Genomic DNA, 54,552 nt, shown 5'->3' with positions numbered 1-54,552 from the left:
GGCCGTGCGGGTCGCCCCCGCGGCGAGGATCAGTCGCACAGCAGCGCCTCCGCGACCGCGGCGTCTTCCGTCCGGTTCACGTTCACCGCCAGGCGTGCGTCGTAGGTCGTGTACATGGTATCGCGTTCGTCGTCCGCGACGACGTTCAGTCCGGTCGGGGCGCGGCCGTCCGCCGCGGCGTCGGCGCTGACGCCGAGCATCTCCTTCAGCGCGGTCGGCACACAGACCGTCAGCGAGCCGCCGCCGTGCGTCCGGAGGACGGCGTCGACGGCGTCGCCCGCGAGCAGCGGGAGGTCCGCGGCGACGGTCAGGACGGGTGGCCGGATACGGTCGTCGGCGAGCGCGGCGGTCAGGTCCGCGACGTAGCCGTCGCCGGGCGTCCCGACCGTCGCCAGCCCACGGTCCCGGACGTGTGCGGCCGTCTCCGGGGCGTGGGGCGAGGTGACCGCGTACGTCGTCCCGGCGGCGCTGGCCGCGAGCGCGTCGGCCACGCGGTCGACCATCGGCTCGCCGCCGACCTCGAACAGCGGCTTCTCGGCGTCGGCGTCGAGGCGGGTGCCGCGGCCGCCGCACATCAGGAGAGCGTCCACGCGATCACCCCCGCGTGCAGGCCGGCGACGCGGCCGACCTCGTTGACCGCGCCGAAGGCGTCGCCGCTCACGCCGCCCAGCGCCGCCCGCGCCCAGCCGACGACGGCCGCGCCGGCCGCGAGTGCGCCCCCGAGCGCGGCGGCCGGAGCGACCCCGGGCCACGCCAGCAGGGCGGCGGGCGCGGAAAGCAGCGCCGGGAGCGCGAACGACCGCGGCGCGGCGTTCCGGGTGAGCGCGGAGCCCAGTCCCTCGTGAGTCGCCGTCCCGACGCAGGCGACGGCGGCCATCCCGGCCTTCGCGCCGACCTCCGTGGCGACGACGACGGCGGCCGCGGCCCGTACCGGCGCGGCGGCGAGCGCGAGCGCGCCGAGTCCGAGTCCGAGCAGGACGCCGCCGACCGCGAGGGCCGCCCCGACGCCGACTGTCGTGTCCCGCATGACCTCGCGGCGCTCGGCGGCGTCGCCGTGGACGACCGCCGCGTCGCCCAGGTCGGCAACGCCGTCGACGTGGTTGATCCCGGTGACGGCGTACACCGCGACGACGTACGCGAACGCGACGGTCGCCGCCGGGAGGAAGGGAGCGGCGACGAACGGGAGCGCGACGAGCGCGCCGACGAGGTAGCCCGCCAGCGGGAACGCGGCGGGCGTCGCGCGGAACGCCCGCCACGCGCGCTCGTCGCGGCCGACCGGGAGCCGCGTCAGGAAGCCGACGGCCCCGCGGAGCGCGGCGACGGCGCGACCGGCCGGGCGGTTCACGGCCACGCGACCACCCCCGCGACGCCGTAGGCGAGCAGGCCAGCGCGCCCGACGACGGCGACGCCGCGCTCGGCCGCCGCCGCGTCCGGCAGGGTCGCCATCGCGTTCAGGTCGTACGCGCCGGGCTTCTCCAGCCGGACCCCGAGCGCGGCGGCCAGCGTCCCCATCGGCCACCCCGAGTTCGGCGAGGGCGGCGCGCGCGCCCAGCGCCGCGCGGTCAGCGGGGCGTCCGGGGCCGCCGCCGCGACCGTGATCAGCGCGGCGCTCGCCCGCGCCGGGAGCCACATGACGAGGTCGTCCAGCCGCGCGCTCGCCCAGCCGACCGGCTTCGAGCGGTAGCCCAGCATGGAGTCGAGCGTGTTCACGGCCTTCACCCACGCCGCGGCCGCGGCCGCCAGCGGCAGCGACACCGCGGCCAGCGCGGCGAAGGCGGCGAGCGGCGCGACGAGCCCGTCCGCGAGGTTCTCCGCGGCGCTCTCGACGGCGGCGCTGCGCAGGTGGCCGGGCGAGAGGTCGGCCGGGTCGCGCCCGGCAAGCGCCGGCAGGCGCTCGCGGGCGGTCGCCGGGTCGCCGTCGCTCGCCCGCACCACGCCGCGGGCCTCGGTCAGCAGCATCCGCAGGCTCGTCGTGAGGAACAGCACCGCCCCGGCGGCCAGCGCCGTCGCGGCGGGGTGGGCGAGCGCCGCGGCGCGGACGAGGCCCCACGCGACGCCGGCGGCGAGCAGCGAGAGTGCAACGGCGACGGCCAGCCCGACCGCCCGCGGCGCGGGCCACTCGCGGTCGATCGGCGCGACGAGCCGGCCGAACCACGCGACCGGGTGGAGGCGGGTGGGCGGCTCCCCGACCGTGCGGTCCAGCGCCGCGGCGGCGACGACCGCGGCGGTCGCGGTCAGGGGCACGGGCGACCCTCCAGCCAGTCGGGGAACTCCGGCAGGGGCACCTCCTCCGTGTGGACGAACGTCGCGCCGAGCGACCGGACGCCGCCGTCGGTGCGGTGGTCGTCGCCGACGTGGACCAGGTCGGCGGGGGCGACCCCGAGGCGGTCCGCGACCGCCTCGAACGCGCGCTCGTGGGGCTTGCGCCAGCCGCAGGCGACGCTGGTGACGACGGCGTCGAACGCGTCCCGGTCGAACGCCGAGCGCACCAGCGCCCGCCGCGCGAGTTCCGGGACCGCGCAGTTCGAGCAGACCGCGACGGGGCCGCGCTCGGCGGCCGCCCGGACCGCCTCGACTGCGCCGTCGCGGGTCCGCACCTCGGGGTCGAACGCCGCGACGACCGCGCGGCGCGGCGCGTTGTTCGGCGCGTCGACGCCGCGGCTCGACAGCGCGGCGCTCACGTGGGCGGCGAGGGGCACTTCGGCCCCGTCCGGCGCGTCGACGTGGACCTCGCGGTAGGCGTCGGCCCAGTCCGCCGGGACCGCGACGCCGCGCGCCGCGAGTTCGTCGGCGACGGCCGCGCCCGGGTCCGACGGGCGGTCGGCGTCCACCAGCGTGCCGAAGAGGTCGAACGAAACTGCCACTCCCGTGTAGCTAGTGCAATTTCACTTGAATCGCTCGGTGACCGCGCCGGCTAGGGACGGCTTTCGGCCGTTCCGGCGCGCCGGGATCGAAGTAATCCCTTTCAACCCGGCCGTCGAACGGTCGGATATGTACCACGTACTCGTCGCCGTGGACGAAGCCGAGGACCGGTCGGAGCGACAGGCCGAGGCCGTCGCGGACCTCCCGGACGCGCCGGAGTCGGTTCGCGCGACGGTGTTTCACTGCTTCACGGACAACCCGTCGGGCGCGTCCGCGTCACAGATCACCGGCGTCCGCCGCGCACGGGAGCGACTGGAGGAGGCGGGCGTCGAAGTGAGCCTGCACGAGGACAGCGGCGACCCGGCCGACGGCGTCCTCGACACGGCCGAGGAGATGGACGTCGACCTGGTCTGTATGGGCGGGCGCAAGCACACGCCGACCGGGAAGGCGCTGTTCGGGAGCGTCACGCAGGCGGTGATCCTCAACGCGGACCGGCCGGTGATGGTGCCCGGCCACGAGTGAGAAAACGGCCCGACGGGATCAGTTCGCCAGGCGGGCGAACGCGAGGTTGCCGCTGATGTTCTTGATGTAGATGTCGACGACCTGCCCCTCCTGCGTGCCGGGGACGAAGATGGTGTACTCGCCCTTCTCGGCGACGCCGTCGCCCTTGCGGCCGGTGCCGGTGATCTTCACCTCGTAGGTCTCGCCCTCCTCGACCGCGTCGCGCTGCTGGGTGGCGTCGGAGGTCTGGCGCTTCGTGACGGGCCGGAACGCCCCGCAGGCCTCACAGCGGAGCATCAGCGTGCGGTTCTCCGTCGTCAGCCGCGTGTCGGGCAGGCCACACTGCGAGCAGGTGACGAACTCGTCGACGTAGCTGTCGACGGCGGCGTCGAAGTCGCTCCCGGTGAACGACCCGTTGTAGCGGGCGCGGCCGTCCTCGAACTGGCCGGCCGTCCCGAGCTCGCGCTGGATCGAGCTGTGGAGGTGCTCGGGGTCGCGCGAGAGGGCGTCGGCGATCTCGCCGAGGTTCGTGAACCGGGTGAACGCGCCGTCCTTCTGGGCGTTCGCGTCGGGCACCGACAGTCGGTCGTCGGAGCCGGCGTAGTCGGGGACCGCGTCGAGCGCGCGGTCGAGGCTGGCTTCGTAGTCCATGGGATCGGAACGAGCCGCGCAGGTAAAGGGGGTTCGCTTCGCCGGGGAACCCCCCGGCCGGCGGGTGTCACTCCCCCGAGACGAGCCGGCGGGCGGGAGCGCGCGCCGTCGCCGACCGGCCGCCGTGGCGGGGAACGAGACGGACGTGAACGCGGCACAACAGTTCGGATCGGCGATCGAACGCGGCCGTAAGGCGGCGTTTACTCCCCGTTATCCGGCGTATAACTATGCCCGTTCTGTGAGTTGGCGTCGACTGGGTTCACAATGCCGAAATGCAACAACTGTGGTTCGTTCGTGACGCCGGAGTTCGTCCGCGTGTTCGGGGGGAACGAGGACGAGGTGTACGGCTGCCTCGACTGCGTCGGGGCGACAGCCGTCAAGAACGGGGCCGGCCTCGACAACGTGGAAGCCCGGACGGGGCTGTAGCGCGGGCCGTCGGGTCCGCGCGGCCGGCCGCACGGCGACGCGGAACGGACAGTTCGATCTCCCGAGGCGACCGTGCGGTTCGACCGGCGTCGGCGGGGGGTCGGGGGTCCGGGGACACCGCCGCAGTACCGCGGTTGAACGAAACCCTCCTCTTATTCCCCGACGGCGACCAGGGGTAGTCACCGGAGGTCCCCACCGTGAGTCTCGTCCGGCGGCTCCGCCGCATGGTCCGTGCCGACCGCCCCGACGCGCAGCGGCCGTACCAGTGTCTGTCCTGCGGCCAGCGGTTCGAACTCCAGCGCCAGACCTGCCCGCAGTGTGGCTGCTACCGGATCGAGCGGACGGCCTGGAGCGACCCGATGGAGTGAGTCCGACCGCGCCCCAGCGTCAGGGGCTTCCCCGCGGCGGCTCGGGCGAAGTGGACAACCCTAATACGCCCCCCTCACAGGTGGGAGTATGAACGGATCATCCAGCGCCCGGGAGACGGTCGCCCGGGTGCGCTCGGGGGTCACGCGGCGTCGCCTCCGCGTCGCGTGTCTCGCGGTCCTGCTGATCTGTGGCGCGTACCTGGCGTACGGCGCGCTGACCGGCGTCACGACGGCCACCGAGGAGGGGGTCCCCGAAGCACCGCCGACGGAGAACCACACCGTCGTCACCGAGTCGGCCAAGTTCGGCACGATAATCGCGTACGCGCCGGACGGGAGCGTCGCCTACTACAACAACAGCCACACGAAGTACTTCGACGTCGACCCCGTCGAGAACGAGTCGCTGACCGTCGAGTACACCGCGACGGACACGATCCACACGTCGGGGCCGAACTGCGGCGACCCGCCCTGTTCCCGCAACGTGATCGAGCGGGCGAACATCTCGACCGGCGAGGTGACCGAGATGGTCGTCCGCTACGACCACCGCGAGAACGCCGGCGAGTGGCACGACCACGTCCGGGTCAACGAGACGCACGTCATCGTCGCCGACATCGCGGACGACCAGGTGTTCATGCTCGATACCGAGTCGGGCGTCCGGGAGTGGGCCTGGAACGCCCAGAGCGACTTCCCCGTCGAGGGCGGCGGCTCGTACCCCGGCGACTGGGCGCACATCAACGACGTGAGTCTGCTCGACGACGGGCGGGTGATGGTGAGCCTGCGAAACCAGGACCAGGTCGTCTTCATCGACCCCGAGACCGGGCTGAACGAGTCCTGGACGCTCGGCGAGGAGGACAACCACGACATCCAGTACGAGCAGCACAACCCGGACTACATCCCCGAGGAGCGCGGCGGGCCGGCGGTCGTCGTGGCCGACTCGGAGAACGGTCGCGTCGAGGAGTTCCAGCGCGAGGACGGCGAGTGGGTCCGCACCTGGGAGTGGTCGGACGCGCAGATGCAGTGGCCCCGCGACGCCGACCGCCTCCCCAACGGCAACACCCTCATCACCGACACGAACGGGAAGCGCCTCATCGAGGTGACCCCGGAGGGCGAGATAGTCTGGGAGGTCGAACTCTCCCACCCCTACGAGGCCGAGCGCCTCGAGACGGGCGACGAGAGCACCGGCGGCGAGAGCGCCCGCTCGCTCGGCTACGAGTCCCGGACCGGCGGCGGGGGCGACGGCGGCGACGGCGGGTTCTCGCTGGGGATCATGTCGACGGTGTCGGACGTGGTCCGCGGGGTGCTCCCGCCGCGGATCGTCAACGGCATCATCTACATCGGCCCGGTGTGGATGGGCCGGCCGGAGTTCGGCGCGGCGACGATAGCCGTGCTCACGGGGCTGGCGTGGGGCGGCATGGAGACGCGGTGGGCGCTCCGGTCGCGGGGCGTCAGGTTCCGGTTGCCCGTGTACCGCCGCGGGGCGGACGCCGCGGACGACGACACGACCGACGAATAGCGCTCGACCGGCGGGCCGCGCGCCCGCTCTCTCACTGCCGACTGGAGCCGACCGACCGCCCGGCCTTTCGCAGCAGGACGTCGCGGGCGTTCTCGCCGTCGTCGACGTGGACCCGGAGGTAGTACCAGACGCCGGTCTGGACGACCACGCCGACGGCGAAGACGGCCCAGAAGCCCGTCGTCAGGAGGCCCTCCACCGTCACGTCCAGTTCGCCGGGCGACGCCGCCAGCGTGGCTCCGAGCGCGATAGAGACGAGCGTCGCGCCCCACGAGGCGGAGACGAGCACCAGAATGACCGTCTCCAGCAGCCAGGCGGCGACGACGCCCGCGACCGCGCCGCCGGCGATCATAGGGTCGACCAGGCTCGCCGGGTCGGCGAGCGTGACGTCGGTCAGCAGTATCGCCGCGCCGACTCCGGTCAACACCCCGGGGACGACCACCAGCAGCGTCCGTATCGTACTCGCGATCCCGAGCCCGAACACCGCGCCGACGCCCGCGGCGACGAGCGTCGCCGTCATCTCCAGTGCCAGCGCGTCCGCCGCCATCAGCCCCATCCCGGCCCCCAGCAACAGGCCGAGCAGGTACAGCGCCGTCTTGAAAAACAGGAACCCGCCGGCAGCGAGCGCGACGCCGACGACCAGGAGGAACGCGGTTGTGAGCGCATCTGCCATGGTTCTACGGGGGACGTTCGCATGTATCCGGCAAGTAACTATCGGCAATACGTCGGAACGCGGATAGCTTTATCGGCGTCGGGAACGAAACGAAACCGCCCGATAGCGCCGACTTCGAACTATTGTTTAATATGCGAGTAAAAACCGATGAGGAAATACCGAGACTATTTATTAATGGATATTAATTTAGGTGGTACAATGACACCACGATCGGACGCGGACGGCGGGGACGGCGATCCGAACAGCGACGAGCCGACGACTGCGATCGACCGACGTACGGTGCTCGCCTCCGGCGCGGCCGTCCTCGGCAGCGCGACGGTGGCGGGCTGTCTCAGCGAGGACGACGGCTCCGACGGCTCCGACGGGACGACGAACGTCGCCATCGTCTCCAGCCCCGCCGGCTTCGACGACAACGCGTTCAACGACCTCGCGCTGGAGGGGTTGGAGACCGCGGCCGAGGACTACGACATCGAGATCAACGAGGTCGAGGAGACCGAGCAGGCCCAGTACCAGTCGACGCAGTCCGAACTGGCCCAGAGCGGCGACTACGACCTCATCGTGCTGGTGTCGTACAACCACACCGAGGCGCTGACGCAGAACGCCGCCGACTACCCCGACCAGAACTGGATGCTGATAAACGACCACGTCGACGAGCCCAACGTCGCCGGCTACACGTGGGCCAACCACGAGATGTCCTACCTCGCTGGCGTGCTCGGCGGGACGATGACGACCGAGGAACTCTCCCACGAGGGCAGCGAGACCGACGCCGGCAACGCCCAGATCGGCTTCGTCGGCGGCATCGACGAGTCGCTCATCAACGCCTTCCAGCGCGCCTACGTCGCGGGCGCGGAGTGGGTCAACGGCGACGTCGACGTCAACGTCGGCTACATCGGCAACTACACCGACACCGACACCGCGGCCGACATCGCCAGTTCGCAGTACGACGACGGCGCTGACATCGTCTACCACGCCGCCGCGGCCGCGGGCCGGGGCGTGTTCGAGGCCGCACAGGACAACGGCCGCTTCGCCATCGGCGTCGACGCCGACCAGTCGCAGACGCTCCCGGACTTCCAGGACGTCATCCTGGGCTCCGCGGTGAAGTACATCAACGAGGGGACCCGCGAGGTGGCGACGGCCGTCGCCGAGGGGAACTTCGACAGCGTCACCGGCGCCAACACCCTGGGGCTCGCCGAGGAGGGCGTCGACTGCGTCATCGGGCAGGCGTTCGAGGGTGAACTCCCCGACGCCGTCTCCCAGAACCTCGAGGACGCGAAGCAGGGCATCGCCGACGGCGACATCGAGGTGCCGTGTACCGCCGCCGGCTGTAACTGAGCCGCGGACCTTCCTACAGCGTTTTATGAGCAGTTCCCAACACTACCACTATGGCTGAGAACGCGCGCACGGAGGGCCCGACCGCCGTCGAGATGACGGGCATCACCAAGCGGTTCGGCGACGTCGTGGCCAACGACGGCGTCGACTTCCGGCTGGAACGTGGCAGCGTCCACGCCCTGCTCGGCGAGAACGGTTCGGGGAAGACGACGCTGATGAGCGTCCTATACGGGCTGTACGACGAGGACGCCGGCACGATCCGCATCGACGGCGAGCCCCGGGAGTTCGACAGCCCGCGGGACGCCATGGACGCCGGCGTCGGCATGATCCACCAGCACTTCCAGCTGGTGGAGCCGATGACCGTCCTGCAGAACGTCATCCTGGGCCACGAGCCGACCGAGAACGGGTTCGTCGACGAGGCGGCCGCCCGCGAGGAGATCGAGGCGATCAGCTCGCGGTACGACTTCGACGTCGACCGCCACCTCGACACGCCCGTGCGGGACCTCGACCTGGGGGTCCGCCAGCGCGTGGAGATCGTCAAGAGCCTCTACCGCGGCGCGGAGATACTCGTCCTCGACGAGCCGACCGCCGTGCTGACCCCCCAGGAGGTCGAGGGCCTGTTCGACGTGATGGAGGAACTGACCGCGGACGGCCGGTCGCTCATCTTCATCACCCACAAGTTGGACGAGGCGCTCCGGGCGGCCGACGAGGTCACCGTGCTCCGCGACGGCGAGGCCGTCGGCACGGTCGCCGCGGCCGGCACCACCGAGCAGGAACTGGCCCGGATGATGGTCGGCCGGGAGGTGCTGTTCGAGCGCCGCGAGCGGACGACCGAGCCGGGCGACCCGGTGCTCGCAGCCGAGGACCTGCGGGTCCGGGGCGACCGCGACCTCGAACGCGTGCGCGGCGTCGACCTCACGGTCCGCGAGGGCGAAATCCTCGGAATCGCGGGCGTGCAGGGCAACGGCCAGACCGAACTCGTCGAGGCGGTCACCGGCCTCCGCTCGGTCGACGCCGGCACCGTCCGGTTCCACGGCGAGGACGTGACCGACACGAGCCGCCGGAGCCGCATCGAGTCGGGGATCGCGTACGTCCCCGAGGACCGCCAGGCCGAGGGGCTGGTGCAGGACTACGACCTCGTGAAGAACGCGCTGCTGGGGAACCAGACGATCCACCCCTACGTCTCCCGCGGGTTCGTCGACTGGCCCACCGTCCGCGAGCACGCCGCCGACATCGTCGAGGAGTACGACGTCCAGCCGCCGAACCCGCGCGCCGAGGCCTCCTCGCTCTCGGGCGGGAACCAGCAGAAGTTCATCGTCGGCCGCGAGATAGAACACGACCCCGACGTGATGGTCGCCTCGCACCCGACGCGGGGCGTCGACATCGGCTCGATCGAGTTCATCCACGACCGGCTGCTGGACCTGCGCGAGGAGGGGCTCGCGATCCTCTTTGTCTCCTCGAAGCTTGAGGAGATCCGGAAGCTCTCGGACCGGATCGCGGTCATGTACGAGGGCGAGTTCGTCGACGTCGTCGACCCCGAGACCGTCACCGAGGAGGAACTCGGCCTGCTGATGGCCGGGCACGACCCCGCGGCGGTCGGGGAAGCCGACGCCGTCGAAGGGGGTGCCGAGCGATGAGCGACGCCGACTCGGGCGGCGCGCGCGCGGCGCTCGACCGTGCCGCGTCCCTGATGCTGAACGCCTCCGTCCTCCAGCGGGTCGCCATCGCGACGGCGTCGACGGCGCTCGCCCTGCTCGTCGGGCTGGTCGTCGTGGCGGCGGCTGGCTACGACCCGGCCGCCTTCCTGCTCAACGTCGTCGAGGGGGCGTTCGGCGACCGCACCGCCACCGCGCGGACGCTGAAGTTCACGACGGTGTTCGTCCTGACCGGCATCGCCGTGGCGGTCGCGTTCCGCGCGGGCGTGTTCAACATCGGCGTCCAGGGGCAGTTCGTCGTCGGCGGCTTCGCCTGCGTCGTCGCCATCCTCCGGCTCGCGCCGGTGCTGCCCGAAGGCGCGGTCGGCGGCGTCGCGCTGATCCTGCTCGGGACGCTTGCGGCCGTCGTCGCCGGCGGCCTCTACGCGGCGATCCCCGGCGCGCTGAAGGCCTACGCCGACGCCAACGAGATCATCACGACGATCATGCTCAACTTCATCGCGGTCGGCGTGGTCGGCTACCTCGTCGAGGGGCCGCTCCGCGGCGAGGGCAACCGCGCCCCGAACACCGACCGGATCCCCGACTACGCCGAGTTCCCGTCGCTGGTGTTCGACGTGCCCGACTTCTCGCTGGTCGGCCTCGGGGTCGCGCTCGCGGTCGTCGCGGCCATCGCCGTGGTCATGGCCCGCACGAACGTCGGCTACGACATGGTGACCAGCGGCCACCAGGAGTCGGCGGCGACGTACTCCGGCGTCGACGCCGATCGGACTATCGTCCGGACGATGGCGCTCTCCGGCATGGTCGCCGGGGTCGCCGGCGCGGTGTTTGCGATCATGATCCAGGGCTACTACAGCGACCCGAGCGGCATCGGCACGTACGGCTTCGACGCCATCGCGGTGAGCCTGCTGGCGGCGAACAACCCGCTCGGCGTCGTCCCGGCGGGGCTGCTGTTCGGCGGGCTGGACTCCGCCGGTACCCACATCGGCATCAACAGCGACGTGCCCGTCCAGCTGATCGACGGGATCATCGGGCTCGTCGTGCTGTTCGTGGCCGCGCCGGAGCTGTTCCGGATGGCGGCCGAGCGGACCGGCCTCGGGGGTGAGCGGCGATGAGCGTCGCCGACTACGCCGCCCGGAACCGGCTCCGGGTCGGCGGGGCGGTTGCGCTGGTCGCGCTCGCCGCCGTGGCCGCGCTGGCGGCGGACGTGCCGGTCGCGGACGTGGTGACCGTCGGGTTCGTCGAGCGCTCGCTCCAGGCGGCGACCCCCATCGCCATCGCGGCGATCGGCGGGCTGTACGCCGAGAAAAGCGGCGTGTTCAACATCGGGCTGGAGGGGTTCATGATCTTCGGGGCGGCCAACGCGGCGGCCATGATGTACCTCGTCGGCGGTAGCTCGCCGACGCAGGCCGACCTCTGGATGGCGATAGTCGCCTCGGTCGGGATCACCCTGGCGTACACCGTCATATTCGCCGTGTTGCTGATCCGGTACAAGGCCGACCAGATCGTCGCGGGGCTGGCGGTGTGGTTCGTCGCCCTCGGGTTCGGCCCCTTCACGGCGGTCCTGCTGTGGGGCAACCGGAACAGCCCGGGGCTGGCGAGCGTCAACGACCTGACGGTCCCGCTCCTCTCGGGGATACCGGTGGTCGGCCCGATCCTCTTCGACACGTCGCCGCTGGTGTTGCTGACGGTCGTCCTCGCCGTCGTCGCCTGGCTGTTCCTCTACCGCACCCGTTACGGCTACTGGATCCAGGCCGCCGGCGAGAACCCCGAGGCGCTGGACACGGCAGGCGTCTCCGTCACCCGCGTCCGGTACGCCGCGGTGATCTTCTCCGGCGCGATGGCCGGGCTGGCCGGCGCGGTCCTGCTCGCGCACGCGGGGTCCTTTACCGGCACCGGCGACACGATGGTCAACGGCCGCGGCTGGATCGGCATCGTCGCCTACCTGTTCGGCAACTACAACCCGCTCGGCGCGGCCGCCGCCGCGCTGCTGTTCGGCGGGCTCGACATGCTCCAGATCCAGTTCCAGACGGCCGGCATCGACCTCCCGAACCGGCTGGTCAACCTGTTCCCCTACGTTGCCGTGGTCGTGGTGCTGACGGTCTGGGGGTCGACGCGCATGCCCGACGCCGTCGGCGAGTCCTACGAGAGCGAGGACTGACCCGGATCGCGGGTCGACCCGGGCGGGACGGCCGCCCCACCCCTCGTTCCGCCGGTAGCCGAACCGTTTTCCACGGCTGGCCCCGTGTTCCGCCATGGACCTCTCCATCGTCGACCTCTCCCCAGTCCCCGCCGGCGGCACCGCGACCGACGCCTACGCGAACACCGTCGCCGCCACGCGGCAGGCCGAACGGCTCGGCTACTCGCGGTTCTGGGTGGCCGAACACCACGGCATGGGCGACACGCTCGCCGGGACGACCCCGGAGGTGTTGCTCGGTCACCTCGCCGCCGAGACGGACGCGATCCGGCTCGGCTCCGGCGCGGTGTTGCTCAACCACTACAGCCCGCTGAAGGTCGCGGAGCAGTTCGGCGCGCTGGACGCGCTCGCGCCCGGCCGGATCGACGCCGGGCTGGGGCGGGCAAACGGGTCGCCCGCGGTCGACCGCGCGCTCGGGACGGAGCGCCGCGTCGAGAACCCCGACGAGGACCACGCCGAGAAGATCGAGGCCGTCGTCGACCACCTCTACGACGACTACCCGGCCGACCACCCCTACGGCGACGTCGAGATCCCCCGGTCCGGCGCGGCCGAGCCGGTGCCGTGGGTGCTCGGCTCCAGCCCGTCGAGCGCCGCGATCGCCGGCGAACTCGGGCTGCGCTACTGCTTCGCGGCATTCATCCGCCCGAACTTCGCCGTCCCCGCGTTCGAGGAGTACCGCGAGCGCTTCGAGCCGTCGCGGCTGGCCGACGGGTTGGACGAACCCCGGGGGATGGTCGCGGTCAACGCCGTCTGCGCCGAGACCGACGCCGAGGCCGCCCGGCTCCGGGCGATGGCCGAGGCGTCGTACCAGCGGATGGCCCGCGGCGAGGTCGGCACCACTCCGTCCGTCGAGGAAGCGATCGACGAACTGGGCGGCGTCCCCGAGCCGACCCCGGCGACGCTCGACGCCGACGAGTGGCCGCGTGCGATCTCCGGTAGCCCGGAAACGCTCGACGGCCTGCTCCGCCAGCTCGCCGACCGCGTCGGCGTCGACGAGGTGATGATCCAGCACGTCGTCGCCGACCACGAGGACGCGCTCCGCTCGCACGAACTGATCGCCGACGGCGTCGGGATCGACCCCCGCTGACTGGGGGTCCACCGTCGCCGTCCGGCAGGCGGCCGCTCGTCGACTGCTGTCCGCGGCCCGTCGCCGGTCAGCGATCCACGTCGCCACCTTCGAAGGCACGGATCCGTTCGACCCACGACTCGGGGATCCCCGTCGGCGCGTCCGCGTCGTCGAGTGCGACGTGGACGACTTCGCCCTCCGCGGCGAGTTCGCCGTCCGCGCGGACTTCGAAGGCCATCGTGAGACTCGACTCGCCGATCTCGGTGACCCGGTAGCGGACGGCGACCGACGCCCCGTAAGTGATCGGCGCACGGTAGTCGATGTCCTGCCCGGCGATCGCGCCGTTGATATCCGTGATGTCGACGTCCAGCACGTCCCGGAAGTAGCGGACGCGCGCTTCCTCGACGTACTGGAGGACGACGCCGTTGTGTACCTGTCCCATCGGGTCGAGGTCGCGGAACCTGACGGTGACCGTCGTCTCGTACGCGTCGTCGGTAGTCGTCACGCCTAATCGTTCGTCGATGCCCTGATAGGTGTACTGCCTCCGCGGAGCCGCGGCGGACGCAGTCGGAAAGTATAGCAAGCACGGGGGAGCAGTTTGGCGGTGACCGATGAACCCGTATGCCCTCCTCGGCGTCGCGATCGTATCCGAACTCCTCGGCACGACAGCCCTGAAACTCTCCGACGGGTTTTCGCGCCCGCTCCCCAGTCTCGGCGTTCTCGTCGGGTACGGGGTGGCGTTCTATCTGGTGTCGTTGACCCTGGAGGACCTCCCCGTCGGGGTCGTCTATGGGACCTGGGCCGCGCTGGGGATCGTCGGCGTCGCCGCCATCGGCGTCGTCGTGTTCGGTGAGGAAGTCGATCTCGCGGGCGCTGTTGGGATCTCCCTCATCCTCGTCGGCGTGTATTTCGTCAACGTCGTCTCCGGGATGTCGGCTCACTAGATCTGCATGCTAAACGGGTGCTACAGCGGATAGCTTGATTTACATCGTGCGTCCCGGCGAGAAGATATTGGCCGTGTAACATTTATGGCTCCGGTGGATTACCACTTCCCATGAGTGCGGACGACGATAGCAAGTCACCTCCCAAGTCGATGCGGCACAAGCGGATCCTGGACCTCGCTGCGGAGCGGCCCGACGCGTCGCTGGACGAACTCGCCGCCGAGGTGCCCAGCGCGACGGCGGACCTGGTCGAGCGTATCCTGGAGAAGTACGGCGATCCCGCCGATGACGGGACGACGGTAGATCAACCGACGCCCTCGGCTGCGTCGGACGAGGATACACCGTCGACCGACTCGGAGTCCGGGACTGCGGCCGACACGGACGACGCCGACGCGACCGAGTCGGTCCAGGCCCCCAACGAGTCAAGCGGGGCGGCTGGGAGCGCCCCGGACGCTACCGAACCGGACGACACCGACGCGGATACGGCCGATGGCCCGGCCGAAACCGACACGGGCGACGTCGACGCGACTGCGGAGTGGCCATCGGCAGCCGACCTCTCGGAGAAACAGCGCGAGGTGCTGGAGGCCGTCGCCCGCGACCCGACGGCCACACAGCGGGCGATCGGCGAGCGGATCGGCGTGTCGGGCGCGACCGTGAGCAACCGCGCGAACGGCATCGAGGGGTTCGACTGGAGCGAGCGCGAGGCGTTCGTCGACGCCGTCCTCCCGGGGCCGGCCCCGGCCGCCGTGACGGCCGACGGCGGCCAGACGGTCGGGTCGGATTCCGACGGGGCCCCGCAAGCGGACACCGACCCGTCCGAGGCCGACCCGGACTCGGCCGCCGACCTCGGAGCCGCGGTCGATCGCCTGGAGGAGCGCGTCGCCGCCCTGGAAGCCAACGGGAACGCGGGCCCGGCGTCGGACGGCGACTCGCCGTTCGCGGACCCGGAACTCGTGCACAAGGTCGTCCACGCGTGTCTGGAGTCGGAGGCGATCTCCGAGGCCGAGGAGCTTCGCATCCTCGACGAACTGCTGTCGTAACCCCAGGGCCGTCCGACGGGGTTCGCGCGGTCATCTCGCCTTCAATCGAACCAGAACGTCGGCGTGAGGATGACCAGCACCGACAGTATCTCCAGCCGGCCGATCCACATCAGAAACACCATGTAGAGCTTCGCGGCGTCGGAAAAGGGCTGGAAGCTGTTCATCGGCCCGACGACGCCGAACCCCGGGCCGACGTTGCCAAGCGTGGCGATGGCGACGCTCATCGCCTCCAGCCCCGACATGGACAGGTCGGCCGTGCGCAGGCTGTCGAGGTACAGCAGTATTGTCGACAGCGCGAACAGCAGGATAAACAGTAACACGAACGCGAGCACGTCCCGGATAATTCCGTCGTCGATCACCTCGTCCCCCAGTCGGATCGGCCGGATTGCTTGGGGGTGAATCGACGTGAACAGCGACTGGTCGAGCGTCCGCTTGACGAGCACCCAGCGCACGATCTTGATCGATCCGGCCGCCGACCCCGCGGACCCGCCGAGGAAGAAGGTAAACAGCAGTATCGTCCGTACGGACGCGTCCCACGTGTTGAAGTCCATGCTCGCGTAGCCGGTCGTCGTCACCATGGCGATCACCTGAAACAGCCCCTGTCGGAGCGAATCCTCGACGTTGCCCGGGATGACGCCGACGTTCGCCGGGGTTTCGGCCAGGCCGACGCCGGCGTACAGCACCGCCGAGATGACGGCACCGAAGCCGACGACCGCAAGCAGGTACGAACGGAACTCCGCGTTGCGGAGCAACCGGCGCGGCTCCCCTCTGAGCACGTACCAGAACAGCGCGAAGTTCGTCCCCGCGACGAGCATGAACGGCATGATCGCCCACTGGACGGCCGGGGCGAACGCCTCGACGCTCCGGGCCTCCGGCGAGAACCCCCCGGTGGGCAACGTCGTCAGCGCGTGTGCGACGGCGTTGTAGAGCCCCATGTTCGGTGCGTACCCCGCGAGGTGAAGCCCGTAGTACACCATCGCGGCAAGCACCGTGAACCCGGCGTAGATGGCCCACAGCGCGCGAGCGGTTTCCTGGATCCGCGGGGTCAGCTTCTCCATCGAAAGGCCCGGTGCCTCCTGGTTTATCACCTGGGCGCCGCCGACCGACAGCTGCGGCAGGATGGCGACCATCAACACGAGGATCCCCATGCCGCCGAGCCACTGGGTGAGCTGTCGCCACAGCAACATCGCGTGACCGTGGCGCTCGGTCGATATCTCGCCGAGGACGGTCGCACCGGTCGTCGTGAACCCGCTCATGCTCTCGAACACGGCGTTGACCGGGTCCGCAACCGTCCCGGTCCCGGCCACGAGGTACGGGACCGTCCCCACGAGCGGGACGGCGAGCCACGCGAGACTCACCAACAGGAACGCCTCCCGGCTTCCCAGATCGCCGTCCCCGCGGACCCGTTCGAGGGCACTCCCGAGGCCGACCATGACGGCGCTCGCCGCGACGAACGGCAGCGGGTCCTCGCCGAGCGACAGCGCCAGAGCGAGCGGGACCAGCGGCGTCACGCCGATGTACTTGAGAACCGTTCCGACCAGCGCGACGCTAACACGGTAGTCGACGTGCGTACGGGACGTACGGACCATCGGGTACGTACCTCCGAACGGGGGAACCGCAAAGGTCGTTTCGGCATCGCTCATCAGTTCGGGTCCCCGTAGACTGGCCCTCGACCCCCGTCGGGGATGGACGAGTTCTTGAAACAGTCACCAGCGACGAAGCGCCGACCAAGGCCGGTGTCCGGTCCGAGGAAGGGGCGAAACGGGCAAAAGAGCGCGACCGGAAGCCGAGGGAGGACTGGGGCGGTAACTGATGACGGTTCTGGATACGTCGGCTAGCATCGATTAACGCTCCTGATACAGTGTGTACCGCTGAGTTAAGCAAGGAATATGAAAGATATTATAAGGTATGGGATTAATGAAACGATCATCATGGTTCGACGGCGACATTACCTCGGGCTTGTTGTGGCCGGGGTCACGAGTGGAATAGCCGGTTGTTCCGACGGGAATGGCAACGGCACTGAGGGAGAGACGAGCGAGTCCGGTGGAGACGATAGTACGTCGTCGGAAGATGGGGGCGAATCGAACACGTCGGGAGATGGAGACGGATCGAACACGGACGGTGATGACGACGATTCAAGTGGGGAGACGACCACCCAATCCCGTGATCTCGGTGATCCGGCAGGTTCTGTCGGCGAAGTCGGAGTGGCAGAGCTCAGTATCATCGGGTTGAATTCCCACGTCGGCTCACAGGGGGAGTCCGAGGGATACTGGGTCACGGACGTTACCGTCGAAAACACGGGAGATCAGGAGACAAAATTGATCAACTACAGATACGACTTGGTCCTGACCGGCGAGGACGGCGAGACGCTCTACGACGGGGGGGCGGCGATATATGGGGAAGGCCAAGCTGCCCCAGGCGAGAGCGCGACGGTCACGATTGCAGTGCCCACCGACGAAGATCAGGAGGTAGAATTCGGGGATGTCGCCAGCTACGAGGTGTCGCTCACTTGCACTTCGTTTATCGATAGTGCCTACTGCGAGGTGGGTAACTCCTAATCTGCACCTGTCAAGGTGAGCAGTCCAGAGTAGCTGGAACACCGAACCAAGCTCCATCCATGGAGAGTGCAACACCGCCAGCCGTCACCACTCCTGTCTGGTTCACCGCCATGCAGTGGTCCTCACGAACGCAACGCAGTCGGGATCGGTGAGTACGACAGGGACCCATCGCTCAAAGGCGAGGCCGGCAACCTCGGCGCTGAGCAGGACTACTGTCCCGACGAAATCGGACTCCTCTGTAACGAGAAACAGCGGCTCGACTTCGGCTCGGTTCGCGCGTCGGTGACTTCGACGGGACCGCCGCACTCGCAGTGGAGTATCAGGAACCACCTCCGTCTGCTACAGAAATCGTCCGACGGCGAAGCCCCGCGCCATGAGATAAGGTCAACTCGGGATTTCCGCCGTTGATTTCGGGGCGAAGTCGCAAGACGGCGTGCTGTTCGGACTCTGCTCGGAATCGGGTCGAGAGAAGGTCCGCCCTCCCCGATTTGAACGGGGGGCAAGTCGATCTACAGTCGACTGCTCTACCAGTCTGAGCTAAGGGCGGGCAGGCGATTACACGTAGTCCCCGAGTCGGACTTAAGGATTGTTATTCGGGGCGACGCCCTCGGCGACAGACACGCGTCGGACATCGCGGGAAGATTGAAATAGGTGGGGTTAGATCGCTGAAAGGAGCAGGCGATGAGCAAGATCACGTTCCGCGCCGACGACGAGCTCGTCGACGAACTCGACCGGTTCGACGCCTCGAAGAGCGAGGTGTTGCGCCGAGCGCTCCGCGAGTACCTCGAGGGCCGGGAGCCGTCGGCCGACGACGGGCCGTCACGGGGAAACGGCGGGAGCATCGACGACCTGGTCGCCGAGCGCGTCGACGCTATCGTCGAACGCCGGCTGCAGGAGCGGTCGAGCGGCGGGCAGGACATCAACGTAAACGTCACGCTGGAGGGGGACGCGAGGACCGCCGACGCGGACGCGACGCCGAGTAAGACGGCCGCGGCCGAGCCACGTGAGCCGTCCGACGGGAGTAATACGTGCGGTCAGTGCGGCGAATCGGTCGACGCCGACCACGTGTACTGCCCGAACTGCGGCGAGAAAGCGACCCACAGGGTGTTTTGCGACTGCGGCGACGAGCTCCGGACCGACTGGGCGTTCTGCCCGAGCTGCGGCCGTCGGACGCCGGCGGCGGACGTGCTCGACTCGTCGTAACCCGCTATCAGCGCCTGAGGCGGCCGTAAACGGCCGTGTCATACGACCGTCGGTACTTTTATTACATATGGTATGCTGTGTAGACCCGCGTAAGACGGTCGTCTTACACACCCGGCGCGTGTGGCCGAAACCCGGTTTCGTACCGGTGTTACGGCGTGTAAGACAGAATGCGTGTGAGGAGATCACACGCGCGTCTTACCCAGAGGGGAACCCAACCATGGAGCGTGTGACACTGCGAATCCCGAAACAGCAGATCGACGAGGTCGAACAGCTAGTCGAGACGGGTGAGTTTCCGAACCGGAGCGAGGCGATCCGGTCGGCCGTCCGCGAGATGATCAACGAACAGGGCGAAAAGACCCAGGACGGCTCGGGGAAGCGCACCTGGGCGAAGGTGTAACGATGCAGGACATCGTCCAGGACGCCCTCGAAAACGCCGAACAGGAGCAACGCGAGATGAGCGTCGACGCCGACGACGACGAGTTCGGCGACCCCCGTATCGTCATCGTCGGCGCCGGCGGCGCGGGCAACAACACGGTCAATCGCCTGTACAACATCGGCGTCGACGGGGCCGAAACCGTCGCCATCAACACCGACAAACAGCACCTGAAGATGATCGAGGCCGACACGAAGATCCTCGTGGGCAAGTCGCTCACGAACGGCCTCGGCGCGGGCGGCGACCCGTCGATGGGCGAGCGCGCCACCGAGATGGCCCAGGGGACCATCAAGGAAGTGCTCGGCGACGCCGACCTCGTGTTCGTCACAGCGGGCATGGGCGGCGGCACCGGCACCGGCGCAGCGCCCGTCGTCTCGAAGATCGCCAGCGAACAGGGTGCGATCGTCGTCGGCATGGTATCGACGCCGTTCAACGTCGAGCGCGCCCGCACGGTGAAAGCCGAGGAGGGCCTGGAGCGACTCCGCGAGGAGGCCGACTCGATCATCGTGCTCGACAACAACCGCCTGCTCGACTACGTTCCGAACCTCCCGATCGGCAAGGCGTTCTCGGTGATGGACCAGATCATCGCCGAGACCGTCAAGGGGATAAGCGAGACCATCACCCAGCCAAGCCTGATCAACCTGGACTACGCGGACATGACGACGATCATGAACCAGGGCGGCGTCGCGGTCATGCTCGTCGGCGAGACCCAGGACAAGAACAAGACCCGCGAGGTGGTCAACGACGCGATGAGCCACCCGCTTTTGGACGTGGACTACCGCGGCGCGAGCGGCGGGCTGGTCCACATCACCGGCGGCCCCGACCTCACGCTGAAGGAGGCCGAGGGCATCGCCGACAACATCACCGAGCGACTGGAGGCGAGCGCGAACGTCATCTGGGGCGCGCGCATCCAGGAGAACTACAAGGGGAAGGTCCGGGTGATGGCGATCATGACGGGCGTCCAGAGCGCCCAGGTGCTCGGCCCGACCACCCAGAAGCAGGCCAACAAGTCCCGGGAGAGCCTGGAGGGCGTCGACGAGACCGACTTCGACGCCAGTCAGAACGTCGGGGGTGACCACGTCCACGGCACCGGCGCACAGAGCGACGGCGGCCGGAACGAGGTCGACCGGAACAACGGGCTCGACGTCATCCGCTGACGTCGTCGCTTCCCACGGCCGGTCGTCGGAGTTTTTATCACGGCAGCTTCCCGTTATACATCGAATGAGTACGGCCGAGGCATCGCGGGACGGGGTGTGGGTTCGGAAGGCGTTCGACGCCGAGCGGTTTCCCGACCCGGTCGTCGTGTTTCGCATCCAGTCGCTCCGCAACGACCCGGTTACGGTGACCGTAAGCGATCCGGTCCCGACGGCCGTCCCGACGGACGCGGTCAAGTTCCACCCGGAGTTCGACGCCGACAACTGGCGGGCGACGGGCGACCGGACCGTCGAGTACGAGCGGCGGCTCGACGCCGGCGAGACCGTCACGACGCTGTACGCGGCGGCGGTCGACCCGGAGACGGCCCGCCGGCACCTCATGGGCGCGCCGACGGTCGCGTCGGTGACGCCCGACCCGGCCGGCGGAGACGCGGCGGAGGGGACGGCCGACGCCGCGGCCACCGACCCCGCGCCGGACGGCGACCGGGACGACGACGCCGAGCCGTCGCGCCGGGACGGAGCGAAACCGGAGCAGAGCAGCGGGTCGGCGGTCGCGAGCGGGGTCGACGGGAACGCCGCCCCGGACGACGGGACCGGCGGTCGCGGGGGTGGGACGGCCGCGAACGGCGGCCGTCGCGCCAGGGGCGACTCGGATTCCCGGAACCGCGGGGGCCGCACGGGCGGGTCGGACCGCCGCGGCGAGTCCCCGTGGTCCCGTCCGGTGGATGCGGCACAGCGGGCCGCCCGGCGGGCGACCCGTGGACGGTCCGGGGGCGGCGGGCGAGGCTGGGCGGCCCGGTACGGCACGCCCCAGTCGCTCCCGCTCGCCGGGGCCGCGGCGGGCGCGGTCGCGTTCCTGTTTGGTTTTCTCGGTACCTATCTGCTGGCGAGCGACCCGCTCGACGACGCGATGGCGTCGGGCGACCTCCTGTTCGTGCGGGACTCCACCGCACGGAGCGGGATCGAGTCCGCGTTCCTCGACGGGATCGGCGTCGACCCGCCCGGGACGACCCAGCTCGTCGCGTGGCTCTACCACGACCTCCACGGCGTCGCACCCGCCGGGACCTTCTCCGCGGAGGGCGGCGGGCAGTCGGCGTCCTACGACGTCGTGATGGAGTACGGTCCCGACGCCGTCCTCTACGTCCTCCCGCCGCTCGCGCTGGCCGTCGGCGGGTTCCTCGCCGCCCGCTACCTCGGTTACCGCGCGGAGAAGCGGGCGGTGAAGGCGGGGATGAGCGTCGGGCTGGGCTACGCGGCGCTGTCGGCGGCGAGCGCGGTCCTGCTCTCCTGGGAGGCGTCGGCCACGCGGGCCGGCTCGGAGCCGGTCACCTACGCGGTCGAGTTCGGGGCGGACCCGGTGGGCGCGGTGCTGGTCGCCGGCCTGCTCTACCCCGCCCTGTTCGGCGCGGTCGGGGGGTACGTCGCGGCCGCGACGGCCGGACGCCCGAGTTAGGCCAGCGCGTCCAGCAGCGAGCACTTCCGACAGCGGTCCCGCGTCGTCGTCGCGCCGCACTCCTCGCACTCGTTCGTGTCGCGCTCGCCGGCGTCGGCGTAGCGCTCGGACGCCATCGACGCCAGCTCCTCGTAGCCGGCCACGATGGAGTGGCGCGCGCCCGGGTGGTTCTCCTCCAGGCCGAGCAGCAGGTCGCCGATCTCGCCGCGGTAGGCCTCGCTGGCGTGGGGACACTCCGTGATGTGGGCGGGCAGGTCGGCGAGGTGGGCGTACAGCGCGACCTCCTTCTCGGGCACGTCCCGGAGCGGCTTGGCGCGGGGGACGAACTCGCTGCCTGCGTTGCGGGCGTCGGGGCCGTCGCCGAACGGGCCGAGGCTGGCGTCGTAGTGTTTCGCCATCTGGGCCACGTCGCCCTCCAGGAAGTTCATCAGCGCGGTCTGGGCCTCGTCGTCGAGGTTGTGGCCCGTCAGGAGCTTGTCCGCGTCGAACTCCGCGGCGTAGCGCGACAGCAGGTCGCGCCGGAACACGCCGCAGTAGGCACACGGGGCCATGTTCTCGGGGTCGTCCTCGACCACGTCGTCCATCCGGACGCCGAACTCCTCGGCGTAGGACACCATCTCGTGGCGCAGGTCGAGGTCGGCGACCAGTTCCTCGCAGGCGGCGACGCTCTCGTCGCGGTACCCCTCGATCCCCTCGTGGATCGTCAGCGCGACCATCTCGACGCGGGGGTCCTCGGCGAACGTCTCGTCGAGGATGTGCGTGAGTACCACGCTGTCTTTCCCGCCGGAGAGGCCGATCACCCACGTCTCGGGGTCCTCGGGCGTCGCCGACCGCGGCAGGAGGTTGTCCTCCCGGACCCGGCTCCGGACCCGGCGCTCGACAGACTCGGCGAAGTGGGCGTCACAGAGGTGCGACCCGGAGTAGGCCGCGTGCATCACCGCCTCGCGGTCGCACTTGTCGCAGTCCATTACCGGTCCCTTGCCGAGCGCCGCCCATCACGGTTTCGTCTCGGGAGGGGCCTCCGTATCCCCCGCCTTGGCCCGAGCTTACCGCTCCCGGACGGCCGCCGCGCCCTCCTCCAGCGCGGCGAGCAGCGTCGGCAGGTGGCGCTCCCGCGACGACGAGGAGAACAGCTCGTGGCCGCCGTCGTACAGCACGACCCGGTCCGCGGGGACGCGCTCCCCGATGGCCCGCGTGCTGACGACGCGGTCCCGCAGGCTGCAGAAGACGACGGCGTCGTCGTCGATCGGCGGCAGGTTCGCCTGCGCGTCCAGACACTCCCGGATCCACGTCGGCGCGGCGGCGTCGGCCCCGGTCTCCAGCTGGCGGTCCGTCGCCAGGTCGCCGAGGGCCTCGCGGTCGGCGGTCCCCGCGGGGAGCAGTTCGGCGCTCACCGGCAGCTTCGCCAGCAGGTCGTACAGCGGCTCCTCCGGTCCCTCCGGGAACCCCCAGAACGGGCTGAGGTAGACGCGCCGCGTCGCGCCGTCGAGGTGGGCGGCGATCAGCCCGCCCGTGCTGTGGGAGAGCAGGCGGTAGCCGTCCAGGTCGCGCACGAACTCCGCGACGGGTTCGACGTACTCGCTCCGGAAGTCGCGGATCGTCGTCGGGATGCGGAAGGCGTGGACGCGGTAGCCGGCGTCGACCAGTTCGTCGACCAGCCAGCGGACGTTCTCGTGGAACAGCTTGTTCCCCCAGCCGAGGACGAACACGAGGTCCTCGGCGCCGTCGGCGTCCCCGCCGAACGTGCGTCGCTCCATGGCGTCGTCTTCGACGGTAGCTTACAAAAACAGTCTGGTGGGTCCCATCGCCGCGGTCCCGAGCGGCGCGGAGACTCCACGGTGACACCAGCACGAAGGCGTTTTGCCGGTCGGGGCACTACCGGCGGGCAATGACCGGCCTGGACCGCGACGACGCGCTCGACCGCGTCGAGGCGATCGTCGACGCCGTCGAGACCGAGCCGATGCCCGTCCCCGTCCGCGAGGTGTGGGTGTACGGCGACGTGGCGCTCGGCCTCGACCCCGTCGAGCGGCTGGACGTGTACCTCACCAAGGACATCCTCATGGACGGCGACGCCGACCGCGAGGCGGAGTTCGTCGACTCCCACGGGATTCAGGGGGTCGGGAAGTCCGTCCGCGCCGAGTGGGCCGACGAACACCCCGACCTGCTGCGGGCGAACCCGAACGGCCACGCCGCGCCCGAGAAGTGCCTCGCCGCCCACCTGGTCGACGACGACGAGCCGATCCACCTGGAGGTGTGCAACGCGAGCTTCGAGGACAACGTCACCCAGCGGCTCCGCGGTGCCGTCGACCGCGGCGCGTACGAGGAGATACTGGACCCCCGCGGCGCGTGCCTGTGGGTCGACGGGACCCGGAGCGAGGACGCCATGGCGAAACTGCGGGCGAGCGAACTCCCCTTCCCGACGCTGTCGGAATCCCTCGAAATGCTCGGCCTCGACCCCGAGGAGGCCGAGACCGCCGCGGGCGAGATCCACGCCTGGCGCGCCGAGCAGGAGGGTGCGACGGTCCGGGGCGACGTGGTTTAGTCGAGCAGGCGGGTCAGGAGGCCCCGCCCCTCGCCGGGGCGGCCCTGCTCCGCCTCCCGGTCGGACCCCTGCTGGTCCCGCACGTTGTCCATCCGCTCTTTGAACGCCGCGGCGACCGCCTCCTCGTCGGTCGGCGTCGCACCCCCGTCTTCGCCGTCCTGCGCAGTGGCGACATCCGCTTGCTCGTCGGTCCCCGGCCCGGAGTCGGCGTTCGCCGGCCCGTCGTCCCCGGACTCGCGGGCGGCCCAGTCGAACCCGTCGTCGGACCGCCCCGCGTCCTCCGAGGCCGTCGGGTCGTCGTCCTCGGCCGCAGTCCCCTCCACGGGGCCGTCGGCAAGCGCCGCAGGGACGACGGGGTCGTCCGCGAGGTCGCCGTCGCCGAGCCGCCCGGCCAGCTCCCAGCAGGCGGCGGCCACCGGGCTGTCAGGGTCGTGGTCGATGACCGGCGCGCCAACCGCCGAACTGGCCACCGCGGCCTCGTCGTACGGCAGGGCGGCGACGACCGGCGCGTCGACCCGGGCCGCGACGGCGTCCACGTCCGGGGCGTCGTCCGCCGCGACCCGGTTCAGCACGACGCCCTCGACCGGCGTCCCGAGGTACTCGACGGCGTGCCGGCCGGTCGCGACGCCCGCCAGCGCGTCGTCGTCGGGCGTCGACACGAACAGCGCGCGGTCGGCGAGCGCCGCCCACAGCGCCGTCTCCAGGGTCTCGCCGGCGCCCACGTCGACCAGAACCTCGTCGTATCGCTCCCGCGCCGCGGCGACCAGGTCCGCCGCCGCGCCGAGGCGCGTCCCGTTCCCGTCGTCCGACCCGTCGCCGGGCACGGCGTCCAGGTTCCGCGAGACCCGGTACGTCGCGTCCAACAGCGACGCTCGTCCCCGCAACGCCGTCTCGACGGTCGGCCCGTCGGCCGTCACGCCGACCGCCCCGCCCAGTGACGGTCCGTCCCGGTCGCCGTCTATCACCGCGACCCGGTGCGTTCGCTCGGCCAGCGACGCGCCGAGCGCCGCCGTCGCCGTCGTCGTTCCGACGCCGTCGCTACCCCCGATGACCGCGTACACCCCCGTCATCGGCAACGAATCTCTCGCCGGACGATATAAATCACCGCGACGGTACGTTGACATTTGTCCGGCCGCGCGGAACGGGCGGCGGTCGCGTCCGGGCGGGTCAGCGGGCGAAATTCCCGTCCGCCGGCGGCCCGCCGGTCACGTCACGCGGCCGTACACGTCCTCGTACTTCTCGGCGATCTGCGCTATCTCGAACCGCTCGCTCTTCTCGGCGGCGTTCCCGCCGATCCGGTCGCGGAGGTCGGCGTCCCGGAGGCGGTCCAGCGGGTCGACGAAGTCGCGCTCGGCCTTGAGGCAGTGCGTGCCGTCCTCCAGCCACTCGAACGTGGGGATGTCCCGGACGACGGGCGGCTTGCCGCAGGCCATCGCCTCCAGCAGCGCCATCCCCTCGTTCTCGTTTTTCGTCGGGAAGAAGAAGGCGTCGCCGGCGGCGAACGCCCCCCGGATGTCCTCGACGTACCCCGTGAACGTGCAGTTCGCCGGCGCGCGCTCGACGGTCTTCGTCGTCTCGCGGCTCCGCAGCAGGCGGTCTATCGCGCCGCCGCCCGTCGGGTCGAGGTAGCCGAACCAGACGAACTCGACGTCGGGCATCGCCCGGGCCGTCTCGACGAACGCGGACAGCCCCTTGCGCTCGATGACGTGGCCGACCATGAACGCGACGAGGCCGTCGAGGTCGTACCGCTCGCGGTACTCCGCCCGCAGGTCCGCGAAGTCGGTCAGCCGGTCCGGGTCGAACCCGTTGCTGACGACGACCGTCGGGACGTCGACGTACTCCTCTATCACCGCGCGGTTGTGCTCGGAGGGACAGACGAGCAGGTCCGCCAGCGAGTACGCGTACTCCAGGTACGGCCGGAGCGGCTTCGCGAGCGCGTTCGAGAACGCGAAGCTCTCCTCGAAGTCCTCGGCGGTCTGGTGAGCGTGGACGACGACGGGCACGCCCCGCTTTCGGGCCTTCCGCGCGTAGTAGACGGACTTGGGCCCCATGTTGTTGAGGTGGAGCACGTCGGCCGACAGGTCCGGTTCGGTCGTGTACTCGATGCCGAGCCGGTCGAGTATCTGGCGCTGCTGGCGCACCGACTGGGCGTGCCCGCCGGTGATCTGCTCTTCCCACTCGAAGTAGTGGCTGACGCGCATCCCTTACCGACCCGTCCGACGCCGGGGGTTCAACGCTTCCGGTTCGGAGCGCGGCCGGCGGACCGTCCCCGCTGCAGGCGGACGGCGCGCCGCCTGCCGCCGTTTACACCCGCCCGACGGTGACGAAGAAGGGGACGACCTCGGTCCGGCGGTAGTCGCCGTCCCGCATCTGCTCGACCACGTCCCGGCCCATCGCGCGCCACTCGCTCCGGAGCGCGTCGAACGCCTCCGCCGAGAGGTCGCCGTCGAGCATCGTCGCGCGGTCGTCGGCCAGCCCCGCGCCGCTGGCCTTCCGTTTCGCGTCCGCCAGCGCCGGCTCGGAGTACGGCGGCGCGACGGTCCGCTCGTGGTCGTAGCGCCGCGTCTCGACGTCGGTCAGGCCGGCCTCGTCGAACGCCCGCCGGGTGCCGGTCCCGCCCAGCGACACGTCGGTCGGCACGCCGGCGAGGTAGGCGTCGCGCGCCCGGCCCTCCAGTCGGGCCTCCGCGTCGACCGTCGACTCGACGCTGACAGCGCCGTTGTCCGGCTCCACGGCGGCGACGCGGTCCCGGGAGACGCGCGCGAACTCCCGGACCGCCGCCGCGGGGTCGGGCAGGTTGATCAAAAGCGCCTGGCAGGTCACCAGGTCGAAGGAGTCGTCGGGGAAGGGGAGCCGCGTCGCGTCGCCCGCGACGACGGGGACGTGCTCGCCGGCGACGGCCAGCAGCCCCGGGTCGGCGTCGACGCCGACGACCTCGCCGGGGCACTCCTCGGCGAGGACGCGGCTCAGTTCCCCCGTGCCGCAGCCCACGTCGAGGACGCGGTCGGCGTCGGACAGCCCCAGCGGGGCCAGCGCCGCGCGGGAGTCGGCCCACATCCCGCGGCGGGTGTGTTCGAGGTACTCGGCGTCGAACTGTCGCACAACCGGGATTGCCCCCCGGCGAGTAAAAGCGAACTGGCTCGCGGCCGGCGGTGCCCCGCTACCTGCCGGCGTCAGTCCTCGCGGAGTTCGCGGACGCGGTCGACGTTCCAGGCGAAGCCCTTGCCGTCCTCGTTGGGCGTCTCCAGCACGAGCGGCACGTCCGCGAGGTCGGGGTGGTTGATGAACGCGCGCATCCCCTCCTCGCCGATCAGGCCTTCGCCGATGTGGGCGTGTTCGTCCTTGTTCGTGCCACAGTCGTGTTTGGAGTCGTTGAGGTGGACGCACTCCAGGTGCTCCAGCCCGACGACCTCGTCGAACTCCGCGACCGTCTCCTCGACGCCCTCGGCGGTCGAGAGGTCGTAGCCCGCGGCGAACGCGTGGGCGGTGTCGAGACAGACGTCCAGGTCCTGCTCGGAGCGGTCGAGCACTTCCGCGAGGTGCTCGAAGTCGCCGCCCAGTTTCGTGCCGCTCCCCGCGTCGCTCTCGACCAGCACCGTGACGCCGTCGGGCACGTCCAGTTCGTCCAGCGCGCTCGCGGCGTTGTCGAGGCCGCCGTCGACGCCCGCGCCGGTGTGGGCTCCGAGGTGGACGTTGACGTATTCGATGCCGAGTGTGTCGGCCGCGTCGACCTCCTTCTGCATCGAGTCGATCGACTTCTCCCGCAGGTCGTCCTTCGGCGTACAGAGGTTCACGAGGTACGAGGAGTGGATCACCCACGGCCCGTCGAGTTTCTCGGCCGTCCCCGCCCGGAACGCCTCGGCCTCGTCGTCGCCGATGTTGGGGTCCTGCCACACCTGTGGGGAGTGGGTGAATATCTGACCGCAGTTCCCGCCGACGTCGCGCTGTCGCTCGACGGCGTTGTCGACGCCGCCGGCGATCGACACGTGTGCTCCGACTCGCATGTGTACGGGGAGCGACCGGACCGGCAAAGGTACTTCGTTCCGCGCCGCCGGCGCGTCGCGGCCCGCCGCCCGCCTACGTCGGGTCCTCGCGGTGGCGGTTCCACGACTCGCTCTCGTACTTCCGCTCGGCGCGGAGCCGTGCGTCGTCGAGTTCCTGGTCGCTCCAGCCGCCGTCGCGGGCGTCGGCCCACTCGGCGAGGCACTCCTCCAGCGTCTCGACGGTCTCCTCCCGCGACACGTCGGCGTGGTCGGTGATGCTCGTCACACGGCCGGAGAACTCCTCGCGGCTGGCCTCGGGGTTCGAGAAGACGCTCAGGTGCCGGTCGACGTCGAGGTCGAACCGCAGCGACCCATGCTGGATCACGGCGTCCTTCCGGCGGTACTGGGCGTTGCCGCTGATCTTGCGCCCGCCACAGAGCAGGTCGTGGGCGGGGTGGACCGCCCGGAGGTAGCAGGCCGGCTCGTGGATCGCCGGCAGGTCGTCCTCGGCGAACTCCGCGTACACGCCCAGCCGGCGGAACGTCTCGACGATCGGCGTACAGAGCAGGTCGTAACACTCCATGAGGTCGCCCGGCAGTTCGTCGGCCGGCGCGACGATGGAGTAGGAGATGTCGGCCACCGTGTCGTGGTAGATCCCGCCGCCGCCGGTCTGCCGGCGGACCACGTCCACGCCGCTCCGGTCGCAGTACGCCCAGTCGACCGTGTCGGGGTCCTGCCGGTAGCCGAGCGAGAGACAGCTCGGGCCCCACTGGTACACCCTGACCGTTCGCGGCCCGCCCGACGAGGCGGTCGCCGCGGCGACCTCGTCCAGCGCCATGTTCATCGCGCCGGAGCGCCGTTCCTCGCGGACGAGCCGCCAGTCGTCGTCGGAAAGCGGGGACCCAAGCCCGGAATCGTCGGTCATGCACTCCGATACGGCGGGTCGCGGCAAATGCGTTGTGCAGCGGCGCGCGACCGCCGAACCCATATTTCATATAGCCGATAGTGGTTTACCCGTCCCCACAGCCCCGACGCACCGGGCTTAAACCCGCCCGCCCGCTACGGCTCCCTATGGTGCAGAACGTCGCCGAGATGCTCCCCGACCTCGAACCCGAGGACTTCTACCTGCTGTCGGGCGTCGAACAGGGGATGCGGTTCTCGGAGTGGGTGCGACGCGAGAAGCTCCCGGAGTTCTCGCGGCTGACACAGGAGGACGTCGACTACCGCCTCGACCGGTGTCTCGACCGCGACCTGATAGAGCGCAAGACGATCCAGTACGAGGGTTACCGGCTGAAGTTCGAGGGGTACGACGCGCTGGCGCTCCATGCCTTCGTCGAGCGCGATACGATCTCCGGATTCGGCTCCTCCCTGGGCGTCGGGAAGGAAAGCGACGTGTACGAGGTTCAGTCGTACAAGCCCCTCGCCCTGAAGTATCACCGCGAGGGCTTCACCAACTTCCGCGAGGTGATGAAGGAACGGGACTACACGTCCGACCGCGAACACGTCTCGTGGCTGTACACCGCGCGCAAGGCGGCCGAGCGCGAGTACGAGGCGCTCGAAGCCGTCTACCCCGACGTTTCCGTCCCCAGGCCGGTCGACCAGAACCGCCACGCTATCGTGATGGAGAAGATAGACGGGGTGGAGCTGTCCCGGACCAGGCTGGAGGACGAGCAGGTCCTCCCGGTGCTCGGGCTGATCCTCGACGAACTGGCGGAGGCGTACGACCAGGGGCGGGTCCACGCCGACATGAGCGAGTACAACGTCTTCGTCAACGAGCAGGGGATCACGATCTTCGACTGGCCCCAGTCGGTCCCGACCGACCACGAGAACGCCGAGGAGTTCCTCGAACGCGACGTCGACAACGTGGTCGGCTACTTCCGGCGCAAATACCCCCAGCTCGTGCCCGACGACGCCGACGTCCCGGGCATCGCCGCCGCTGTCGCCGACGGGGACGGGGACCGAGCGCGGTCGTTGCTCGGGCTGTAAATCATATCCCGATATATGAAACAGCTTGCTCGTCGTCGCGGTGCCCATGGACCTTGAGGACGAACGGCACGTCGTTCGCGGCGGCGTCAGCGGCGTCAGATGTCGGTCGACACCTGTTCGCCGCTGACGACCTCCGGGATGACGACTTCGTCCGCGCCCGCGCGCCGGGCGAGCGTCTCGTCGCGCTCGTCACCCGCGCGCACGACGAGGGTGACCGTCGGGGCGAGCTGGCTCGCGGCGATGGAGATCTGGATGTTCGCGTTGGAGTCGTCGATCGCGCCGACGACGGTGTCGGCCCGTTTGACGCCGGCGTCGACGAGCGTCTCGTCCCGCCGGGCGTCGCCGCTGACGGCGAGGACGCCGTCCTCTATCGCCCGCTCGTACTGTGCCTCCTGCCGTTCGACGACGACCACGTCGCGGTCCGCCTCGCGGAGCCGGCCGGCGACGGTCTTCCCGAACGTGCCGTACCCGCAGATCACGACGTGGTCCTCTAGCGCGTCGATGTTCCCTTCGAGTTGCATGTCCCTGAGTTCCTCCCGTATCCGCCCGCCGAACGCGGCGGACAACAGCGTCTCGCCGATCCACAGGCCGGCGACGACCAGCCCGGAGAGCACGACGATGGCGTAGGCCTTGACCGGTCGCGCCGGGCCGTCGTGCTCCCGGAAGTGAAGCTCGATGCTCGTCGGGTCGAGCAGCCAGAACAGCGCGTCGACGACACCGACGCCACCGAGGGCGCTAAAGCCCGCGACGCCGGCCACGACGACGGCCGCGAACGCGACGACGGGTCGCAGCGTTCGACGGAGCAGCGTCCGCCGTGCGAGCGCCTCGACGAGCCGACCGGGGCCGTTCATGCGTCGCGTCGGCGGCGGTTCGTCGCCGTCGCCCGCTCGGCCGCAGACCGGCTGCTGGCCGAGTAGCTGTTTATTCTCACTTTTTACGAATGCTCGATCACGAGATTGGCAGAAATAGTTAACGGACGCATGGATTTTACCGATTAACTATGTATTACTGAACTCGGTGTGACCGTTCGTCGGCCGCGGACGAACACGTACGGCGTAGGACTCACCCGGGCGTGGTACGTATCCGCAAACAGCGGGGCAGTCGTCCGGCCGTCGCTCTCTCCAGGGGCACCGAGGCGGCGCGGACCGTCCCGCACGTCCGCCCGTCGACGCGGCGGGAGGGCTATTCTCAGATCTCAGGAATCCGGATCGCCCTCTTTTATGCGGAGTTCTCACGTTCAGGTGTACAATGACGGACATCGGTGCCCCTGGAGACGGTATGTCACGGCGAGCATTCATCGCGGCGACCGGCGCGACGGGCGTCGGCGCGGTGGCCGGCTGTTCGGCCCCGACCAGCAACACGGGGTCGACCAGTACGACGGCCACCGCGGCGGCACAGGACCTGCCGACCACCTCCCCGCCGGAGATCGTCAACGTCGACGAGCAGGACAATCAGCTGACGCTGTCCTCGGTGCCCGCGGTCCACCAGGCTCACCCCATCGAGACGATGGGCGGCCCGGTCGAACTGCCGCAGGTGTGGGCGTGGCAGGCCGACGACCGCGACCCCAGCGTCCCCGGGCCGATCATCCGGACGACGGAGGGCGAGGACATGGAAGTGACCCTCGACAACACTGACGGCAACCACCCGCACACGGTCCACTTCCACGGCGTGCGCAAGACCTGGGAGAACGACGGCGTCCCGACGACCACGGGCATCACCGTGCCGCCGGGCGAGAAACACACCTACGAGATCCCGGCCAACACCCCCGGGACCCACGTGTACCACTGCCACTACCAGACCCACCGGCACATCGACATGGGGATGTACGGCATTTTCCGTGTCGACCCCGAGGGGTACGAACCGGCCGACCGGGAGTACTTCCTGACGGTCAAGGACTGGGACTCGCGGATCAACCGCCAGTTCGCCGGCGAGGACGTGAGCTACAGCCCCCGGGACCGCGACCCCGACGTGTTCACGATAAACGGGAAGGTCGCGCCGCGCACGCTCCACCCCGAGGACGGGTCGCCGCTCATCGTCTCCGAGGGTGACACCGTCCGGGTGCACATCGCCAACAACGGGTACATGTCCCACCCGATCCACATGCACAACCACCGGTTCCGGCGCGTGGCGAAGGACGGCGGGCAGGTCCCGGAGGCCGCACAGCACGAGATGGACATCACGAACATCGCGCCCGCGGAACGCCACACCCTCGAGTTCGAGGCCGACGCCGACCCCGGCATCTACCTCATGCACTGCCACAAGGTCAGCCACGCCATGAACGGCGACGTCTACCCCGGCGGGATGGTCGGCGGCATCGTCTACGAGTCGGCGATGGACTCCGACATCTTCGCGGACCTGATGGAGTACGCGGGCTACGAGGGCTGAGGGCGGCCTCTTTTTCGGTTCGCGACAGGTACGGTAGCCACCGGTACACGCCTAAGCCGCTGGGCGGCGTACCCGGCCATATGGCTCGGACCGTCAAGCTGAACGAGACCGACGCGCTCCTTTCGGACCTCGACTACCCCGTCTCGCGCGAAGCGGCCATCGACGAGTACGACGACGTGACGCTCAGCCTCGCCGACGGCGAGGCGAACATGAGCGAGGTGCTCGACGGCTCCAGCGCGGAGCGGTTCGACAGCGCGGACGAACTGGAGAGCGAACTGATGAACCTGCTGCCGCGCAACGCCGTGGGCGAACCGTACCAGTCCGAAGGGGAGGGATAGCCAGTCACTGCCGGAAGTCCCACGGGTCGTCGTCGGCGTGTTGCCCGACGCCGTCGTACGCCCCGACGACGCGGGCGACCGTGCCGGGGCGCGTCGGGTGGGCGCGCGGCCCGGCGTCGACCAGTCCCCCGCCGCGGATCCCCGGGACCACGTCCCGGAGCGCCCGGATGAACGAGACGGTCGGGGACCGGGCGAGCGTCGGCGTGCCGGGGGCGTCCGCGACGCGGCTGTCGACGGTGCCGGTCGGCCGGTAGGACCGGGAGAGCCGCCCGTCGCCGTCGGCGTCGACGCCCGGCGCGCCCGCCCAGTGGTTCCCGCGCCAGACGTGGAGCACGTTGAACGCGTCTATCTCGGCGGGGCGACCGTTCCCGACGACGTCGTTCCCGCTCACCCGGTTGGTCGGGAAAAACGACATCGCGCGGAACCCGCGCCGGTTGTACGCCACCACGTTGCGTTCGTATCGGGAGAACCCCCCGCGGACGGCGATCCCGTTGCGGTTGTGGACCAGCGTGTTTTCGGCGACGTAGTTGGCCTGCCCGGCGACGAGGACGCCGTTGCGGCTGTTCCGCAGGCGGTTCCCCCGGACCACCGTGCCGTACGACCGGTGTTCGACGTAGACGGCGTTCCAGGTGTCCTCGACCGTGGAGTTCGTCACCGTCGTCCGGACCCCGTAGAAGTCGAACACGCCGACCATCATCCCCTCCATCCGGGCGTTCGAGACGACGACGCCGTCGGACTCGTGGGCGTACACGCCGACCTTGCCGCCGCGGAACGTCGAGTCCCGGACGACCGCGCGGCCGCCGAGCGCGACGACGCCGATGAACCCGTCGTCCCACCGCTTCGTCCCGTACAGCGTGAGGTTCGACACGGTCACGTTCGGGCTGTTGCGGGCGATCACGCCGTTCGACGTGGTGTTGACCCGGACGTCTGCAACGAGCGACCCGCCCGCGGCGTCGAACACGACCGCGGCGTCGCCGTAGCCGTGGACCTTCCAGATATCGTAGTTCCAGGCGTCCTCGGCGACGGGCACGTCGACGTCGCGGTCGGCCCCGCTGCGGTTCCCGCCGACCCCGGCGAGCGCGAGGTCCGCCACGGCGGTCCGCGCCGCGCCGGCCGTGACGACGCTCCCGTTGCCGTCGCCAACGACGCGCGTCTCGTTTGCCCCCGCGCCGCGGATCGTGAGCGGCTTGTCGACCCGGAGGCCGTCGACGCGGTAGGTGCCGGCGGGCACGCGGACGGTGGTGTCGGGCGGTGCCCGCTCGACGGCGGCGGCGAGCGTCGGCGCGTCCCGGCCGACGACGACGGAGACGGGGCGGTCGAGCAGGTCGGCCGCCCGTGACGCGGTCGCGTTCGCGTCGGCCAGTCGCCCCGCGACGGTCCGCTCCCACTCCGCGGTCGTCCGGTCGAGGCGGCCGACCCCCGCCCGCTTCGCGCCCGCCCACCGCCGCACCTCGCCGCCGTGCCGGTCGGCGAAGGCGGCGGCGTCCCGCCGCTCCGAGAACGGCACGATGGCGGCGTCGCGGGTCGGGATCGACGCGTCGCTGCCGACGACGAAGTACGCCTCCCGGGCCGGTACCCACTTCGTCGGCGCGGCCTCCGGGGCACGGAGGTGCCCCTCGTCGGTCAGCGAGAGGTCGATCCCGGAGAAGTCGGAGACGTACGTCCGCATCGGCGGGCCGAACGCCGCCTTCCCCTGTGCCCGGAGCGACGCGACCAGCGACGTGACGCCGTGGTAGCCGACGACGTAGCGGTACTGCGAGTAGTACACCTCCGCCCGCGGGATCACGAGCGGGGTGGTCTCGGCCTCGCGGACGACGTGTTCCGGCAGCCCGGTCTGTTTGGTCTGCTCGAAGGGGACCGTCGCCGCCCCGCGGTCCGGCGCGACCCAGAACGGGACCGCGCCGAGCACGACGAGGGCGGCGACGGCCACGGCCAGGTGCCGCGAGTGCATCACCGTGGGCTACGGCTGCCGGCGATAAAGGCACACCGGCGACGCCGTGGCGGCGGCCGCGCCCGCGGCAGCACGCTTAGGTCGCCCGCGTCCGAAGCGACGGACGGATGACTGATCGGACAGCCGACCGTCGCCCGGAGGCCGACCCGGTCCTCGCGGTCGACGGCGTGTCCCTCTCGTTCGGCGAGGTGACGGTCTTCGAGGACGTCTCCGCCCGCTTTCCGCCCGGCACGGTGACGGCGCTCGTCGGCCCGAACGGCTCGGGGAAGACGTCGCTCGCCGAAGTCGTCGCCGGCCTGCGCCGCCCCGACGCGGGCGACGTCGCCCTGGCCGCGACGGGCGAGCGCCCGGTCGGCTTCCTCCCGCAGGCCCCGCGGTTCCGCCCCTCCCTCACCGTCGCGGAGACGCTCCGCTTCTACGCCGACCTCCTCGACGGCCCGACGGACGTCGAGGCCGCGATGGCGGGGGTCGGGCTGGCGGGCGCCGCCGACCGGCGGGTCGACGCGCTGTCGGGCGGGATGCGGCGGCTGCTCGGGCTCGCGACTGGCTTCCTCGGCGACCCTGCGCTCGCCGTGCTCGACGAGCCGACGAGCGGGCTCGACCCCCGGATGACCCGGCGGGTGTTCGAGGCCGCCGCGACGCGGGCCGAGGGCGGGACGGCCGTGCTCCTGACGACCCACGACCTGACCGCCGCGGCCGACGCCGACCGCGTGCTCGTCCTCGACCGGGGCGGGGTCGTCGCCCGCGGGAGCCCGGCGGAACTGGTCGAGCGGACCGGGACGGACTCGCTTGCCGCCGCCTTCTTCGAGGCGGTCGGGACGGAGGCGACGGTCCGGACGGGGGTGACCTGACCGTGGTCGACGCGGAGCGGTTCACCAAGGTCTTCGAGCGGGAACTCGCGACGCTGCGGCGGAGCCGGGCGGTCTGGCTGCTCGCCGCTGGCTTCCTCGCGGCGGTCGTCGGGCTCGGCGTCGCGAGTGCGCCGAACGGCTACGTGCCGCTCGCGCTGACGCTGCTGACGCCGGTCGAACTCCTCGTCCCGGTGCTGGCGGCCGCGGTCGGCTACCGCGCGGTGCTCGCGGACCGCGCCCGCGGGGAGACGGCCGTCCTCCGGACGTTCCCGTTGGGCTCCGGGACGTACGTCGCGGGCGTCTACTGCGGGCGGCTCGCGTGGACGCTGCTCGTCGTCGTCGGGTCGCTGCTCGTGGCGGGGCTGACGGTGTCGACGGCCGACCCGCCCGCCGACGTGCTGGCCCAGTACCGCGGGCTCGACTCGCCGGTGTACTACCTGCGCTTCGTCGTCCTGACCGCGGCCTTCGCCGCCGTCGTGCTCGCGCTGGTCGTCCTCCTGTCGGCGCTCGTCCGGACCGCCCGGCGCGGCCTCGTCGCCGCCCTCACGCTCGTCGTCGCGGTGTCGCTCGGCGCTGACCTGCTGGTCGTGGTCGGCCTCGGCCGGGGCGTCGTCGGCGGGGCGGCGTTGCCGTGGTATCTCGCGGTGAGCCCCGCGAGCGCGTACCGCGGGCTGGTGGTGACCTACGTCGTCGCGCCCGTCGCCGAGACGGTCTCCCGGCCCGCCGCGCCGCTGGTGAGCGCCGCCTCCCTCGCGCTCTGGGTCGTCCTGTCGCTCCTGGCGGCGGGGGTCGCGGCGTGGGGCGTTACGCCCTACGACCGCGGCGGGTGACGGCGGCGAAAAGAGGGTGGCCCGTCGCGTCTGCTCTCACCGTTCCCCGGTAGCGGTGCGGGTGATCGCCGGGAACCGGCGAGAGCACGCGGCCTCAGTCGTCGCTCTCGGCGAACACCCTGTCGGAGATCGGGGTGCGTTGCTTCTCGTCGTCGCCGACCGGCGTCCGCTGGTGGCGGAGCTTCACCGCCACGTCGTAGCCGAAGATGGCGGTGCCGAGGATGATCAGCGCGTCGCCCGGCATCCGGGCCCAGAACAGCAACTGGATGAGCGAACCGTCGTAGAACGCCAGGCTCCGCGCGGCGGCGTAGTTCCCGGCGAAGGCGGCTTCCAGCTGGAGGAAGCCGACCGGGAGCAGGGAGACGACGACCATCAGCGCGAGGCCGACGTTCCACGTCCAGAACGCCCACCAGAGCCGGCGGCTGCTCCAGGCCGCACTCCGGGTGGTGACCCGGAGGAGGTACGTCGCCATCCCGATGGCGAGGAAGCCGAACGCGCCGAACATCGCGGCGTGGGCGTGGGCGACGGTGAGGTAGGTGCCGTGCTCGTAGTAGTTGATGATCGGGAGGTTGATGAAGAAGCCGAGCACGCCTGCGCCGACGAAGTTCCACAGCCCGCTGGCGACGATGAACGCGAACGGGAGCGTGTAGGGGAACGACTCGCCCGCGCCCCGCATCGCGCGGTACTCGCCGAGCGCCTCGTAGAGGATGAACACCAGCGGGATCAGCTCCAGCGTCGAGAAGATGCTCCCGAGGGGGAGCCACACGTCGGGCTGGCCGATCCACCAGTAGTGGTGGGAGACGCCGATGACGCCGCTGCCCATCACGAGCATGGCCTCGAAGGCGACGGCCTTCTCCGCGGAGGACTTCTTCAGCAGGTTCATCGACACCAGCGTCAGGCCGACGATGGCGACGATGAAGAACTCGAAGGCCCCCTCGACCCACATGTGGACGACCCACCAGCGCCAGAACTCCGTGACGACGATGTTCGTGTCGGGGGTGTACAGCATGCCGGCGGTGAACAGCAGCGCGATGGAGCCGCCGGCGTAGAGGATCATGTGCGCGAGGCCGTAACGGGGCTCGCGGTCCAGCAGCGGCTTGAACCCGCGGGCGACCAGCGCCGCCCAGCCGACGAAGCCGGCGAGCAGGCCGAACTGCCAGAGCCGGCCGACTTCGAGGTACTCCAGCCCCTCGTTGCCGAGGATCCACCAGAGGTCGCCGTCGATGTAGCCGTTCGCGCCCAGCCAGATGCCGGCGAGGCCGCCGACCGAGACCACGACCAAGGCGGCGAGCAGGCCCTTCACGTACTTCGCCTGGTTTTTCGGCTCGTAGCCCGTCAGCAGCGCGGGGAGGAACAGGCCCGCCCCGAGCCACAGCGTGGCGATCCAGAGGATCCCCAGGTCGAGGTGCCAGGTCTTGGCCATGGCGAAGGGGATCAGGGAGAGGAAGTCGATCCCGAGCAGTTCGCCAAGCCCGAAGAAGGCGTCGCGCTCGATGTAGTAGTGAGCGAGTAGCCCGCCGAGCAACACCTGCCCGAGGAACAGCCCCGCCGCCACCAGCACGAACTTCGAGGCGGCGATCTGGCTGGGGAACACGTCGACGTCGTCCGGGCTCGGAACCTCGATCCCGTCGGTGTCCGGTTCGGGGAGGTCGACCGAGCGGTAGAGCCAGACGCCGATCCCCGCCCCCGCGACGAGCAGGACGACCGAGATGACGCTCCAGGTCATCGTCCCCGCGGTCGGTTCGTTGCCAGCGGCGGGCTGGTACGGCCACTCGTTGGTGTAGGAGTGGTCGCCGGCCGGCCGATCGGTGTGGGAGATCCACGCCGTCCACAGCGCGAAGTCGGCGAACTGGCGGGCGTCCTCCTCGGACTCGATCATCCCCGCCGGCACGCCGCGCTCGGCGTCGCCCTCGTGGTAGCGCTCGACGTACGTCTCGCGCACCTGCTCGTGGGCGTACGTCTCGGCGGCGGTGTACTCGCGCTCGGACCCGTCGCCGTCGAGGTCCTGCTCGACCCGCTCGTCGATCGCGGCCTGCCGCTCGGCCGAGAGGTCGTCGTACGCCGTCCCGTGGCGCTGCTCGGCGTAGTAGTCCCGCATGTGCTGGACTTTCAAGTCCAGCGTGTCGGCGGTGTAGTCCACGCCGTAGTACGCGCCGTTGCCGAGGATCGACCCGTGGTTCATCAGCCCGTACTGCTGGAACGCCTTCTTGCCCTCGCGAACGTTCTCGTCGGTGACGACCGTCTCGCCGTTCTCGTTTTCGACGGCGTCGGGTATCGGCGGGGCGGCCTGGTAGGAGAGCCACGCGCCGGCCCCCATGACGACCAGGTTCGCCACGAAGACGACGACGAGCACCTTCGCGATGGTCTGTCGCTGTACCTTCATACAGGCGGGGGTTCGCACCTCCCGGCCTTGTAGGGCCGGCGGCTTCCCACCCGCTGGAAACCTCGGCGAACGTGTTCGGGGTCAGCCCTCGGGGAGCTCCTGGTGGGCGGCGTGTTCCGCGTACTCCTCGACGGTCGGCTGGCCCCGGTACCGGACGACGCCGGACCGCGGGTCGAAGTCGACGACGTTCTCGGCGTCCAGTTTCGGCAGGTGCGAGTGGTACAGGTCGGCCGCGACCGTCTCCACGCGGTCCGCGGACGCCTCGTCACCGTCGGCTTCCCAGTCGGCGACCCGCTCGGCGAGGCTCGTGTACTCGACGGTGGTCGGCCCCGCCTCGACGAGGTGGTAGAGAGCGTACCGCCGCCGCCGGTCGGACAGCAGGTCGAAGACGGTGTCCAGCGAGGGCGGGGTCGTGCCGCCGCCGTCCGGGCGGGCGTCGCCGGGGGAGTCGCCGTCGTGGTCGTCGCTCATCTCCGGACGTCGAATCCTACAATGCCCGTGACAAAGAACGATCAGCCTAGGCACCTAGGCGGGTCGGCGGCGAAATCGGCCGTCGAATTTATACTGCGCTACGTTACAGTACGGACAATGAGTGACGCCGAGGCGGAGCTAACTTCGAAGTGGCAACCGAGCGAGCGGGTCGTCGAATCGGTGGCCGAGGCCGAGGGGGTCGACCCCGTCGACCTCACCCCGCCCCTGAACGACGTCGTCGACCTGGACGCGCTCGACGCGCTGTTTGCCCCCGTCGGCGGCGTCCCGCGCGCGGTCGGACGCGTCGAGTTCCGGTACGACGGCTACGTCGTCGTCGTCGAGGCCGACGGGTCGGTCACGGTCGAGCCGGCGGACGCCACCTCCGCCGAGTCCTGAGCCCCCGCCGACGGTCGTTTCGAAGGCCTTAAGCGCTGAAGTCGAGTACGTCCGACAACTCGCTGGACGACGGGCACCAGCGGGCACCCGTGTACTCGGGACGGAATGTGGCCGGTTCGACCGGCTGAACCACAAGCGCCCGTGGTGATAACCATGGCACGAAGCTTCTACTCACACATCAAGGAAGCGTGGAAGGACCCGGAGGACGGCGATCTCGCCGAACTCCAGTGGCAGCGAAAACAGGAGTGGCGCGACCAGGGCGCCATCGAGCGCGTCGAGCGCCCGACCCGCCTCGACAAGGCCCGCGAACTGGGCTACAAGGCGAAGCAGGGCGTCGTCGTCGCCCGCGTCAGCGTCCGCAAGGGCTCGGCCCGCAAGGAGCGGTTCCGCGCCGGCCGCCGGACGAAGCGCCAGGGTGTCAACGCGATCACCCGCCGCAAGAACCTCCAGCGGATCGCCGAGGAGCGCTCCTCCCGGAAGTTCCGCAACCTGCGCGTCCTCAACTCCTACTGGGTCGGCGAGGACGGCAGCCAGAAGTGGTTCGAGGTAATCATGCTCGACCCCGAGCACCCCGCGATCGAGAACGACGACGACCTCAACTGGATCTGCGACGACGCGCACAAGAACCGCGCGTTCCGCGGCCTCACGAGCGCCGGCACGAAGAACCGCGGCCTCTCGGAGAAGGGCAAGGGCACCGAGCACACCCGCCCGAGCAACTCCTCCGACCAGGGTCGCGCGAAGTAACGCCGTCGCGGAACGAATCCTTCGTTTTCCGCTCCCGTAGCGGCGGCTCCCGTCGCGGCGTCCGCCGCCCGCGGGACTGCCCGGCGGCGACCCCGCGCGGGGCCACGCTTATGTGACGTGTTCCCGTTGGCGAAACTATGGACGGCGCTGACACCTTCTTCCTCGTCGTGACGCTACTGATCTTCGCGCTCATCGTCGTCGGCATCGGGATGGCGGTCTACGGCGTGTGAGCCGCGGACGACCGGTCGGCACCCGCACTCGCCGTCGCCGACCGGCACCTCGCCGGATGCCTCGTTGCGGTCGCTTCCCGAGAACGCCCGCGACGGGGACAGGTCCCGACAGTGTTTAATAGGGCGCTTTCGTACCCGTAGCTGTAATGTCGGAAGTCTGCTCGACGTGCGGGCTGCCTGAGGAACTCTGCGTCTGCGAGGACGTCGCCAAGGAGTCCCAGCAGATCTCCATCCGCATTGACGAGCGAAGATACGGTAAGGAGGTAACGATCATCGAAGGGTTCGACCCCAAGGACGTGGACCTGGACAGCCTCTCCTCGGACCTGAAGTCGAAGTTCGCCTGCGGCGGCACGGTCGAGGACGGCCAGATCGAGCTCCAGGGCAACCACTCCGGTCGCGTCGAGGACTTCCTCCGCGACCGCGGCTTCAACGTCGCCTGATCGCCTCCCGGGTAGCCCGACCGGTCCCGACTGCCGGCCCGGTTAGAACGGCGCGTCGGGGGCTTCCCCTCCATTCTCGCGGTCGAGTTCGGCGTCCCACGCCTCCAGCCCGCCGGCCATGCTGTACACCGCGGCGTCGACGGCCTCGTGTGCGGCGACGAGCCGCGCGGCCCTGACGCTCGATTTCCCGTGCGGACAGACGGTCACGACGTGGTCGGCGTCCCCGAACTCCGCGGCCCGCGTGGCGAGTTGCGGGAACGGCACGTTGACGCTACCCGGCACGTGGCCGCGCCGGAACGCGGTCGGCGAGCGGATGTCGACGACCGCGACCCGTTCGTCGCCGGCCAGTAGCTCCCGCACCCGCTCGGGCGGTATCTCGGCGTCCATACGCTCCGCTCGGCGAGCGCGTCGAAAAGCCCGGCGATACCGGACGGTCGGGGCCGGTGGCTACAGGTAGCCGTCCTCCTTCGCGAGCAGGACGCCCTCGACGGTGGCGTCGTTCGTCGGGAGCGTCCGCGCGGCCTCCAGCGCCGCGTCGACCGGGACGTGCTCGACGGAGAGGAACTCGTTGTCGTCGAGGTCCGTCCCCACTTCGGTCAGCCCCTCCGCGAAGACGATCCCGCGCTCGTGGCGCATGATGCCCGTGGCGACGTCGTAGCGCTGGAGCAGCGTCGTCTCGTCGGGGGCGTAGCCGGTTTCCTCCCGTAGTTCGCGGGCGGCGGCGCTCTCGTAGCTCTCGCCGCCCTCCCGCGGTACGACGCCCTCGCCGTGGGCGTCGCCGTCGGTGTGGCCCTCGACGATGCCCGCGGGGAGTTCGAGCTGTGCCTCCCGGACCGTGGGCCGGTACTGCTCGACGAACACCATCTCCCCTTCCGTCACCGCGACGACGACCACTGCCGGCGGGAGTTCGGCCCAGTAGTAGCGCTTCCGGCTCCCGTCGGGCTGTTCGACGAGGTCGTAGCCGCCCCGGTACCACGGCGTGTCGTACTCCGTCACCGACTCTACCACCGGCCAGTCGTGGTCGGCTGCGTCCGGGTCGGTCCCGCCGTCCGCGCGGACGGCGGGTCGGTCGGTCGCGGCTGCGTCGTCCTTGTCAGTCATGTGGTCGCACGGTCGTGCCGGTCGGAAAAAGCCGTTCCGCTACACGAGGTCGTCGTACAGACGGCCGAACGCCTGCCGCCGGAGCGTCGACACGGCGGCGTCCGTCTCGTCCTGGAACGTCGCGGCGACCGCGGTGTCGCCGAACGCGTGCCAGACGACGTTGTCGACGTTGTCGCTGCCCGTCTCGACGACCTCGCCGTCGAACCCGTCGGCCCACTCCTCGAACTCCTCGCGCGTGCCGACCCGCACCTCCAGCAGCGACGCGAACAGCGCGTCCCGCGCGGTCAGTACCACGTCGCCGGTCACCCGCTCGTCGTACTCCTCGCGGTCGAACTCCATGGCCTTCGCCGTCTCGCGGACGACGACCTGTGCCGCCGGCCCCACGTCGTCCGCGAGTTCGGCGACCTCCTCCTCGCTGCCCGGCGAGAGAAACCCTGTGGTCTGCATACCCCCCACTCGCCGGGGGAGGTAGTTACCCCTTTCCGTCCGGGCCGTTCCCGTCGCCGTCGGTCGCGTCGCCGTCAGCGTCGGCGTCCCCGTCGTCCCCCTCGGCGTCCTCGGTCGCCTCGTCGCCGTCGTCGTACATCCGCTCGGTCATCGCCCGCGCCTCGGCCATGACCTCGCGCGCGTCGCCGGTGAGGTCGCCCCGCCCGGCCGCTCCGCGGCCCGCCGCGCCGCGCCCGCCGACCTGCCGCTCCAGTTCGTCCTCGAAGGTCGCGCCGTGGTCGTGGCCGGTGCCGCTCTCCTCGAACACCTCGTGGTATTCCGCGTCGTCGGCGAACTCGGCGACCCGCTCGCCGAGCGTCTCCGGGTCGTCCTCGTCCCAGCCCGGGGCGTGGTCGTCCAGCCACGCCTCGTGGTCGTCGCGGCCGAGCATCGCCGTGAAGGCGAGGTGGTTGGCGAGGTGTTCGGCGTCCGCCTGGGGCGTCTCGCAGACCGGACAGGCGTATCCCATACCCCGAGGGAGCGCCTCCAGCGTCAAAACGCTTCATACGGAGGTCGGCTCCGCCGTAGTCCGACGCTGACGATTGGCTACGCCATTGGACCGATGGTGTCCGGTTTCAGTAACTGAACTGGGATCAACTGGAGTACCCCGACGACCCCCAGATCCCGCGCTGATCGAGGGGCGGTCGCTTTTCCCGCCCCCCGACACCCCCGTCAGTACGCCGACGTGGAACCGCTCGGCCTCGGCAGTACGAGCGTGACCGTGTTGCCCGAGTCCCCGCTGGAGAAGTCGACGCTCCCTCCGGAGAGGTCGGCCACCCAGTACACCAGCCACAGACCGAGGCCGCTGCTGTGGTAGATGTCGTCCATCTCGTGGTCGCCGGTCAGCACCCGGTACTCGTACTCCGGGAGCGGCGAGCAGTCGTCGTGGACCGAGACCGCCACCTCGTCGCCCCGGTAGGCGCCGGTGATCCGGACGCTCGGCCGGTCGCTACCGCTGTGTTTCACCGCGTTCTCGACCAGTTCGGACAGCGCGACCTCCACCTCCGGGAGGGCACAGCCACGGAGCGTCTCGGGCAGCACCGTCTGGATGTCCGCCCCCGGGAACCGGTCCCGGGCGTCCGCGACGACGTGGTCGACGAGCGTCCCGAGTTCGAGGGTCTCGGAGCCGGTCGGCCCCGTCAGTAACTCGATGGTCTCGCGTTGCTTCTCGGCCGTTTGCAGGAGGTCCTCGCCGACCTCCCGGATCACCGCCGTCCGTTCGGTCGCCGCCTCGTCCGGGTTCTCGGCGATCAGGTCGGCCTGCCCGAGCACCGTGTTGAGGTCGTTGCGGAGGTTGTGCCGCAGGATGTTGTCGAGGACCGAGAGCTGGCGCTCGCGGCGGCGGCGGTCCGTGATGTCGCGGCTGAACCCGACGACCCGGACTACCTCGCCGTCATCGACGATCGGCTCGCCCTGCGCCCAGACCCACTGGTTGAAGTTCTGTTCCGGGTTGACGCGGTACTCGATGTCGACGGACTCGCCGGCCGACAGCCGCGCCATCGCCTCCTCGACCCCCGGGCGGTCGTCCGGGTGGACGGCGTCCAGGAAGGCCCGGGGGTCCGCCTCGACGCCCCCGACGGACCCGCCGTACACGCGCTCGAACGCGTCGTTGAGAAACAGTAGCTCGTCCCAGTCCGCCGAGAACATCCAGAGCACGTCGGCGGTCTTCGCTGCGATCTCCCGGAGGCGCGCCTCCGTCTCGTCGCGCTCGCGCTCGGCTTCGACGCGGTCGGAGACGTCGTGGGAGCTGACGACGTAGCCGCCCATCTCCGGGACGGCCCGGTTCGAGAACCGGCTCTCCAGTTGCACCCAGGAGCCATCGCTCGCGCGGTGGCGGTACTCGATCGACGTCTCGACGACCTCGTCCTCGGCCGCGACCGTCCGCTCGAACGTCGCCCGGACGCGGTCCACGTCGTCGGGGTGGATGTAGTCGAACGCGTTCTCGCCGACGAGCGCCTCCGGGTCGTACCCCAGGATGCGCTCCGTCGCGCGGTTCAGGTAGGTGAACGTCCCGTCGGCGTCGATCACGACTATCTTGTCCTGGGCGTGATCGAGCAACGCGCCGTCCGGGTCCGTCCCCACCATCGTATCGAATACCGTAGCCGTCGCGCGGGTAAAAGGGTATCGCGGCCCGGATACCACGCATCCCGGGCTAGCGAAGCTCTCGCACTAGAATCAGTGCGTCCTCCCCGTCGTCGTAGTACCGCGGCACCCGCCGGAGCGGCTGGAAGCCGAACTTCTCGTACAGCGACCGGGCCGCCTCGTTGCTCTCTCTGACCTCCAGTTTCACGCTCGCGGCCGACCGGGCCGAGAGCGTGCCGAGCGCCGCCGCGAGCAGCGACTCGCCGACGCCGTCGCCCCGCCGGTCGGGGTGGACGGCGAGGTCCTTGACGTGGCCCAGCCCCTCGCCGTGGTTCGGGACGAGGTCCGCGACGACGAAGCCGACCACGTCCGCCGAATCGAGGGCGTCGCCCCCGTCGGCGTCCCGCCCCCCGTCCGGCTCGACGGCGACGAGGAAACCGGGCGCGTCGAGGTAGCGCTCGAACGCGTCGTACGGCCACGGCTGCGGGAACGAGGCGTTCTCGATCCGCTTGACCGCGAGCAGGTCCGCGCGCTCCGCGCTCCTGATCTCGACGTCCCCCCGTGTCTCCGGTGCGGTCGTCACACGCGGCCGTACGGGACGGTCCGTAATCAGTTCCGCGGCCACACCCCGTCCGGCTGACTGGAGCGACCTGCCTGTGGCTTCCGGGACGGAGACGAAAAAATCCGCAGACCGCCAGAGCCGCCGATCAGTCGTCGACCTCGTCCCGCGGAGACTGCGGTCCCGGGACGAGTCCTTCGACCGATCAGTCGTCAGCATCGTCCCGCCGCGACCGCAGCGGCGAGACGAGACTCGCCGCCGATCAGTCGTCGGCGGGAGCCGCGCCGCTGCCGCCTTCCGCCTGCTCCTTCGTCCAGGCGAGCTTGCCGCCGGCCGAGAGGATGCGGCGCTCGCGCTCGGAGGCGTCGAGGTGGGCGGTCGCCTCCCAGTCGTCGTTGACGCGGACGGTGAACTCCTCCTGCCCGCTCTCGACGGCCTCGCGGACGTCGTCGACGATCTCGATGTCGTCGCCCTGCTCGATCTTCTCGTAGGTGTCCTCGTCGATGGTGAGCGGGATCAGGCCGAAGTTGAAGAGGTTCGCCTTGTGGATGCGGGCGAAGCTCTGGGCCAGCACGCCCTCTACGCCGAGGTACATCGGACAGAGCGCCGCGTGCTCGCGGGAGGAGCCCTGGCCGTAGTTCTCGCCGGCGACGAGGAAGCCGCCGTCGGCCTCCAGCGCGCGGTCGGCGAACGTCTCGTCGACGCGGCTGAGGGTGTACTCCGACAGCTTCGGCACGTTCGAGCGGAACTTGAGGATGTCCGACGTGGCCGGGATGATGTGGTCCGTCGTGATGTTGTCCTGCATCTTCAGCAGGGTCTCACCCGACAGCTCGGCGCTGAGCGGGTCCTTCAGCGGCACGTCGCCGATGTTCGGGCCCTTGATGAGCTCGTCGTCGATGGCCTCGTCGGGGCTGATGAGGTCGGCGTCGCGCTGGCCGTACTTGTCGCCCATCTCGAAGCCGGGGTCCTCCAGGTCGCCCAGCTCGTCGGCCAGGTCGCGCGGGTCGACGATCTCGCCTTTGATCGCCGCGGCGGTGGCGACCTCCGGCGAGCAGAGGAACACGGAGTCGTCCTCGATGCCCGAGCGGCCCTCGAAGTTGCGGTTGAACGTCCGCAGCGAGACGGAGTCGCTGGCGGGCACGTGGCCGATGCCGATACAGGCACCGCAGGTCGCCTCGGAGAAGTTGACGCCGGCGGCCATCATCTCGGCCGTCCAGCCCTCGCGGGCGAGCATCTCGGAGGCCTGCTTGCTGCCGGGCGCGACGATCATCTCGGTGTGCTTGGCGACCTCGCGGCCCTCCAGCATCTTCGCCGAGGGGAGGATGTCCTCGTAGGCGCCGTTGGTACAGGAGCCGACGATGACCTGCTCAACCTCCTCGCCCTCGACCTCGCGGACGGGGACGACGTTGTCGGGCATCGACGGCTTGGCGATGAGCGGTTCGAGGTCCGAGAGGTCGACGACGATCTCGTCGGCGTACTCGGCGTCCTCGTCGGGCGAGAGCTCGACGTACTCGTCGCCGCGGCCCAGCGTCTCGAGGAACTCCTCGGTCTTCTCGTCGGTCGGGAAGATCGAGGTGGTCGCGCCGAGTTCGGTCCCCATGTTGGTGATCGTGGTGCGCTCGGGGACGGTGAGCGACTCGACGCCGGGGCCGGTGTACTCCAGCACCTTGCCGACGCCGCCCTTCACGGAGAGGCGACGGAGCAGCTCGAGGATGACGTCCTTCGCGGTCGCCCACTCGGGCAACTCGCCCTCGAGGCGGACGTTGACGACCTCGGGCATGTCGATGTAGTACGGCGCGCCGCCCATGGCGACGGCGACGTCGATCCCGCCGCTGCCGATGGCGAGCTCGCCGAGGCCGCCGGGCGTCGGCGTGTGGGAGTCGCTGCCGAGCATCGTCTTGCCGGGCGCGGCGAAGTTCTCCTTGTGGACCTGGTGGCAGATGCCGTTGCCGGGTCGGGAGAAGTGCGCGCCGTAGGTGCCGGCGGCCGAGCGCAGGAAGCGGTGGTCGTCCGTGTTCTTGAAGTCGAACTGGTATGTCTGGTGGTCGCAGTACTGGGCGGCGATCTCGGTCTGGACCTCGTCCAGCCCCATCGCCTCGAACTGCAGCCACACCATCGTCCCCGTCGTGTCCTGGGTCAGGACCTGGTCGATCTCGATGCCGATCTCCTCGCCGGGCGTGAGCTCGCCCTCGACGAGGTGGTCATCGAGAATCTTCTCTGTAAGGGTTTGTCCCATAGCGACCCGATATCGTCCTTCCACGGATATAAATCCCGCGAGTTTCTATTGTATTCATCCGTGTACATTCCGCCGCGGGGTGGCAATTTTCGCGGGAGCGAACGGGGATGTGACCGAACGATCAGTTCCCGCGGCGGGAAAAGCGGGGGCGTTTTGTACCCGTCCGGACAGTAACGTCACTATGTTCCGGTCCGGAGCCTACGTCGCCGACCACGTGACGCCGACGGACGACGAGCAGGTGCAGCCAAACGGGGTCGACCTGACGGTCGACGCCGTCTTCGAGCAGGTCGAACCCGGCCGCATCGGGCGCGACGGGAAGACCGTCGGCGAGCGCGCGCCCGTCGACGCCGAGGACGGCGCGTTTCGCCTGCCCCCGGGGGGCTACGTGCTCCGGTACGGCGAGACGGTCCACATCCCGGCGGACCACGTCGGTTTCATCTACCCGCGCTCCTCGCTGCTGCGCAACTCCTGCATGCTGAACACGGCCGTCTGGGACGCCGGCTACGAGGGCCGGGGCGAGGGCCTCCTGCAGGTCCACCACGAGATCGAGATCGAGCGCGACGCCCGGGTCGCCCAGATAGTGTTCGCCGCGGCGAACCACGAGGACACGTACGACGGCACCTTCCAGGGCGAGAACCGCTGAGTCGCGGATCGTCCCCTGCCGCCGCGTCCGCCCGGCGGTCGGCGGGCGGAGTCGCGGCTATTCGTTCGGTTCACCATAACACATTTGCCGCGCGACAATAGCCCTTACACCGTGAGCGACGCCCGTTCGACGACCGCGGCGGCCGCCCGACTCGCCGTCGCGCTGGTCGTCGTCCTGACCTGTCTCGCGCCCGGCGTAGCCGCGGCACAGGCGGGAGCGACGGATCCGCCCGACGACGCGGGGCCGCCCGAAGCCGGGGGCGGACCACCCGACGACCGGGGACCGCCGGACGACAGGGGCAACGGCGATACCGGCCCGCCCGAGGACACGGGTACCGGTGACGCCGGGCCATCCGACGACGCCGGGCCGGGGAACGCGACCGGAACCGGCGACGGCGGACCGCCCGAGCAGGCGAGCGCCGACCGGCGGGGACCGGGCAGCGGCGGCGATAGGCCGAACGACGGCGAAACGCGGGGCAACGCTGGAACGCGGACGGAAGCGGGGACGGGCGCGAGCGCCGCCGCCGGTGGTGCGGGCGAGCAGGCCGATTCCCCGGGGAACTCGGCCGACGCGGCCGACCGGGCCACAGGCCGGCAGAACACGACTGACGGCGGCGACGCCGAACGCCCGCCGGAGGCTGCCGCGTCCGGTTCCGACGCGGGGCCGCCCTCGGCCGATGCGGGACCGCCCGAGCAGGCCAACGCCCCCGACGACGCGGGTCCGGGCGAGAGGTCCGCCCCGTCGTCCGGGACCGACGCAGCGAACGATACGACCGCGCCGGAGGCCGGTGGGCCGCCGGAGGAGACGCCCGCCCCGGCGGACGCCGGACCGCCGGACGGGGCGAACGGGCCGGAGAACGCCGGCCCGCCCGAGCGCGGCGACGAGTCCGACGACACCGGACCGCCGTCGGCTGACCCGGGCCCGCCCGAGCACGCCGACGCGCCCGACGACGCGGGACCGCCCGAGGACGTCGAATCCGGTCCCGGCGACGCTGACCGCCCGGCAAACGGGAGCGCACCGCCCGCGGAAACCGTCCCGGCGGAGCGCAACGCCACGCACGGAAAAGACACGGACGGGAACGAGTCGGGCGACGCGGGCGCGCCCGACGCGCCCAGTGACGGGACGACGGCGGAACCGCCATCGACCGCACCGTCGGCACCCGGCGGGAACGGCGCGGACGACGGCCCGGATACCGGCGCGGGCGGACCCGACAGGGTGACGGACGACGGGTCGGCCGACGACGGGGCCGGGGACGACGAACCGGACGACGCGAACCGGACCGAGGAGGCGAATCGGACCGAGGACGCGAACGGAACGGACGCGCCGTCCGAAACGGACGAAACGACGTTCCCCGCCGAGCCGACGAGCACGCCCGCCCCGGAGGGGCCGACCGGCCCGTCGCCCGCCGGGCTGGGCGCGGGTGCCGTCGCCGTCGGCGCGGCGGCGCGGCACGGCCACGGCGCGGTGGTCCACCTTTCGACGGCCGCCACGCCGGCCACGACGACACCCGGGGCGTACCAGGAGGTCGCGCTCCGCGGGATGGCGGGGCTGTACAGCCGACTCGACGACGCCGAGCCCCTGGACCACGACGCGCGGGCCGCCCTCCACGACGCCATCGCCACCGCGCCGGGCACCCACCTGTCGGCGGTGTGCGACCGCGCGGGCGTGCCGCTGTCGACGGCCCGGCACCACCTCCGCGTGCTGGAGGCGGAGGGGCTGGTGACGAGCATCAAACACCGGGGGCGGCGGCGGTACTTCCCGGCGGGGGCCGACGACCGGGAACTCGCCGCCGCGATGGCTGACGACGCCGCCGCGACCGTGCTGGAGGCGCTCGCGCGGACCGGCCCCGCGACGGTGTCGACGCTGGCCGACGAACTCGACCGCGACCCGAGCACGGTGACCCACCACCTGAAGCGGCTCGACGAGGACGGGCTGGTCGCCCGCGAGCGCGACGGGCGCGCGGTGGTCAACCGCCTCGCGCCCGACGTCCGGACCGTGCTGGCGACGCCGGCGGCCGACGCGGACGCGCCGCGGCAGTCCGGCAGCGCAGACTGACCGCGCCGACGCTGCGGCGCTTTTTACGCCCCCCGTCGTAGGGCGGCCATGCGAGAGCGCGTCCGGCGCACGCTCGCCGTCGCCGTGGCGGTCGTCCGCGTGGTCCGCCGGAAGAACGTCGCGTTCATGGCCGGGAGCATCGCCTACAACGCCTTCGTCTCGCTGCTGCCGCTGTTGCTCGTGCTCTTTCTCGTCGTCGCCGCCGTCGGCGACGCGCCGCTGGCCGCCTACGTCGTGGAGCTGACCGAACAGTACCTGACGCCCAACGCCCGGAACACGCTGGCGCGGTCGCTGACGGACCGCACGGGGCAGGCTGGACTCTCGGCCGTCAGCGTCGTCACGCTGCTCTGGGGGACGTTCAAGATATTCCGCGGGCTCGACACCGCCTTCGCCGAACTGTACGCGCCGGACGCTGACCCGTCGTTCGTGGACCAGCTCCGCGACGGCGCGGTCGTGCTGTTCTCGGTGCTGTTCGCGGTCGCGGCCGCCGGCGTCGCCGCCGCGGCCTTCGCGCTGTTCCCGGCGCTGCCGTTCGTCGGCGTGCTCAACCCGGTCCTGCTCGTCGTGGCGCTCGTGCTCGCGTTTTTCCCGCTGTACTACGTGTTCCCGAACGCCGACGTGACGCCCCGGGAGGTGCTACCCGGCACCGTCGTCGCGGCCGTCGGCTGGGCCGCCCTCGAAGCGGTGTTTCAGGTGTACGCCGCCGCCGCGAGCACGTACGAGGTGTACGGCACCATCGGCGCGGTCCTGTTGCTCCTGACGTGGCTCTACTTCGGCGGCCTCGTGTTGCTCGTCGGCGTCGTCGTCAACGTCGTCCTCGCCGACCGGACCGAGACGGGGACGGACGTGGCGGCGATCGAGTCGGACCTCGACGACTCGAACTCCGCTTTCTGACAGGTAATCAAGCGTAGTTGGGGCGTTGCAGTACCGTGGTTTTCGACGGTACTGTGCGATTCACCTCGCCGAACGGAACCGACAGACCTACAAGCGGCTGGACCGGTTCGCCGAGCGATGGTTCCGCCGCTACTCTCGGGATGGGTCGTCCCGATCGCAGCCGTGGTCGCCACGTCGATCACGGTGTACAAGTTCTGGATCCAGCGTCCGTCGCTGATCGTCGACGCCGAGGTCTCGGACGTGACCCGGACGGGGCGGGGCGCGAGCCTCGACGTCGAACTGTTCGTCGCCAACGTGGGCCGGGACTTCGCCGAGGACGGCTACGTCGCGTTCGCCCCGGAGGGGTGGTCGCTGGACGCCACGCCCGCGGACGGCCAGCTATCGCTGACGGCGTTCGAGGGCGGGGACGGCGGGACGGGCAAACGGAAGACGTTCCTCGACGACATCGTCTACCAGGGGACCGGGTTCGAACTGTGCGAGGGGCGGGCGACGGTCCCCGGCGACGGCCGCTACCGGCTCGCGTACACGACCGCCTGCCAGTCACAGCGCCCGAAGACCGACCACCTCGAACTGGTCGTCGACGGCGACGAGGCGACGGTCGAGGCGGGCTGACTACTCGGTGTGTTGCGGTTCGCCGGTGCGTTCCTCCTTGGCGATAGTCCGGCCGGCGAGCCACGTCAGGAGCGCGAGCAGGAGGAAGTGCCAGACGATCAGGCCGAGCATCAGCGTCGTGAACAGCGGGTCCCACCCCCACGGCGACACGACGAGGAAGAGGACGAAGAAGAACGCGAGTATCCCGAGGGGGATGATGTTCACCGTGAGGTCCAGCAGCGTCTCGCGGTCGATGTAGCGCTCCGCCATGTCGGGACCGACGCCGCGGACGCGAAAAGGCGTATTTCGAGGTTGGTTGTCCGGTAGTTGCGGGTTACGACGTGAACATGGGGCCACCCCACCCGGTGCGCGGGCGTCGGCCCGGCGTGTGGCTCTTGGTGCTGCGGTCCCCATCCGTAGCCATGCGCGACGCGCCCGGTCCGGTCGCACGCGGGGTGGCGTGGCTCCGCCCGTCGCCGCGGGTCGTCGACTGGTCGCTGTTCGCCCTCGTCGCCTTCGAGGTCGGCTCCGGGCTCGTCTCGTTCACGCTCGGCACGCCGAACTGGTGGCCCGTGTTCTGGGCCCACCGGATCGCCGGGCTGACGCTGGTCGCGGTGCTGGCGTTCAAGCTCGCCCGCGTCCGCCATCGGCTGACCGACAGCGACCGGTGGCGGCCGTCGACGGCGCTGTCGGTCCTGACGCTCGCCGCCGCCCTCGGCGCGCTGGGGTCGGGGATCGCCTGGGCGCTCGGCGTCGACGTCCGCCTCGCGTACTGGACGCTGCTGTCGGTCCACGTCGGGTTCGGGCTGGCGCTCGTCCCGCTCCTCCTGCTCCACGTCCGCAGTCGGTTCAGGCCGCCCCGGCGGGCGGACTTCGACGGCCGGCGCACGGCGCTCCGGTACTCGGCCCTGCTCGTCGCCGGGGCGGTCGCCTACCGCGGCCAGGAACTCGTCGGCCGCCTCGCCGGCACCGCGGCGGCGGACCGCCGGTTCACCGGCTCCCAGCCCCGGGAGGGCGATGGCAACGCCGCGTTCCCGGTCACGTCGTGGGTCGCGGACGACCCCGACCCCGTCGACCTCGATTCGTGGTCGCTGACGGTCGACGGCGCGGTGGCCGCCCCCGCCGAACTCGGGTACGCCGACCTCGACCCCGCCGCCGAGCGCGAGGCGCTGCTCGACTGCACGAGCGGCTGGTACACGGTCCAGTCGTGGCGCGGCGTCCGCGTCGGCGACCTGCTCGACGCGGCGGGGCCGGCGGCCGACGCCAGCCACGTCCGCTTCGTCTCCGTGACGGGTTACCGCTGGAGCCTCCCCATCGAGGAGGCCCGCGACGCCCTGCTCGCCACGCGGGTGGACGACGAACCGCTCGCCCACGGCCACGGCGCGCCGCTGCGCCTCGTCGCGCCCGGCCGCCGCGGCTTCCAGTGGGTGAAGTGGGTCGAGCGCGTCGAGGTCCGCCGGCGTGGCGACCCAGCGCAGTGGCTCGTGACGCTCGTCAGCGGGTTCGACTGATGCCGCGGGTCGGGACCGTCCGCGTGACGTATCCCCGGCCCACCCCCGAGCCTTATTGAACTCTCCGCCGTCGAACGAACGTGACTTCCGCACCCCGAACGAACGACCTGCGGCGGACGCTCGACGACGGCGACGTCGCGCTGGGCGTCCTCGACGACACGTACAGCCCGAAGCTAGTCGAACTGTACGGCGAACTCGGCCTCGACTTCGTCTGGATCGACTTGGAGCACGGCGGGCCGGGTCCCCGGGACGGCGACCGGCTGGAGGATTTGCTCCGCGCGGCGGACGCCGGCGGGACCGAACTGCTCGTCCGCCTGCCCGAGCCGGATCCCACGCTGGTCCGGAAGGCCCTCGACGCCGGCGTCCGGACCCTGTTCCTCTCACGGATCGAGACGTCCGAGGAGGCGCGCCGCGCCGTCCGGGCGGCCAGGTTCGAGTACGACGGCGACCCCGGCGAGCGGGGGTTCGCCAACCCCCGGGCGAGCCGGTGGGGGACGGCCGAGGACTACGCCGCGACGGAGGACGAGGAGGTAGTCGTGGGGGTGACCATCGAGAACCCGACGGCGGTGGAGAACATAGAGGAGATCCTCGCCGTCCCCGACCTGGGGTTCGTCTTCGCCGGGCCGCTCGACCTCGCGGTGTCGCTCGGCCACCCCGGCGAGCCGACCCATTCAGCCGTGGAAGACGCGGTCGAGACGGTCCGCGAGGCCGCCGTCGACGCGGGCGTCCCGCTCGGCGGCCTCGGGTTCGGCATGGACGACGTGAACGAGAAGGCGGCCGACGGCTACCGGATGCTCAACCTCGGCAGCACGACCGCGGCGTTGCAGGCGACGGCCTCGTCGTGGTTCGA

59 protein-coding genes and 1 tRNA gene (2 of these 60 running past the window's edge) are annotated in these 54,552 nt (G+C 70.6%); 31 read left to right on the top strand and 29 right to left on the bottom strand.

The features are described from left to right. The 5 genes in view from cobT to EYW40_RS03420 are tightly spaced (each overlapping or abutting the next) and all read right to left on the bottom strand, a layout consistent with a single transcriptional unit that may run on beyond the window. A protein-coding gene (cobT, locus tag EYW40_RS03440; RefSeq protein ID WP_135820209.1) for a nicotinate mononucleotide-dependent phosphoribosyltransferase CobT crosses the window boundary here: on the bottom strand, window positions 1-39 show its 5' end (the start). 954 nt of this gene lie to the left of the window's left edge; 39 of the gene's 993 nt are visible here — the first part of the coding sequence; its start codon is at window positions 37-39; its stop codon lies off the left edge, out of view. Next, complete coding sequence (locus tag EYW40_RS03435; RefSeq protein ID WP_135820624.1) at window positions 30-575, bottom strand: NTP transferase domain-containing protein; 546 nt, start codon at window positions 573-575, stop codon at window positions 30-32. Before EYW40_RS03435 ends, cobT begins: the two co-directional genes overlap by 10 nt. Further along, entirely contained in the window at window positions 575-1,345 is a 771-nt protein-coding gene (cobS, locus tag EYW40_RS03430) for an adenosylcobinamide-GDP ribazoletransferase (protein WP_135820623.1), read from the bottom strand. Before cobS ends, EYW40_RS03435 begins: the two co-directional genes overlap by 1 nt. After that, on the bottom strand, window positions 1,342-2,244 hold the full coding sequence (gene cbiB, locus EYW40_RS03425; protein ID WP_135820208.1) for an adenosylcobinamide-phosphate synthase CbiB: 903 nt from the start codon (window positions 2,242-2,244) through the stop codon (window positions 1,342-1,344). Before cbiB ends, cobS begins: the two co-directional genes overlap by 4 nt. Continuing rightward, entirely contained in the window at window positions 2,235-2,864 is a 630-nt protein-coding gene (locus EYW40_RS03420; RefSeq protein ID WP_135820207.1) for an HAD family hydrolase, read from the bottom strand. The genes cbiB and EYW40_RS03420 overlap by 10 nt, the downstream gene beginning before the upstream one ends. Window positions 2,865-2,991: 127 nt before the next feature. On the opposite strand from EYW40_RS03420, the gene EYW40_RS03415 reads away from it, so the two are divergent. Then, window positions 2,992-3,384: a universal stress protein gene (locus tag EYW40_RS03415; protein WP_135820206.1), complete on the top strand. Its 393-nt coding sequence runs from the start codon at window positions 2,992-2,994 to the stop codon at window positions 3,382-3,384. A gap of 18 nt (window positions 3,385-3,402) precedes the next feature. Here the strand turns inward: EYW40_RS03415 and EYW40_RS03410 are convergent, their stop codons facing one another. Next, window positions 3,403-4,014 (bottom strand): translation initiation factor IF-2 subunit beta, encoded by a 612-nt coding sequence (locus EYW40_RS03410; RefSeq protein ID WP_135820205.1) that lies wholly within the window; start codon window positions 4,012-4,014, stop codon window positions 3,403-3,405. 264 nt (window positions 4,015-4,278) lie between these two features. On the opposite strand from EYW40_RS03410, the gene EYW40_RS19805 reads away from it, so the two are divergent. From EYW40_RS19805 to EYW40_RS03400, 3 genes are all read left to right on the top strand, one after another. Beyond that, entirely contained in the window at window positions 4,279-4,440 is a 162-nt protein-coding gene (locus tag EYW40_RS19805) for a DUF7563 family protein (RefSeq protein WP_162991528.1), read from the top strand. A 197-nt stretch (window positions 4,441-4,637) separates the two neighbouring features. Then, window positions 4,638-4,808, top strand: coding sequence for a hypothetical protein (locus EYW40_RS03405; protein WP_202614417.1), 171 nt, complete (start codon window positions 4,638-4,640; stop codon window positions 4,806-4,808). 88 nt (window positions 4,809-4,896) lie between these two features. Then, window positions 4,897-6,318, top strand: a complete 1,422-nt coding sequence (locus EYW40_RS03400; RefSeq protein ID WP_135820204.1) for an arylsulfotransferase family protein — start codon at window positions 4,897-4,899, stop codon at window positions 6,316-6,318. 31 nt (window positions 6,319-6,349) lie between these two features. On the opposite strand, the gene EYW40_RS03395 is transcribed toward EYW40_RS03400, so the two are convergent. Beyond that, window positions 6,350-6,988 (bottom strand): hypothetical protein, encoded by a 639-nt coding sequence (locus EYW40_RS03395; protein WP_135820203.1) that lies wholly within the window; start codon window positions 6,986-6,988, stop codon window positions 6,350-6,352. Window positions 6,989-7,186: 198 nt separating this feature from the next. Here EYW40_RS03395 and EYW40_RS03390 point away from each other — a divergent pair, with 198 nt between their 5' ends. The 5 genes from EYW40_RS03390 to EYW40_RS03370 all read left to right on the top strand — a co-directional run bounded on the left by EYW40_RS03390 (window position 7,187) and on the right by EYW40_RS03370 (window position 13,253). Further along, complete coding sequence (locus EYW40_RS03390; RefSeq protein ID WP_202614416.1) at window positions 7,187-8,320, top strand: BMP family lipoprotein; 1,134 nt, start codon at window positions 7,187-7,189, stop codon at window positions 8,318-8,320. 50 nt (window positions 8,321-8,370) lie between these two features. Beyond that, window positions 8,371-9,954, top strand: a complete 1,584-nt coding sequence (locus EYW40_RS03385; protein ID WP_202614415.1) for an ABC transporter ATP-binding protein — start codon at window positions 8,371-8,373, stop codon at window positions 9,952-9,954. Further along, window positions 9,951-11,084, top strand: coding sequence for an ABC transporter permease (locus EYW40_RS03380; protein ID WP_202614414.1), 1,134 nt, complete (start codon window positions 9,951-9,953; stop codon window positions 11,082-11,084). Before EYW40_RS03385 ends, EYW40_RS03380 begins: the two co-directional genes overlap by 4 nt. Next, window positions 11,081-12,130 carry an ABC transporter permease gene (locus EYW40_RS03375; protein ID WP_135820202.1) on the top strand — a complete coding sequence of 350 codons (1,050 nt, stop codon included), beginning with the start codon at window positions 11,081-11,083 and terminating at the stop codon, window positions 12,128-12,130. Before EYW40_RS03380 ends, EYW40_RS03375 begins: the two co-directional genes overlap by 4 nt. A gap of 94 nt (window positions 12,131-12,224) precedes the next feature. Further along, window positions 12,225-13,253, top strand: a complete 1,029-nt coding sequence (locus EYW40_RS03370) for an LLM class flavin-dependent oxidoreductase (protein ID WP_135820201.1) — start codon at window positions 12,225-12,227, stop codon at window positions 13,251-13,253. Between the two features lie 67 nt (window positions 13,254-13,320). On the opposite strand, the gene EYW40_RS03365 is transcribed toward EYW40_RS03370, so the two are convergent. Continuing rightward, window positions 13,321-13,737: an acyl-CoA thioesterase gene (locus EYW40_RS03365; RefSeq protein ID WP_237560557.1), complete on the bottom strand. Its 417-nt coding sequence runs from the start codon at window positions 13,735-13,737 to the stop codon at window positions 13,321-13,323. A 106-nt stretch (window positions 13,738-13,843) separates the two neighbouring features. On the opposite strand from EYW40_RS03365, the gene EYW40_RS03360 reads away from it, so the two are divergent. Together EYW40_RS03360 and EYW40_RS03355 are read left to right on the top strand one after the other, a co-directional pair. Then, window positions 13,844-14,176, top strand: coding sequence for a DMT family transporter (locus EYW40_RS03360; RefSeq protein WP_135820200.1), 333 nt, complete (start codon window positions 13,844-13,846; stop codon window positions 14,174-14,176). 110 nt (window positions 14,177-14,286) lie between these two features. Continuing rightward, window positions 14,287-15,213: a winged helix-turn-helix domain-containing protein gene (locus EYW40_RS03355; RefSeq protein ID WP_237560556.1), complete on the top strand. Its 927-nt coding sequence runs from the start codon at window positions 14,287-14,289 to the stop codon at window positions 15,211-15,213. A 41-nt stretch (window positions 15,214-15,254) separates the two neighbouring features. Here EYW40_RS03355 and EYW40_RS03350 read toward each other — a convergent pair whose 3' ends face one another. After that, a complete protein-coding gene (locus tag EYW40_RS03350) occupies window positions 15,255-16,802 on the bottom strand; it encodes a TrkH family potassium uptake protein (RefSeq protein WP_135820199.1) in 1,548 nt (515 codons plus the stop codon). Between the two features lie 342 nt (window positions 16,803-17,144). Between EYW40_RS03350 and EYW40_RS03345 the strand changes: the two genes are divergently transcribed. Next, complete coding sequence (locus tag EYW40_RS03345; protein WP_135820198.1) at window positions 17,145-17,771, top strand: hypothetical protein; 627 nt, start codon at window positions 17,145-17,147, stop codon at window positions 17,769-17,771. A 473-nt stretch (window positions 17,772-18,244) separates the two neighbouring features. Here EYW40_RS03345 and EYW40_RS03340 read toward each other — a convergent pair. Continuing rightward, window positions 18,245-18,318 (bottom strand) — tRNA-Tyr (locus tag EYW40_RS03340). Window positions 18,319-18,452: 134 nt separating this feature from the next. Here EYW40_RS03340 and EYW40_RS03335 point away from each other — a divergent pair. The 4 genes from EYW40_RS03335 to EYW40_RS03320 all read left to right on the top strand — a co-directional run bounded on the left by EYW40_RS03335 (window position 18,453) and on the right by EYW40_RS03320 (window position 22,014). Beyond that, window positions 18,453-18,974 (top strand): double zinc ribbon domain-containing protein, encoded by a 522-nt coding sequence (locus EYW40_RS03335; protein WP_135820197.1) that lies wholly within the window; start codon window positions 18,453-18,455, stop codon window positions 18,972-18,974. Window positions 18,975-19,191: 217 nt separating this feature from the next. Beyond that, window positions 19,192-19,371, top strand: a complete 180-nt coding sequence (locus tag EYW40_RS03330; RefSeq protein ID WP_135820196.1) for a ribbon-helix-helix domain-containing protein — start codon at window positions 19,192-19,194, stop codon at window positions 19,369-19,371. Window positions 19,372-19,373: 2 nt separating this feature from the next. After that, the gene (gene ftsZ / locus EYW40_RS03325) at window positions 19,374-20,564 is read left to right on the top strand and encodes a cell division protein FtsZ (RefSeq protein WP_135820195.1); all 1,191 of its coding nucleotides are present in this window, start codon (window positions 19,374-19,376) and stop codon (window positions 20,562-20,564) included. 64 nt (window positions 20,565-20,628) lie between these two features. Then, the gene (locus EYW40_RS03320; RefSeq protein WP_135820194.1) at window positions 20,629-22,014 is read left to right on the top strand and encodes a DUF7978 family protein; all 1,386 of its coding nucleotides are present in this window, start codon (window positions 20,629-20,631) and stop codon (window positions 22,012-22,014) included. Here the strand turns inward: EYW40_RS03320 and ncsA are convergent. Beyond that, window positions 22,011-22,982, bottom strand: coding sequence for a tRNA 2-thiolation protein NcsA (ncsA, locus tag EYW40_RS03315; RefSeq protein ID WP_135820193.1), 972 nt, complete (start codon window positions 22,980-22,982; stop codon window positions 22,011-22,013). The two genes, EYW40_RS03320 and ncsA, sit on opposite strands and share 4 nt — an antisense overlap. A gap of 78 nt (window positions 22,983-23,060) precedes the next feature. Further along, window positions 23,061-23,771, bottom strand: a complete 711-nt coding sequence (locus EYW40_RS03310; protein ID WP_135820192.1) for an alpha/beta fold hydrolase — start codon at window positions 23,769-23,771, stop codon at window positions 23,061-23,063. A gap of 131 nt (window positions 23,772-23,902) precedes the next feature. Here EYW40_RS03310 and EYW40_RS03305 point away from each other — a divergent pair, with 131 nt between their 5' ends. Continuing rightward, entirely contained in the window at window positions 23,903-24,556 is a 654-nt protein-coding gene (locus EYW40_RS03305; protein ID WP_135820191.1) for a DUF7095 family protein, read from the top strand. Here the strand turns inward: EYW40_RS03305 and EYW40_RS03300 are convergent. The 5 genes from EYW40_RS03300 to EYW40_RS03280 form a co-directional block, all read right to left on the bottom strand. Continuing rightward, window positions 24,553-25,626, bottom strand: a complete 1,074-nt coding sequence (locus EYW40_RS03300) for a MinD/ParA family ATP-binding protein (protein WP_161973152.1) — start codon at window positions 25,624-25,626, stop codon at window positions 24,553-24,555. The two genes, EYW40_RS03305 and EYW40_RS03300, sit on opposite strands and share 4 nt — an antisense overlap. Window positions 25,627-25,761: 135 nt before the next feature. Continuing rightward, window positions 25,762-26,757, bottom strand: coding sequence for a glycosyltransferase family 4 protein (locus EYW40_RS03295; RefSeq protein ID WP_135820189.1), 996 nt, complete (start codon window positions 26,755-26,757; stop codon window positions 25,762-25,764). A 103-nt stretch (window positions 26,758-26,860) separates the two neighbouring features. After that, complete coding sequence (locus tag EYW40_RS03290; RefSeq protein ID WP_375137146.1) at window positions 26,861-27,613, bottom strand: class I SAM-dependent methyltransferase; 753 nt, start codon at window positions 27,611-27,613, stop codon at window positions 26,861-26,863. A gap of 116 nt (window positions 27,614-27,729) precedes the next feature. Beyond that, window positions 27,730-28,560, bottom strand: a complete 831-nt coding sequence (locus EYW40_RS03285) for a deoxyribonuclease IV (protein ID WP_135820187.1) — start codon at window positions 28,558-28,560, stop codon at window positions 27,730-27,732. A gap of 73 nt (window positions 28,561-28,633) precedes the next feature. Beyond that, window positions 28,634-29,464: a lipoate--protein ligase family protein gene (locus EYW40_RS03280; RefSeq protein ID WP_135820186.1), complete on the bottom strand. Its 831-nt coding sequence runs from the start codon at window positions 29,462-29,464 to the stop codon at window positions 28,634-28,636. 146 nt (window positions 29,465-29,610) lie between these two features. On the opposite strand from EYW40_RS03280, the gene EYW40_RS03275 reads away from it, so the two are divergent. Beyond that, window positions 29,611-30,525, top strand: a complete 915-nt coding sequence (locus tag EYW40_RS03275) for a serine/threonine-protein kinase RIO2 (RefSeq protein ID WP_135820185.1) — start codon at window positions 29,611-29,613, stop codon at window positions 30,523-30,525. Window positions 30,526-30,620: 95 nt separating this feature from the next. Here EYW40_RS03275 and EYW40_RS03270 read toward each other — a convergent pair whose 3' ends face one another. Further along, on the bottom strand, window positions 30,621-31,376 hold the full coding sequence (locus EYW40_RS03270; protein ID WP_135820184.1) for a potassium channel family protein: 756 nt from the start codon (window positions 31,374-31,376) through the stop codon (window positions 30,621-30,623). A gap of 397 nt (window positions 31,377-31,773) precedes the next feature. On the opposite strand from EYW40_RS03270, the gene EYW40_RS03265 reads away from it, so the two are divergent. Further along, window positions 31,774-32,910: a multicopper oxidase domain-containing protein gene (locus EYW40_RS03265; protein ID WP_135820183.1), complete on the top strand. Its 1,137-nt coding sequence runs from the start codon at window positions 31,774-31,776 to the stop codon at window positions 32,908-32,910. An 80-nt stretch (window positions 32,911-32,990) separates the two neighbouring features. Beyond that, on the top strand, window positions 32,991-33,248 hold the full coding sequence (locus tag EYW40_RS03260) for a DUF5789 family protein (RefSeq protein WP_135820182.1): 258 nt from the start codon (window positions 32,991-32,993) through the stop codon (window positions 33,246-33,248). A 4-nt stretch (window positions 33,249-33,252) separates the two neighbouring features. On the opposite strand, the gene EYW40_RS03255 is transcribed toward EYW40_RS03260, so the two are convergent. After that, the gene (locus EYW40_RS03255) at window positions 33,253-35,199 is read right to left on the bottom strand and encodes a NosD domain-containing protein (protein ID WP_135820181.1); all 1,947 of its coding nucleotides are present in this window, start codon (window positions 35,197-35,199) and stop codon (window positions 33,253-33,255) included. Between the two features lie 107 nt (window positions 35,200-35,306). On the opposite strand from EYW40_RS03255, the gene EYW40_RS03250 reads away from it, so the two are divergent. Both EYW40_RS03250 and EYW40_RS03245 read left to right on the top strand, forming a co-directional pair. Further along, the gene (locus EYW40_RS03250; RefSeq protein WP_135820180.1) at window positions 35,307-36,050 is read left to right on the top strand and encodes an ABC transporter ATP-binding protein; all 744 of its coding nucleotides are present in this window, start codon (window positions 35,307-35,309) and stop codon (window positions 36,048-36,050) included. 2 nt (window positions 36,051-36,052) lie between these two features. Beyond that, entirely contained in the window at window positions 36,053-36,880 is an 828-nt protein-coding gene (locus EYW40_RS03245; RefSeq protein WP_135820179.1) for a copper ABC transporter permease, read from the top strand. A 94-nt stretch (window positions 36,881-36,974) separates the two neighbouring features. Here the strand turns inward: EYW40_RS03245 and EYW40_RS03240 are convergent, their stop codons facing one another. After that, the gene (locus tag EYW40_RS03240) at window positions 36,975-39,263 is read right to left on the bottom strand and encodes a nitric-oxide reductase large subunit (RefSeq protein WP_135820178.1); all 2,289 of its coding nucleotides are present in this window, start codon (window positions 39,261-39,263) and stop codon (window positions 36,975-36,977) included. A gap of 81 nt (window positions 39,264-39,344) precedes the next feature. Continuing rightward, on the bottom strand, window positions 39,345-39,734 hold the full coding sequence (locus EYW40_RS03235; RefSeq protein ID WP_202614413.1) for a DUF7344 domain-containing protein: 390 nt from the start codon (window positions 39,732-39,734) through the stop codon (window positions 39,345-39,347). A 117-nt stretch (window positions 39,735-39,851) separates the two neighbouring features. Here EYW40_RS03235 and EYW40_RS03230 point away from each other — a divergent pair, with 117 nt between their 5' ends. From EYW40_RS03230 to yciH, 3 genes are all read left to right on the top strand, one after another. After that, a complete protein-coding gene (locus tag EYW40_RS03230) occupies window positions 39,852-40,130 on the top strand; it encodes a DdfA family disk-determining factor (protein ID WP_135820177.1) in 279 nt (92 codons plus the stop codon). Window positions 40,131-40,283: 153 nt separating this feature from the next. After that, window positions 40,284-40,874 carry a 50S ribosomal protein L15e gene (locus EYW40_RS03225; RefSeq protein WP_135820176.1) on the top strand — a complete coding sequence of 197 codons (591 nt, stop codon included), beginning with the start codon at window positions 40,284-40,286 and terminating at the stop codon, window positions 40,872-40,874. Window positions 40,875-41,250: 376 nt separating this feature from the next. Continuing rightward, window positions 41,251-41,544, top strand: a complete 294-nt coding sequence (yciH, locus tag EYW40_RS03220) for a stress response translation initiation inhibitor YciH (protein ID WP_121818346.1) — start codon at window positions 41,251-41,253, stop codon at window positions 41,542-41,544. A 42-nt stretch (window positions 41,545-41,586) separates the two neighbouring features. Here the strand turns inward: yciH and EYW40_RS03215 are convergent, their stop codons facing one another. The 7 genes from EYW40_RS03215 to EYW40_RS03185 all read right to left on the bottom strand — a co-directional run bounded on the left by EYW40_RS03215 (window position 41,587) and on the right by EYW40_RS03185 (window position 48,008). Continuing rightward, window positions 41,587-41,931, bottom strand: coding sequence for a rhodanese-like domain-containing protein (locus EYW40_RS03215; RefSeq protein WP_135820175.1), 345 nt, complete (start codon window positions 41,929-41,931; stop codon window positions 41,587-41,589). A gap of 60 nt (window positions 41,932-41,991) precedes the next feature. Beyond that, window positions 41,992-42,645 carry an NUDIX hydrolase gene (locus tag EYW40_RS03210; protein WP_135820174.1) on the bottom strand — a complete coding sequence of 218 codons (654 nt, stop codon included), beginning with the start codon at window positions 42,643-42,645 and terminating at the stop codon, window positions 41,992-41,994. Between the two features lie 39 nt (window positions 42,646-42,684). Then, the gene (locus EYW40_RS03205; protein WP_135820173.1) at window positions 42,685-43,092 is read right to left on the bottom strand and encodes a DUF5809 family protein; all 408 of its coding nucleotides are present in this window, start codon (window positions 43,090-43,092) and stop codon (window positions 42,685-42,687) included. 25 nt (window positions 43,093-43,117) lie between these two features. Next, window positions 43,118-43,600, bottom strand: a complete 483-nt coding sequence (locus EYW40_RS03200) for a DUF5810 domain-containing protein (RefSeq protein WP_135820172.1) — start codon at window positions 43,598-43,600, stop codon at window positions 43,118-43,120. 203 nt (window positions 43,601-43,803) lie between these two features. After that, the gene (locus tag EYW40_RS03195; RefSeq protein WP_135820171.1) at window positions 43,804-45,216 is read right to left on the bottom strand and encodes a PAS domain-containing sensor histidine kinase; all 1,413 of its coding nucleotides are present in this window, start codon (window positions 45,214-45,216) and stop codon (window positions 43,804-43,806) included. Between the two features lie 67 nt (window positions 45,217-45,283). Beyond that, window positions 45,284-45,796, bottom strand: coding sequence for a GNAT family N-acetyltransferase (locus EYW40_RS03190; RefSeq protein WP_237560555.1), 513 nt, complete (start codon window positions 45,794-45,796; stop codon window positions 45,284-45,286). Between the two features lie 238 nt (window positions 45,797-46,034). Further along, window positions 46,035-48,008: an aconitate hydratase gene (locus tag EYW40_RS03185; RefSeq protein WP_135820169.1), complete on the bottom strand. Its 1,974-nt coding sequence runs from the start codon at window positions 48,006-48,008 to the stop codon at window positions 46,035-46,037. A 181-nt stretch (window positions 48,009-48,189) separates the two neighbouring features. Between EYW40_RS03185 and EYW40_RS03180 the strand changes: the two genes are divergently transcribed. From EYW40_RS03180 to EYW40_RS03165, 4 genes are all read left to right on the top strand, one after another. Next, window positions 48,190-48,651, top strand: a complete 462-nt coding sequence (locus EYW40_RS03180; RefSeq protein WP_135820168.1) for a deoxyuridine 5'-triphosphate nucleotidohydrolase — start codon at window positions 48,190-48,192, stop codon at window positions 48,649-48,651. Window positions 48,652-48,762: 111 nt separating this feature from the next. Further along, on the top strand, window positions 48,763-50,706 hold the full coding sequence (locus EYW40_RS03175) for a helix-turn-helix domain-containing protein (RefSeq protein WP_135820167.1): 1,944 nt from the start codon (window positions 48,763-48,765) through the stop codon (window positions 50,704-50,706). Window positions 50,707-50,754: 48 nt separating this feature from the next. Further along, entirely contained in the window at window positions 50,755-51,600 is an 846-nt protein-coding gene (locus EYW40_RS03170; protein ID WP_135820166.1) for a YihY/virulence factor BrkB family protein, read from the top strand. Between the two features lie 117 nt (window positions 51,601-51,717). Continuing rightward, window positions 51,718-52,212 carry a hypothetical protein gene (locus EYW40_RS03165; protein ID WP_135820165.1) on the top strand — a complete coding sequence of 165 codons (495 nt, stop codon included), beginning with the start codon at window positions 51,718-51,720 and terminating at the stop codon, window positions 52,210-52,212. On the opposite strand, the gene EYW40_RS03160 is transcribed toward EYW40_RS03165, so the two are convergent. Further along, window positions 52,213-52,461, bottom strand: a complete 249-nt coding sequence (locus EYW40_RS03160; RefSeq protein ID WP_135820164.1) for a DUF6684 family protein — start codon at window positions 52,459-52,461, stop codon at window positions 52,213-52,215. It lies immediately after the preceding gene. Window positions 52,462-52,613: 152 nt separating this feature from the next. Here EYW40_RS03160 and EYW40_RS03155 point away from each other — a divergent pair, with 152 nt between their 5' ends. After that, complete coding sequence (locus tag EYW40_RS03155; RefSeq protein WP_135820163.1) at window positions 52,614-53,702, top strand: molybdopterin-dependent oxidoreductase; 1,089 nt, start codon at window positions 52,614-52,616, stop codon at window positions 53,700-53,702. 80 nt (window positions 53,703-53,782) lie between these two features. Next, on the top strand, window positions 53,783-54,552 hold the 5' portion of the coding sequence (locus tag EYW40_RS03150) for an HpcH/HpaI aldolase family protein (protein WP_135820162.1). Its footprint extends 16 nt past the window's final position; the window shows 770 of its 786 coding nt (coding positions 1-770); the start codon lies at window positions 53,783-53,785; the stop codon falls past the right edge of the window.

Source organism: Halostella litorea (assembly GCF_004785955.1).
Classification (GTDB): Archaea; Halobacteriota; Halobacteria; order Halobacteriales; family Natronoarchaeaceae; genus Halostella; species Halostella litorea.
Note: the sequence above shows the minus strand (reverse complement) of the source record. Positions and strands in the feature narration are given on the sequence as shown.

Bases quoted from the DNA above. Each gene is read 5' to 3' on its own strand.
- EYW40_RS03435 (WP_135820624.1), bottom strand. From the start codon at position 575: ATGTGCGGCGGCCGCGGCACCCGCCTCGACGCCGACGCCGAGAAGCCG.
- EYW40_RS03415 (WP_135820206.1), top strand. From the start codon at position 2,992: ATGTACCACGTACTCGTCGCCGTGGACGAAGCCGAGGACCGGTCGGAG.
- EYW40_RS03410 (WP_135820205.1), bottom strand. From the start codon at position 4,014: ATGGACTACGAAGCCAGCCTCGACCGCGCGCTCGACGCGGTCCCCGAC.
- EYW40_RS19805 (WP_162991528.1), top strand. From the start codon at position 4,279: ATGCCGAAATGCAACAACTGTGGTTCGTTCGTGACGCCGGAGTTCGTC.
- EYW40_RS03400 (WP_135820204.1), top strand. From the start codon at position 4,897: ATGAACGGATCATCCAGCGCCCGGGAGACGGTCGCCCGGGTGCGCTCG.
- EYW40_RS03395 (WP_135820203.1), bottom strand. From the start codon at position 6,988: ATGGCAGATGCGCTCACAACCGCGTTCCTCCTGGTCGTCGGCGTCGCG.
- EYW40_RS03390 (WP_202614416.1), top strand. From the start codon at position 7,187: ATGACACCACGATCGGACGCGGACGGCGGGGACGGCGATCCGAACAGC.
- EYW40_RS03385 (WP_202614415.1), top strand. From the start codon at position 8,371: ATGGCTGAGAACGCGCGCACGGAGGGCCCGACCGCCGTCGAGATGACG.
- EYW40_RS03380 (WP_202614414.1), top strand. From the start codon at position 9,951: ATGAGCGACGCCGACTCGGGCGGCGCGCGCGCGGCGCTCGACCGTGCC.
- EYW40_RS03375 (WP_135820202.1), top strand. From the start codon at position 11,081: ATGAGCGTCGCCGACTACGCCGCCCGGAACCGGCTCCGGGTCGGCGGG.
- EYW40_RS03370 (WP_135820201.1), top strand. From the start codon at position 12,225: ATGGACCTCTCCATCGTCGACCTCTCCCCAGTCCCCGCCGGCGGCACC.
- EYW40_RS03360 (WP_135820200.1), top strand. From the start codon at position 13,844: ATGAACCCGTATGCCCTCCTCGGCGTCGCGATCGTATCCGAACTCCTC.
- EYW40_RS03355 (WP_237560556.1), top strand. From the start codon at position 14,287: ATGAGTGCGGACGACGATAGCAAGTCACCTCCCAAGTCGATGCGGCAC.
- EYW40_RS03350 (WP_135820199.1), bottom strand. From the start codon at position 16,802: ATGGTCCGTACGTCCCGTACGCACGTCGACTACCGTGTTAGCGTCGCG.
- EYW40_RS03345 (WP_135820198.1), top strand. From the start codon at position 17,145: ATGGTTCGACGGCGACATTACCTCGGGCTTGTTGTGGCCGGGGTCACG.
- EYW40_RS03335 (WP_135820197.1), top strand. From the start codon at position 18,453: ATGAGCAAGATCACGTTCCGCGCCGACGACGAGCTCGTCGACGAACTC.
- EYW40_RS03330 (WP_135820196.1), top strand. From the start codon at position 19,192: ATGGAGCGTGTGACACTGCGAATCCCGAAACAGCAGATCGACGAGGTC.
- ftsZ (WP_135820195.1), top strand. From the start codon at position 19,374: ATGCAGGACATCGTCCAGGACGCCCTCGAAAACGCCGAACAGGAGCAA.
- EYW40_RS03320 (WP_135820194.1), top strand. From the start codon at position 20,629: ATGAGTACGGCCGAGGCATCGCGGGACGGGGTGTGGGTTCGGAAGGCG.
- ncsA (WP_135820193.1), bottom strand. From the start codon at position 22,982: ATGGACTGCGACAAGTGCGACCGCGAGGCGGTGATGCACGCGGCCTAC.
- EYW40_RS03310 (WP_135820192.1), bottom strand. From the start codon at position 23,771: ATGGAGCGACGCACGTTCGGCGGGGACGCCGACGGCGCCGAGGACCTC.
- EYW40_RS03305 (WP_135820191.1), top strand. From the start codon at position 23,903: ATGACCGGCCTGGACCGCGACGACGCGCTCGACCGCGTCGAGGCGATC.
- EYW40_RS03300 (WP_161973152.1), bottom strand. From the start codon at position 25,626: ATGACGGGGGTGTACGCGGTCATCGGGGGTAGCGACGGCGTCGGAACG.
- EYW40_RS03295 (WP_135820189.1), bottom strand. From the start codon at position 26,757: ATGCGCGTCAGCCACTACTTCGAGTGGGAAGAGCAGATCACCGGCGGG.
- EYW40_RS03290 (WP_375137146.1), bottom strand. From the start codon at position 27,613: ATGTGGGCCGACTCCCGCGCGGCGCTGGCCCCGCTGGGGCTGTCCGAC.
- EYW40_RS03285 (WP_135820187.1), bottom strand. From the start codon at position 28,560: ATGCGAGTCGGAGCACACGTGTCGATCGCCGGCGGCGTCGACAACGCC.
- EYW40_RS03280 (WP_135820186.1), bottom strand. From the start codon at position 29,464: ATGACCGACGATTCCGGGCTTGGGTCCCCGCTTTCCGACGACGACTGG.
- EYW40_RS03275 (WP_135820185.1), top strand. From the start codon at position 29,611: ATGGTGCAGAACGTCGCCGAGATGCTCCCCGACCTCGAACCCGAGGAC.
- EYW40_RS03270 (WP_135820184.1), bottom strand. From the start codon at position 31,376: ATGAACGGCCCCGGTCGGCTCGTCGAGGCGCTCGCACGGCGGACGCTG.
- EYW40_RS03265 (WP_135820183.1), top strand. From the start codon at position 31,774: ATGACGGACATCGGTGCCCCTGGAGACGGTATGTCACGGCGAGCATTC.
- EYW40_RS03260 (WP_135820182.1), top strand. From the start codon at position 32,991: ATGGCTCGGACCGTCAAGCTGAACGAGACCGACGCGCTCCTTTCGGAC.
- EYW40_RS03255 (WP_135820181.1), bottom strand. From the start codon at position 35,199: ATGCACTCGCGGCACCTGGCCGTGGCCGTCGCCGCCCTCGTCGTGCTC.
- EYW40_RS03250 (WP_135820180.1), top strand. From the start codon at position 35,307: ATGACTGATCGGACAGCCGACCGTCGCCCGGAGGCCGACCCGGTCCTC.
- EYW40_RS03240 (WP_135820178.1), bottom strand. From the start codon at position 39,263: ATGAAGGTACAGCGACAGACCATCGCGAAGGTGCTCGTCGTCGTCTTC.
- EYW40_RS03235 (WP_202614413.1), bottom strand. From the start codon at position 39,734: ATGAGCGACGACCACGACGGCGACTCCCCCGGCGACGCCCGCCCGGAC.
- EYW40_RS03230 (WP_135820177.1), top strand. From the start codon at position 39,852: ATGAGTGACGCCGAGGCGGAGCTAACTTCGAAGTGGCAACCGAGCGAG.
- EYW40_RS03225 (WP_135820176.1), top strand. From the start codon at position 40,284: ATGGCACGAAGCTTCTACTCACACATCAAGGAAGCGTGGAAGGACCCG.
- yciH (WP_121818346.1), top strand. From the start codon at position 41,251: ATGTCGGAAGTCTGCTCGACGTGCGGGCTGCCTGAGGAACTCTGCGTC.
- EYW40_RS03215 (WP_135820175.1), bottom strand. From the start codon at position 41,931: ATGGACGCCGAGATACCGCCCGAGCGGGTGCGGGAGCTACTGGCCGGC.
- EYW40_RS03210 (WP_135820174.1), bottom strand. From the start codon at position 42,645: ATGACTGACAAGGACGACGCAGCCGCGACCGACCGACCCGCCGTCCGC.
- EYW40_RS03205 (WP_135820173.1), bottom strand. From the start codon at position 43,092: ATGCAGACCACAGGGTTTCTCTCGCCGGGCAGCGAGGAGGAGGTCGCC.
- EYW40_RS03200 (WP_135820172.1), bottom strand. From the start codon at position 43,600: ATGGGATACGCCTGTCCGGTCTGCGAGACGCCCCAGGCGGACGCCGAA.
- EYW40_RS03195 (WP_135820171.1), bottom strand. From the start codon at position 45,216: ATGGTGGGGACGGACCCGGACGGCGCGTTGCTCGATCACGCCCAGGAC.
- EYW40_RS03185 (WP_135820169.1), bottom strand. From the start codon at position 48,008: ATGGGACAAACCCTTACAGAGAAGATTCTCGATGACCACCTCGTCGAG.
- EYW40_RS03180 (WP_135820168.1), top strand. From the start codon at position 48,190: ATGTTCCGGTCCGGAGCCTACGTCGCCGACCACGTGACGCCGACGGAC.
- EYW40_RS03170 (WP_135820166.1), top strand. From the start codon at position 50,755: ATGCGAGAGCGCGTCCGGCGCACGCTCGCCGTCGCCGTGGCGGTCGTC.
- EYW40_RS03165 (WP_135820165.1), top strand. From the start codon at position 51,718: ATGGTTCCGCCGCTACTCTCGGGATGGGTCGTCCCGATCGCAGCCGTG.
- EYW40_RS03160 (WP_135820164.1), bottom strand. From the start codon at position 52,461: ATGGCGGAGCGCTACATCGACCGCGAGACGCTGCTGGACCTCACGGTG.
- EYW40_RS03155 (WP_135820163.1), top strand. From the start codon at position 52,614: ATGCGCGACGCGCCCGGTCCGGTCGCACGCGGGGTGGCGTGGCTCCGC.